The following is a 57671-nucleotide window of genomic DNA, read 5'->3' on the forward strand; positions in this document are numbered from 1 at the left end:
AGGAGCTCGTCGCCCGCGTCAAGGTGCTGCTGCGCCGCTCGAACACGCAGACCAAGTCGGTGCTGCAGAGCGGTCCGTATGCACTCGATACCGCGGCGAAGTCGGTCAGCGTCAACGGCCAGCCCGTGGAGCTGACGAGCTACGAATACAACCTGCTCGAGCATCTGGTCACGCATGCGGGCAAGGTGCTGTCCAAGGATGCGCTGTCGAATTTTCTCTACGGCGGCGACGAAGAGCGCGACAGCAACGTCATCGAGGTTTTCGTGCGACGTCTTCGCAAGAAGCTCGATCCGGATGGATCGATCTCGCCGATCACCACGTATCGCGGCTCGGGTTACAGCTGGGAAGTCGAGCGTCCGCAGGAGGAGCGCTCGGCGGACAAGACTTCGGGTCTCATGGCCAATCGCGAGGCGGTCGTCTGATCGCAGGACACTTGAGCTCAGTTGAAGAAAGCCGCTCTCCGGAGCGGCTTTTTTTGTGGATCAGCTGGCCGCGCGTATGCGGACGGGAATGGACTTGGCGGCCGGAACCTTGCTGGCTTGCGCGTGATGCCATAGAGGAATCAGGGCATTGAGCTCGGGGTAGTAACCCGCGCAGCAACCCGACGGAATGTCGTAGGCGACGACGCGAAGCCCGCAGATTTCCCGCGTGATCCCATCGTGCGCCCACGTGCTCGCGGTGACGAGCGCGCCGGTGGCCAAGCCGAGCCTCTCGATATCCGCGATGTTCATCAGCAACACCATGCGCGTGCCGACGATGCCGCGGAAGCGATCGTCGTAGCCGTAGACCGTGGTGTTGAACTGATCGTTGCTGCGCAGCGTGATCAGGCGCAGAACCTGCGTACGCGCATCGAGCGGCATGTCCGGATCGGTGTCCAGCGACTGCGGCGCGAAGAAGTTCGCTTTTTGGCTGTCGGTTTTCCATCTTCGCTCGCGAGCCGGCAGCGGACGATGGAAGCCTCCGGGTTCCCACAGTCGATCATTGAAGCCGTGGAAAATTTCCGGATACGTCGCCGCGATCGCATCGCGAATCTTCGAATAGTCGCTGCTCCAGGCGACCCAATCGATGTTCGGATTCGCAGCCAGCGTCGCCTGCGCAATGCCGGCGACGATCGCGGGTTCGGATTTCACGAGCGGGCCGGGCGGTTCGACCTGTCCGCGTGAGCCGTGCATGCAGCCGGTGCTGTCTTCGACCGACACCACCTGTTCGACTCCGCTCTGTCGATCGATGTCGATGCGCCCGAGGCAGGGCAACAGGTAGGCGATCTCGCCATGGATCACGTGGCTGCGATTGAGCTTGGTGGCGATCTGCACGGACAGTCGCAGGCGCCGCCAGGCCGGTTCCATCACCTGTGTATCCGGAATCGCGCGCATGAAGTTTCCGCCGAGCGAAAGAAACGCGCGCACCGAGCCGTCGAGCATGCCTTCGCAGGCTTCGACCGTGTTGAGTCCCTTGCGCATCGGCGGTTCGAAGCCGTAGAGCTCGCGCAGCTTGTCGTTCGGCACCATCTCGGGCTTCTCGGTGATGCCGACGGTGCGCTGGCCTTGCACGTTCGAATGCCCGCGCACCGGACATACGCCGGCGCCGGGCTTGCCGATCATGCCGCGCAGCAACAGCAGGTTCGTGATCATGTGCACGTTCTGCACGCCGAGCCGATGCTGTGTGAGTCCCATCCCGTAGACGCCGATGACCTTGTCGGCCTTGGCGTAGACGCTTGCGGCCTCCGTGAGCGCGGCGCGCGACAGGCCGCTCGCGGCTTCGATCTCGTTCCAGCCCGTGCCACGCACGCAGTCGGCGTAGGCTTCGAAGCCCTGCGTGTGCGTGGCGATGAAATCGACGTCGAGCACGCGCGGTTCGCCGGCCGCGCGCGCGCGGTCGTCGAGGTCCAGCAGGACCTTGCTGATGCCGAGAATGGCCGCGGTGTCGCCGCCGGCCTTGACCGCATGGTATTGCGAGCTGATGCGTGTGGCCGGCGCGCCGAGCATCTGCAGCGGCGATTGCGGATTGCGGAAGCGTTCGAGCCCGCGTTCCTTCAGCGGATTGAATGTGATGATCGGCACGCCGCGCCGCGCAGCCTGCTGCAGGTCGTGCAGCAGGCGCGGACTGTTGCTGCCGACGTTCTGGCCGAAGAACAGGATGCAGTCGGTCTGGTTGAAATCCTCGAGCGTGCAGGTGCCCACCGGCACGCCGATGCTCTGCGCAAGGCCCACCGATGTGCTTTCGTGGCACATGTTCGAGCTGTCCGGCAGGTTGTTGTTGCCGTAGAGCCGGGCCATGAGCGCCCACAGGTAGGCCGTCTCGAGCGAGGCGCGGCCCGATGCGTAGAACACCGCGCTCTGCGGATCGAGCGCGCGCAGTTCGGCGCCGATCTCCGCGAAAGCCTGTTCCCAGCTCACGGGCAGATAGCGATCGCTGCCCGCGTCCCAGCGCAGGGGCTCGGTCAGGCGGCCCTGCGCTTCGAGCTCGTAGTCCGACCACTGTTCGAGCTCGCTCAGGCGGTGTTGCGCGAAGAACTCCGCGCCGACACGCTTGGGCGTGATCTCCCAGGCCGTCGCCTTGGCGCCGTTCTCGCAGAACTCGAGCGCGTGCGGCTTGGCCGGTTTGGCCCAGGCGCAGCTCACGCAGGCGAAGCCCTTGGGGCGGTTCTGCTCGATGAGGGTTTTTGCGCCCTCGATGTAGACCCGCTCGTGCCGCAGGATCTGGTTGACCGATTTCGCCGATCCCCAGCCACCCGCGGGGCCAGTGTAGGGTTTGAAAGAAGGCTTGCGCGTCTTGCCGGGCATGCTCAGCTCCCGTCCGGGCCACAGGGCGCGAGGCAGGTGCATCGCGCTCCGCCACTCGAATGCCACGTGCCCAGAAGACCGACAGCAAGCTTGGCTGATGCGCCGTCCATGAGGTTTCCCGCAGCTCTCGAATGGACATTCACGGTAGAAGCGAACAACAAGACCGCGCGTGAATCGGGTAGCGCGAAATATGGATCGGATCTGCGCGCCTGGCCGATCGACTCGGGAGCTTCACGGTTGCCTCGAGGCGTAATAGGCGGCGACGGCGTCGATGTCGGCGTCTTCGAGCCCTGATGCGACCGGCTGCATGAGATGCGCATGATCGCTGCCTCCGCGTCGCTGCTGCTTGAACAGGCGCAGTTGCTGCGCGAGGTACTCCGCAGGCTGGCCCGAGAGCGTCGGAATCCTCGCGCTGCGCGGGCGGTTCGGCTCATGGCAACTGCCGCAGGCCGGCACACGCCGATCGCGCAGGCCCTCGTCTGCGATGCGGGATCCGCGCTGCACGTCGCCGTCGCCGATGTCGTGATCGACGGATGTCGCGGGCAGCGCCGCGTAGTGATCCGCGAGCTGCCGCAGCGTGCCGTCCGACAGCCCGGCCAGCGCCGATTGCATCGCGCCCCCCTGTCGTCGGCCCGATGCGTAGGCACGCAGGCTTTCGAGAAGATACGCACGCTGCTGTCCGGCGAGGCGCGGAAACGCACCGTCGCGGCCATTGCCGTGTTCGCCATGACAGCGCGCGCAGACGTCGACGGTGTCACGCAGATCCTCGGGCGCGGCGACCGGCGTGCGTTGCTGCGGTGAGCCGAACACCAGTTCTTCATAGCGTTCGCTGGACATCGTGCCGAGCTCGCGCAGAAAGCTCACCATGTCCCAGACTTCGTCCTCTCGGCTCGCTGCGGGCCAAGCCGGCATCGCGGTGTACTTGACGCCCTTGTGCACGATCCAGAACAGCTGCTGATCGCTCCATTCGCCGACTTTCCAAGCCAGCGAAGGCGTGGGCGGGGTCATCGCCAGCGAGAACGGCGCCTGTGGACGCCCCGGAGCGCCGTGGCAGAGCACGCAGCTGAGCTCGTAGGCGCCGGCGCCGCGCAGCAGGCGCTGGCGTGTGGCGGCGGGCGGCTGCTCGGCCGGCGCTCTGAGCGCAACCGAACGCTGCATCGTGTAGTGCAGAAACCAGTCGGTGATGCGCCAGTGCCCGTCGCTCGCCGCGATCGGAACCAGGCCGGAGGCCGCGATGAGCAGGGCGAGTGCGCCCGCCGGAAACAGCGCGGCGATGGCGAGCAGGCCGAGCCGCTGCCACGGCTTTTCGGCGAGCCAGAGCAGCAGGCGTCTCATATGCGCAACTCGCGGGTCACGTGCGGGCGCAGCAGGCCCGCGAGCAGCCATAGCGCACCGATCGCGTAGCTGATGCCACCGGCCAGCAGCATGATCACGCCGCCCAGGTGCTGATCCTGCAGCGCGTCGAGACCGCCGCCCGCGGTGTGCGCGTGTCCGTGCGAATACAGCGTGCGCGGCGTCAGCGCGAGCAGGGCACCGAGCAGGGTCATGTGCATCGAGGTCATCAGCAGCCCGGCGATGCCACTACCGGCGCGCAGGCGACGCGTCGATCGCTCGCCGCCGCAGGCCGACAGCCAGACCAGCAGGCTCGCGAGCAGGAACGAGCCTTGTTCGAGCGTCTTGCCGATCGCGTCGTGTCGGGCGTAGTGGTGCAGCAGCGGCGCATGCCAGGCCCAGACGATGACGAGTTCGAGCGCCGAGGCAGGCAGCGGTGCGAGCAGCCAGGCCCAGCGCAAGGCGGGATCGAAGTGCGAACCTGCGAGGCCGATCGCGATCAGTGGGGCGGCGACGGCGACCACGCTCATGTGCATGAGCATGTGCGCGGTGAAGGCCGGCAGCGCGTCGAGCAGGCTCGTGCACCAGACCAGCGTGAGCACGCCGCATCCGCACAGCGTGACTGTGAGCCTCATCCGCATTGCGGGAAGAACAGCGCGGGCAGGGCGACGAAGATCGTCGCGAGTGCGGACAGGCCGCTCAGCAGCACCGTCGCGAAACCGAGCGAACGATGGCGATCGAGCGCAGTGGGCTCGTCGAACGGCAGCGCCCCCGGAACGCGCCGATGCCGGCGCAGGCCCGAGCGTGCGGTCAGCGCGATTCCGATCAGCGCAAGCAGCGTGTAGACGACGATCGCCCAGCGCGCGGGCGCGAGTGTGGCCGCGAGTCCGGCCTTGGCGCACCAGATGGACGCGGTCAGATAGCAGGCCAGGAAGTGCAGGGCCCACAACGCCGGCGCGACGATGAGCCGCCACAGGCTCTCGTGATGCTCGGGCAGACGATGCGCGTGCGGATCGGGCGTCATGGCGTCGACACGGACAGTTCCGGAAACCCGGCGATCACGGCCACGGTGACGAAGATCGTGATCGCGAGGAAATGCCAGTACAGCGTGACGTTGTGGATGTCGATGTCGTAGCGCGCAGTCATGCGCCCGGCCGCGCGCCGGGCGATGCAGTACAGCAGCATGACGAGCCCGATCGCGATGTGGATACCGGCCCAGATCACCATGAGCCAGACCACGGCCGGATAGACGTGTGCGCTCGGGTCCATGTCGTGGCTCAGCGGGGCCGCGAGCAGCGCCGCCAAGCCCGCGAGGCTCAGCAGCGCAGCGGTGATCATCGCCGCGTAATAAGCGGCTGCACGATCGGCCGAGTTGAAAGCGCGCGCAGCGATCACCAGCAGCCAGGCGCTCAGCAGGCAGGCTGCGCCCGTGAGCGGCCACAGCAGGCCCGGCCCGGCGATGTCGCGCGGCGGAAAGTCCGCATGCAGCGTCCAGTAGAAGAAGTAGCCGAACACCAGGCTCGCGAACGCGGTCATGTCGCCCACCAGGGTGATGAACATCGCCCACCAGCCGGCCGAGGTCGGTCCCGAGACATAGATCGGCAGGCGCAGGCCGCGGCCGACGTCCTTCTCGTCCTGCTCGGGAATCAGTGCGGTGCCGGTCCACAGCCAGTACAGGATGCTCGCGAGCGCAAGCACCGCACTGGTGCCGGCCGCCCACCACCAGTGATAGGTCGTGAAGATGAAGACACCGCCGGTAGCCGCGGCCGCGATCATCGAGATCGCGGTGGGCCCCGGCGTGCGCAGGCATTGCACAGGCTGCGCGTCGATCGTCGTCGTCACCAGCGTTTCGCGCTTGCCCTCGGGGGCATCGGCCAGATACCAGCGGCCTTCGGCGACTTCGCGCGCGAGCGCCGGCTGGTCCCACAACGGATAGCGGCTCTCGATCTGCGGAATGCTGCGCACGCCCCAGTCCCGATTCGGAATCGGCTCGGCCCATTCGAGCGTGCCGGCCTTCCATGGATTGTTCGGCACCGGCTTGTGCTTGCGTCCCCACGGCCAGAGCATGTCCCAGACGAAGATCGCGATGCCGAACGCGAGCACGAACGAGCCGATCGTCGAGACCAGATTGAGCGCGTCGAAGCCGATGCCCGGCGCATAGGTGTAGACGCGCCGCTGCATGCCCGCGAGCCCGGTCACGTGCATCGGCAGGAACGCCACGTTGAAGCCGACGAACATGAACCAGAACGCGATCTTGCCGAGCTTCTCGGAGAGCAGGCGATTGGCCGCGATCGGGAAGAAGTAATGGAACGCGGCGATGATCGGAAACACCATGCCGCCGATCAGCACGTAGTGCAGGTGCGCGACGACGAAGTAGGTGTCGTGCGCCTGGAAGTCGAACGGCGCGAGCGCCACCATCACGCCGGTCAGGCCGCCGAACACGAAGATCGCCAGAGCGCCTGCGACGTAGAGCATCGGCACGCTGCGCACGAAACCGCCGCTCAGGATCGTCGCGAGAAAGCAGAAGATCTGCACGCCGGTCGGAATCGCAACGGCCTCCGACGCGGCGCTGAAGAAGGCGAGCGAAATGCCCGGCATGCCCGTCGTGAACATGTGATGCACCCACAGGCCGAAGCTGATGAAACCGGTGCCGACGGCCGCAAGCACGATCCAGGTGTAACCCACCAGCGGCGTGCGCGCGAAGGTCGGCACGATCATCGCGACGAGCCCGATCGCCGGCAGGAACACGATGTAGACCTCGGGGTGGCCGAAGATCCAGAACAGATGCTGCCAGAGCAGCGGATCGCCACCGCGCGACGGATCGAAGAACGGCCAGTCGAGCAGGCGTTCGAACTCGAACAGCAGATCGCCGACGATCAGCGGCGGAAACGCGAACAGGATCATGCCGGCGACCACGAGCAGATACCAGGCATACAGCGGCATCATGTGGATGCGCATGCCCGGCGGCCTGCACTTGAGGATGCCGACCATCAGTTCGACCGCCGCGGCGATCGAGGCGACTTCGATGAACGACAGCCCGAGCATCCAGATGTCCGGACCCAGGCCGGGCGAATACTGCGTCGCGAGCGGTGGATACATGAACCAGCCGCCGTCGGGCGCGGCACCGAAGAAGATCGAGCCGCAGACGAACACGCCGCCGATCAGAAAGCTCCAGTAGCCGTAGGCCGACAGCCGCGGAAACGGCAGATCGCGCGCCATCAGCATCTGCGGCAGGATCAGGATCGAGAAGGCTTCGAAGATGGGCACCGCGAACAGGAACATCATCACCGAGCCGTGCAGCGTGAAGGCCTGGTTGTAGGTGTCGGGCGAAAGAAAGTCGTTGCCGGGCAGGGCGAGCTGCACGCGCATGAGCAGGGCGAGCACGCCTGCGAACAGAAAGAACGCGAAGGCCGTGAGCGTGTACCAGACGCCGACCTGCGAGTTGTTGACCGACAGCCAGTAGCGCCAACCCTTGGCCACTTCCCAGACCGCCTGCAGACGCGCTTCCTGCGCGCGCTGACGCTCGATGTCGGCGGAGTCGGATGCGTTCATTGAAGGCGGCTCAGGTAGTGCGCGATCGCCTTGATCTCGTCGGGCGGCAGCATCGCGTAGTCCGGCATCAGCACGCCGGGCTTGGCTTGCGTGGTGTGCGTGATCCAGCGCGTCAGTGCGGCCGCGTCCATCGGCAGGATGCCGGCACCGAGGCTCAGTCGCCCTCCGACGTGCGTCAGATCGGGGCCGATGAAACCTGTGGCCTGCGTGCCTCTGATGGTGTGGCAGGCTCCGCAACCGTTGGCGACGAAGGCGTCGAAGCCCTTGCCGGTTTGCGTGATCGCGGGCTCGGCCTGCGCACGCTTCCAATGCTCGAATTCGTCGCGCCGCATGATCACGGCCTTGAACAGCATCTGCGCATGCGCGGTTCCGCAATACTCGGCGCAGACGCCGTTGAACACGCCGAGCTGCGTCGCCTTGAGCGAATAGCGGTTGCGCCGGCCCGGAATCATGTCGAGCTTGCCGCCGAGCGACGGAATCCAGAACGAGTGAATGACGTCCGGGCTCACGAGCTCGATATCGATGCGCTCGCCGAGCGGTAGGCGCACTTCGTTGGCGGATTCGACGCTCGTGCCGTCGGCCGACACGTAGCGCACACGCCACCACCAGCGCTCGCCCGAGACTTCGATGCGATCGGCAGAGGCGTCACGCGTCGGCGCATGCAGGCCCGGCATGGTCGACAGGCCCCAGATCAGCAAGGCTGCCAATACGATGCTGGGGAACGCCACGCCGCCGCCGATCACCCAGAAGCTCACATGACGGCCATGCCGGCGCTCGGGCCGCAGCAGCATCGCGTAAAGCGCCAGGCCCATGACGAGGGTCCAGATCAGGCCCGCGCCGCCAATCATGACCCAGAACTGGCGGCCTATCGTCGCCGCATCCTCGCCGGCGTGGACGAAGCTCGATTGCGGCCCGTCGCAGCCGCTCAGCAGCAGGACGACGCACAGCATCGAGCACGGCGTTGCGCACAGTCGGCGGGCGGCAAAAGCCGGTGGAATCCATTCCATGTTTCGGGCTCGCAGGCGAGCCGGCATGATGCGCGTCGAAGCTGTCTGACCGCCTAACGCTCTCGCGGCAGGGTGGCGAACCGCGGGGCAGGGAGTCGAGCGTCGAGCCGCGTTCTAGGCTTTCTGCAGGCTGCGCACCATGCGCGCGTGTTCCCGACGATAGCGCTTGGCCAGGCGCATCTTGAGGGCATCGTCGAGAATCTTTCCCGAAGACTGGAAGAACTTCTTCTCTTCTTCGCGCAGGTGATGATGAACCTTGTGGGAGAGCTGCTTGGCGGTGGCCATCCACGATGCGCCCGAATGATCGGTGACTTGCAGGTCTTCGACGAGTTCGTCCATCTGATGATGTTCGTGCAGCGCGTGCCGTGCGGGCGAAAGTCCACGATCGTCCATCAGGATCGGAACGTACAGATGACGCTCTTCGGCCGCCGCGTGGGCGGCCAGCTCGATACGCAGCGCGGTGAATATCGACAGGCGGTCCGCCGTGTGCGGCTTGGAACGCAGCAGCTGACGACACAAGGCGCGCTGCCGCTCGTGGCTCTCGCGAAGCGCATCGAATATCGATTCGGTCGGGCGCGCCGGAGTGGTTGTGGGAGCCTTTTTTACCGTCGATGCGCGCATGGTTTCCTCGTTGGTTAAGCTTGCAATGGCGCAATCAGAAAGCCCGGGCGATGACTCGTGTCTGAACATTGTCCAGCATTGGGTGCGTTCGGCCCGTGGCGCGCTAACATCGCCACCACGTCACTGCGAGTTTCTTCAATGCCAGCGTTCAACGTCATCACCGTCGGCGGCACCATCGACAAGGTTTACTTCGACGCAGCCAGCCAGTTCGAGATCGGTGATCCGCAGATTCATCGCGTGCTGGCCGGCGCAGGCGTGGTCGATTTCGTGGTCACGCCGCTCATGCGCAAGGACAGCCTGCAAATGGACGACACCGACCGCGAGGCCGTTAGACAGGCCGTGCTCGCGAGCGCCTGCGATCGCGTGCTGGTGACGCACGGAACCGACACCATGGCCCTGACGGCCCGGCACCTCGGCGACGTCGGCGCCAGAACCGTCGTCTTCACCGGCGCCATGCAGCCGGCGCGCTTTCTCGAGACCGATGCCATCTTCAACATCGGCTTCGCGCTCGGAACCCTGATGAGCGCAGCGCCCGGCGTCTACCTGACGATGAATGGCCGCGTGTTCGATCCGCACAAGGTGCGCAAGAATCGAGATCAGGGCCGGTTCGAGGATGCGGGTTGATCTGAAGTCCGTCGATCGGCGGCTTGTCTGAAGTATTCGAAAATGTTCGCGAATATTTGTAACGCGTGACGGTAAAGCCTGAGAATACCCGAATCCACAATGGCCGATAATTAAAGCTATCGGCCATTGTGGATTTCAGTTAAGCTCATTTCAGACCGTCAACAGGCTTCCCATGCATCAGACAGACACTCCTCAGAACTCAAGCGCCCGCCAGGATTTGGTTCTGGCCCCAGGCGACGGTGATCGCGTCGAGATCATCGCTTCCGCGCCGCCGGCGGTCATCGGCGAGCGGCTCGCCGCCGTGATTCCGTTCTTCAACGGCTACGCGCCGAACACGCGACGGTCCTTGATGACGAGCTGGAAAGTCTGGGCGGAGTTCGCGCTGGGCGAAGGCATTCCGATCTTTCCGCCCACGCTCGCGCACATCGAGCGCTTTCTGCTGGCGGGCATCGCCAACGGCCGCAAGCGCGCAACGCTCGACCAGTACCTGTTCGCCATCGACCAGCTGTTCCAGTTCGCCGGGCTCGATAATCCGATGAAGGCCAAGAATGGCCGGATGCTGTGGAAACAGTTGCAGAACGACCACGGGCTTGACGAGGAGCAGGACAAGAAGCAAGGCCTGCTGCTGGAAGATCTGGAGCGGATTCTGGCCGTGGTCTCGGGAGACGAGCCCGCCGCCGTGCGGGATCGCGCCCTGTTGCTGGTGGCTTACGAATCGATGACGCGCCGCTCCGAAGTCGCCGCGATGAAGGTCGAGAAACTGGAGTTCAAGAAAGACGGCTCCGGCGCCATCAAGCTCGGCAAGACCAAGACCGACCAATCCGGCAAGGGCGCTCGCCTGCCGCTCACGGCCGAGGCGATGAGCCACCTCGACGCCTGGCTCAAGCTCGCCAACATCAGTGATGGCCCGATCTGGCGGTCGGTTCCGGCGCGCTGGAGCGGAAAAAAGCCGCTGGTGAAGCCCTTGGAGGCGCGCGAAGTCGCCCGGATCCTGAAACGCCGGGCCCAGCAGGCCGGGCTGAATCCGGCGGTGTTCGCCGGCCACAGCACTCGAATCGGCGCTGCGGAGGACCTCGTCGCGGATGGCGCGACCGATGCGCAGGTGATGCAGGCGGGCCGCTGGAAATCGTCGACGATGGTGGCCCGATACACCAAGCATCTGCGCGACAGCGACAACGCGATGATGAGGTTTCGCGCCAAGCGCGGCCGGCTGGACGGAGAGTCGTAAACCGCAGCGCCTCGCTCTATCGGGTTTCAGTCGATCAGCCCGAGATGCCGCGCGATCGCGATCGCCTGCACGCGATTGTTGATCTGCAGCTTCTCGAAGATGTTGCGCAGATGCCATTTGACCGTGTTGATCGAAACCGACAGTCGATCGGCCAGATCCTTGTTCGAAAGCCCGTTGGCGACGTGGCGCAGCAGCTTTTTCTCGCGCTCGGTCAGCGTGTCGACGAGCGCCGGATCGAACTCGCGCGCAAGGCCGCTGGCGGTGTTGCCGGCCGTCGCAATGGCGCCGGCCTGCCTGAGCAGGTGATCGAGGTCGGCGATCAGGCGATCGCGCTGCGGCAGGTCGGGCAACTGCGTCATCGACGACCGTACTTCGCGCATGAGCCTGAGCGCCGGTTGACGCTCGTCGATGAATGCGCGAACGAACTCACGCTGAGAGCCGAGCTCCAGGGCTTCGAGCAAGCAGCGCCGCGCCGCATTGACCTTGTTTTCCGCATTGAGCGAAATCGCCAGCAGCAGCGTGAGCTTGAGCTCGCGCCGGCGTCGCCGGCTCAGCTTGGCCTCGCGGATCTGCGATTGCAGCAGCACGCGCGCGCTGGTGTGCCGGCCCGTATAGATCAGATAGCGAGCCTGCGTGATCGTGCGCGCCTCGGTTTCGCCGGCGTGGAAGATCAGCTCGTCGCGATTGACGCGATCATGCTCGGGATCGAATTCGCGCAGCCGTCGCTCGGCCTTGTCGAGGTCTCCGCTCAGCGTCGCCTGGCGCACGTACTCGGCGCGCGCGTAGCTCACCAGCCGCTCGAACGAATGCCGATAGCCGAGGTAGAGCAGGCGCTCGAGCACCTCCTCGGCCTCGACCTCATCGCCGCGCAGATGCGCGATGCGCGATTGCGTGAGCAGGATCACCGCGAGCGGATCGACGATGGCCTGCTGTTCGGCCAGCGAGGCGTAGTCGTGGATCAGCGTCTGCGCGTCTTCGAGGCGGTTCTGCTCGTAGTAGCCTTCGGCCAGATACGCCGCGATCACCGATCCCGCGCTGCCGGTCCCGGCCATGCCCTCTTCGGTATGACGCAGCGCCGCCGTGAGCCCGCGCACCGCATCGCCGACCCTGCCCTGCTGGCTCAGCGTCATGCTGTAGATGGCTTCTTCGTAGGCCCGGCCGAACAGATGGCCATCGCGGTCGTGCAAGGGCCGCGCACGTTGCATCAGCGTGCGCGCTTCTTCATGTTCGCCGCGGCCGATCAGGTACATCGAGCGCGCATTGAGCGCGACCGCATACAGCGAGCCATGCTGCTCGTCGAGCCGCTGCATGGCTTCGAGCGCGACCTCGCCCATGGTCTCGATGCGATCCTGGGCCGCGAGCACGAACAGCCTCGCATGATCGTGCAGGCCCGGCGGTGGACGCTGCCCGGCCGCCGCGTTCTGCCACAGCCGCTGGCGCGCATCGATGAGCCGGTTGGCCTTGTCGAACGAGCGGCGAAAGCCGTAAGCGATGATCGCATCGCTCGCGAGCTGCTCGTGGCGCAGCAGGATTTCGGCGGGAAACTGATCGGCGTAGCGCTCGATCAATCCCAGCCGCTCCTCGGCGACGAGCCGGGCGATGATGCCGTCGAGCAGTTGCGCGGCCGCATCGAGCTCACCGGCATTCAGGTGATGCTGGATCGCGAGTTCGCGCAGCCCGTGCTCGGCGTACCACTGGGCGACGCGGCTGTACCGCTGGCGCAGCTCCTGATCGGAGCTCTCGGTCCGCAGGCGTGCGAGCAGAAAATGCCGGAACAGGTTGTGGAAGCGGAACCAGTGCCGTTCGAGATCGGTGTGCATCAGGAACAGGCCGGCGCGCTCGATCTCGGCCAGCTGCGCACGGCCTTCGCGCGAGCCGGTGATGTGCTCGACGAGCGCCGGGCTGATCTTCTCGGGCACGCTGAGTTCGAGCAGCAGCGATTGCAGCTGCGGGCTCAGGTCCTCGAAGACTTCCGAAGCGAGGAAATCGATCAGCTCGGGCGTCACGCCCTTGCCGGAGAACGCGACGCTGCGCGGGTTGCGCCCACGGCTCACGCAGAGCCGGAAGCACTGCAGGGCCGCGGGCCAGCCATCGGTGCGATCGTGGATCTCCTGCACGTCCGCCGGGGCCAGCGCGCCGAGTTCGCGGAAGAATTCCGAAGTCTCGGCCGGGCCGAAGCGCAGGTCGTCGTGCCCGATCAGCAGCGTGTGCCCATCGAGCAGGCGGCGCGAAAGCTGCGCGCCCGGCAGGACGCGCGTGCCGATGCAGATCTGCACGCCGTCCGGCAACAGGCGCGTGAGCTGCATCAGCGCCGCATCGAGCCCGGCGCCCGCCCCGTGCTCGTAGTTGTCGACCACGATCACGCCGCGCCCCTTCACCTGGCGCAGCGCATGAGCGATGTCGTCGACCGAGTAGGCACGCGGCGGCGTCGCGGTGGATTCGCCCGCGAGCTGGCGGACCGCGATGCAGAGCTGGCGCAGGAACAGGGCGGTTTCGGCCGTGTGCGATTCCATGCGCACCCAGGCCACCGCATCGCCGAGCTCGCTGCGATGGTCGCAATACTGGCGCAGCAGCATGGTCTTGCCGAAGCCTGCAGGGCCCTGCACGACCACCAGCTTGGCCTGCGGATGCTGCTTGAGCCGATCGAGCGGCTTACGCCGCAGCACCTGCCAGTCGTTGACCGGACGAGCGCTTTCGATCGGCTCGTCCGGCATCAGGTTCACCGAGTCGCGCGGCGCTTCCACAGGCCCTTGCTCGCGTGTCGGCTTAGTGCTCGGAGCCGACGCGCACCATGAGCTTGCCGGTGTTGCCGCTGGTGTAGAGCAGCTTGAGCGCCTCCTGTGCGTTTTCGAGCCCATCGACGATGTGCAGCCGCGACTTGAGCTTGCCTTCGAGCATCCAGCCCGCGAGCTTCTGCTGATACTCGGGGTAGCGATCGACGTAATCGAGGATCACGAAGCCTTCGATGCGCAGCCTGCGCATGATGACGTTGCGGAACATGTAGGGCCCCGGCGTGCGCTCGGCGCCGTCGTTGTAGCTCGAGATGAGCCCGCAGATCACCACGGTTCCGAAGTTCTTCATGCAGGTGAGCCCGGCATCCAGAATCTCGCCGCCGACGTTCTCGAACAGCACGTCGATGCCGTCCGGAGCGACGGCCTGGATCTGCTCGACGAGGTTGCCGCGCTTGTAGTCGATCACTTCGTCGTAGCCGACTTCTTCCTTGAGCCAGCGGCACTTGTCGGCGCCGCCGGCAACGCCGATCACGCGGCAGTCGTGAATCTTCGCGAGCTGTCCGGTGATCACGCCCACGGCGCCGGCAGCAGCCGTCACCAGCACGGTGTCGCCCGGCTTGATGCGCCCGATCTCATGCAGGCCGACGTAAGCGGTGGGCCCGGCGATCGCGAGCGTGCCGAAGGCATCACCGATCGGCAGCCCCGGCAAGCGCGGCATCGGCGAATAGCCGCTGCCATCGGTGACGATGTATTCGGACCACAAACCGAGCCCGGCGGCCAGGCTGCCGACCGGGAAGGCCGGATTGCGCGACTGCACCACCTCGGCGACGACGAAGCCCTTCATCGGATCGCCGAGCTTGACCGGGTCGATGTACAGATCCCACTCGCTGAGCCAGAGGCGCAGCGTGGCGTCGAGCGACAGATACAGCGTGCGCAGCAGCAGTTCGCCTTCCGCGAGCTCGGGCAGCGTCTCGGTTCGCAGCTCGAGCGTATCGGGCTCGATCTGGTGCTTGGGGCGATTGACGAAATACCAGCGGCGCGTCTGGGTCATGCTCTCTCCTCCTGCGTGTTCTTATGCGCCGGAGTGTCGGGCCATCCCAGCCCGCCTGCCCCACCCTTCGGGGTGGGCGGACGTGGCCGAATCGTACCGTGACGGCATACGCGCCGACTGAACCAATCCAGTTCAGCAACGTCGATTAGGATCGAATGCCGCGGCGCGAGCCGCCCCGACTAGGCCAGGCAGGGAGCCCAGCATGAGCGATCGCAGCGATATCACCCTCACACGGCGCGGAGTGCTGATCGGCGGCGCGGCCTCGGTGGCCGCATTGGCGGCTCCGTCGCTTCCGGCCGCGCAGCAGCCCATGCGCGCTCCCGTGCTGTCGAGGGTGAAGCTCGAAATCAACGGCAAGCCTTACGAACTCGAGCTCGATACGCGCACCACCCTGCTCGACACCTTGCGCGAGCACCTTGCGCTCACCGGCAGCAAGAAGGGCTGCGATCACGGCCAGTGCGGAGCCTGCACGGTGATCGCCGACGGCCGCCGCATCAACGCCTGCCTGTCGCTCGCGGTGATGCATGAAGGCTCGAAGATCACCACGATCGAAGGCCTCGGCACGCCCGACAAGCTGCATGCGATGCAGGCCGCCTTCATCAAGCACGACGGCTATCAATGCGGCTATTGCACGCCCGGGCAGATCTGCTCGGCGGTCGCGGTGCTCGACGAGATCGAGCGTGGCGTGCCGAGCCACGTCAGCGCCGATCTGCTCGCCAAACCCACGCCCAGCGCCGATGAACTGCGCGAGCGCATGAGCGGCAACCTGTGCCGTTGCGGCGCCTACTCGAACATCGCCGAGGCGATGGCCGAGGTCGCCGGAGCACGCGCATGAAGGCCTTCAGCTACGAACGCGCGCGCACGCCGGCCGAAGCCGCCGCCGCGGCCGCGAAGACCAGGGGCGCGAAGTTCATCGCCGGCGGCACCAATCTGCTCGATCTCATGAAACTCGAGATCGAAGCGCCGACGCATCTGATCGACGTCAACGGCCTGGCGCTCGACCAGATCACGGCCACCGAAGACGGCGGCCTGCGCATCGGCGCACTGGTGCGCAATACCGATCTGGCCGCGCACGAACGCGTTCGGCGCGACTACGGCCTGCTGTCGCGCGCCCTGCTGGCCGGAGCGTCGGGCCAGCTGCGCAACAAGGCGACCACGGCCGGCAACCTGCTGCAACGCACGCGCTGCCCGTACTTCTACGATACGAATCAGGCCTGCAACAAACGCCTGCCCGGCACCGGCTGCTCGGCGCGCGACGGCTTCAGCCGCCAGCACGCGGTGGTCGGGGCGAGCGAGGCCTGCATCGCCACGCATCCGAGCGACATGGCGGTGGCGATGCGCGCACTCGATGCGACGGTCGAAACCGTGAATGCGAGCGGCCAGCAGCGGCGTATTCCGATCGCCGATTTCCATCGCCTGCCCGGCAAGACGCCGCATATCGAAACCGCGCTCACGAGCGACGAACTGATCACCGCCGTGACCTTGCCCAAACCGGTCGGCGGAGTGCAGCTCTATCACAAGGTTCGCGACCGGGCCTCGTATGCGTTCGCGCTCGTGTCGGTGGCCGCGATCGTGCAGAAGGACGGCAACGGCCATGTCGCGGTCGGCGGCGTCGCGCACAAACCCTGGCGCGTCGAAGCCGCCGAACGCGAGCTTCCACGCGGCGCGCAGGCGGTGAGCAAGAAGCTGTTCGCCGGCGCCAGACCGACGCACGAGAACGAATACAAACTCATGCTGGCCGAGCGCACGCTGGCCTCCGTGCTCGCGCAGGCACGCACGCAGAGCGAGGGCTGAGCGATGAAATTCGACACTCCCGCAGGCATCAATCCGATCGACCAGCTCAAAGTCGTCGGCAAGCCCACAGATCGCATCGAAGGCCCGCTCAAGACCACCGGCACCGCGCCCTACGCGTACGAGCGTCACGACGTCGTGCGCGATCCGGCCTACGGCTACGTCGTCGGCTCCAGTATCGCCCGGGGCCGGATCGACAAGATCGACCTCTACGACGCCCGAAACGCGCCGGGCGTGCTCGCGGTGGTAACCGCGGCCAATGCGGGCCCGCTCGGCAAGGGCAGCCGCAACGCCGCGAAGCTGCTCGGCGGGCCCGAGATCGATCACTACCATCAGGCCATCGCGCTCATCGTCGCCGAGACGTTCGAGCAGGCACGCGCCGCCGCGCAGCTGGTTCGCGTGCAGTACGCGCGCAGCAGGCTGTCGTCCGACCTGAGCCTCGCCCGTCATGGCGCCACTCCGCCGGGCAGCGGAAAACCGGACACCGCGGTCGGTGACTTCGCGGGCGCTTATGCGAACGCTCCGGTGCAGCTCGACGTCACTTACACCACGCCGGGCCACGCGCACGCGATGATGGAGCCGCACGCCTCGATTGCGGCCTGGGACGGCGATCAGCTCACGGTGTGGACGTCGAACCAGATGATCGACTGGGGTGTCGGCGATCTGGCAACCACGCTCGGCATTCCGAAGCAGAACGTGCGCCTGGTGTCGCCGTACATCGGCGGCGGCTTCGGCGGCAAGCTGTTCCTGCGCGCCGATGCGCTGCTCGCCGCGCTCGGCGCCCGTGCGGCGGGCCGCGCGGTGAAAGTCGCGCTGCCGCGACCGCTGCTGTTCAACAACACCACGCATCGGCCGGCGACCATCCAGCGCATCCGGCTCGGCGCGAGCACGGACGGCAAGCTCAGCGCGATCGGCCACGAAAGCTGGTCCGGCAACGTGCCGGGCGGGCGGCCCGAACTGGCGGTGCAGCAGACTCGCCTGCTCTATGCGGCGCCGAACCGGCTCACTTCGATGAGGCTTGCCACCGTCGATCTGCCCGAAGGCAATGCGATGCGCGCTCCGGGCGAAGCGCCCGGCATGATGGCGCTCGAAGCCGCGATCGACGAAATGGCCGAGAAGCTCGGTCTCGATCCGATCGAGTTCCGCATCCTCAACGATACCCAGGTCGATCCCGAAGACGCCAAGCGGCCGTTCTCGCAGCGCCAGCTGATCCAGTGCCTGCGCCTCGGCGCCGAGCGCTTCGGCTGGAACCGCCGCAATCCCAAACCCGCGCAGGTTCGCGACGGGCGCTGGCTCGTCGGCGTCGGCGTCGCGGCCGCGTTTCGCAACAGCCCGGTGCAGAAATCCGCGGCACGTGTCGGCATCGATTCGCAGGGCATCGTCACCGTCGAAACCGACATGACGGACATCGGCACCGGCAGCTACACGATCATCGCGCAGACCGCGGCCGAGACCATGGGCGTTGCGCTCGATCGCGTGATCGTGCGGCTCGGCGATTCGCGCTTTCCGGTGTCGGCCGGCTCGGGTGGCCAATGGGGCGCCAACAGTTCGACGGCCGGCGTCTACGCGGCCTGCATGAAACTGCGGCAGACGCTGGCCGACAAACTCGGCTTCGATGCGCAGAAGACGAGTTTCAGCGACGGCGAAATCCGCTCGGGCAAGCAGCGCGTGACGCTCGCAAAGGCCGCGGGCGAAAGCGGCATCGTGGTCGAAGACAGCATCGAGTTCGGCGAGCTCAGCAAGCAGCAGCAACTGTCGACTTTCGGCGCGCACTTCGTCGAAGTGGGTGTCGATGCGGCGACCGCCGAGATTCGAATCCGTCGCATGCTCGCGGTCTGCGCGGCCGGGCGCATCCTGAATCCGAAGTCGGCGCGCAGCCAGGTGATCGGCGCGATGACGATGGGCGCCGGAGCCGCGCTGATGGAGGAACTCGCGGTGGACAAGCGACTGGGCTTCTTCGTCAACCACGACCTCGCCGGCTACGAAGTGCCCGTGCACGCGGACATTCCGCACCAGGACGTGATCTTTCTCGACGAAACCGATCCGGTGTCCTCACCGATGAAGGCCAAGGGCGTCGGCGAGCTCGGCATCTGCGGGGTCGCGGCGGCGGTGGCGAACGCGGTCTACAACGCCACCGGCATCCGCGTGCGCGATTATCCGATCACGCTCGACAAGCTGCTCAAGCAGATGCCGGTTATCGTTTAGGCCAAGCGAAGACGTCAGGGCATCGCTCCGCTTGCCCCTCAACGCAACCAGGACGCCCCGCCCGCTCCGTCGCGTGCATAGCGACGGCGGGCTTCGTTCCAGGCTTCGGGATCGATCGCGCGCTCATCGACGAGTGCCTTGAGCGCGGCGATGACGATCGATCGCGCATCCACTTCGAAGAACTCGCGCAGCGCCGCGCGTGTGTCGCTGCGGCCGAAGCCGTCGGTGCCGAGGAGGGTTGGCGGGGATTCTGACGAAATCGCAGCAAAGTCGGCATAACTTGCTGTTTGTGCTTGTTAATTTTAGCCCTCGAAACTTGAGATTTCAGAGCTTCTAAACCACCCGCCCTTTTGACCTTTTAGCGCGGCGGCGATGCATCCAAGCGGTGACTACTCACGCTCAAGCCGCCGCGAGCACTTCAATGATGGGGCAGGCATCCCCGCCATCACCGGCGTCGCACTGCCGGATCAGGTCCGTCAGCGCCTCCTGCATTGCCACGAGATCGGCCATTCGCTGCTCGATGATTGCCAGCTTCCGCGCAGCAAATTCCCGGGTGTCGGCGCACATGCAGGCGGAATCCAGCCTAAGCAGGCCACCGATCTCAGACAGCGTGAAGCCTAGGCCCTGTGCCCGCTTGATAAAGCGAAGCTGCTTGGCTTGCTGAGGGGTATACCGTCGATACCCGTCAGACGGCTTCGTGGGTTCGTTGAGTAGGCCCAGCCGTTGGTAGTACCGCACCGTCTCGATATTGACGCCAGCTGCTTCCGCGAGCTTGCCGATTGTCAGTCCTGTTGTCATCGCGCGCCCCTTGACTCCGTACCTTGGTACGGAGTTTAGAGTAGCAGCTAAATTGCCAGGTCAAGGATGCGGCGGATGCAATTCACTGGAAAACCCTCACTGATTGCGAGTGTCGCGGCGGCCACTGGAGCATCCGTGTGCTGTGTCGGGCCGCTGGTGCTGCTGGCCTTCGGAATCGGTGGATCGTGGATCAGCAACTTGTCGGCGATGGAGCCGTACCGGCCGATCTTCATCGGCCTGACGCTGGTCTTCCTCGGCCGCGCATTTCACCAGCTCTACCTCGTGCCACAGGTATGTGCGCCTGGCATGCCATGCATCGATCCAATCACCACCAAGCGCCACCGCCTGATCTTCTTGGTCGTCGGCATCCTGCTGCTCTGCCTGCTCGCGGTACCTCTGCTGGCCTCGCTGTTCTACTGAAACGGAGACTCCCATGTACAACACTTTCTTGGCACTGCTCGCACTCACGGCGCTGCCGCTGGCAGCCTTCGCGATGGCCCCACAAACGGTAACGCTTGTTGTTCAGAACATGACCTGTCAGGTGTGCCCGATCACCCTGAAGAAGTCGCTGCAAGGCGTCGCCGGCGTAAGCGAAGTCAGCATCGATTTCGCGAAGAAGACGGCGCGCGTCACTTTCGATCCGGACAAGGCCAAGTCCGCCGATCTGACCGCCGCGACCAGGAATGCCGGGTATCCATCGGCCGTGCAAAAGTAGCGACGGCCATGAGCGCCATCGTGTTTGAATCAGTGATTACCTGTCCGCGATGCGGAGCTTCAAAGTCCGAGACCATGCCTGCGGATGCCTGCCAATTCTTCTACGAATGCAGCGATTGCAAGACGCTTCTCCGGCCGACTGCCGGTGACTGCTGTGTGTTTTGCTCATTCGGCTCGGTGAAGTGCCCTCCGATTCAGCAACAGAGCCGATGCTGTGGCTGATCCAATGACTGACCCGCGAAGCTGCGACAGCGTTCGCAGGCCGTCGCATGTGCTCGGCTTCTGGATCATTCCCGGCGGCATCTCCGCAGGGGCGTTCTTCGGCGCTGACCGGTATCCCGCGCTTCTTCTGATCGGGGCCGCCGCCTGTGTCTTGATGGGGCTCGCCTGCCTCGTCAATGCCGCTCGCTGCCACCGACTGCATTGCTACATCACAGGACCCTACTTTTTGCTCCTGGCAATAGCTGCGAGCATCGCGTACGGATTCGACGTAGGCACCTCGCATCACTCCGAAAAGTGGCTGCTAGTGTCGCTCGGAATAGCTCCACTGCTCATTTGGCTGCCCGAACGCCTTTCGGGTACGACCTATCGGAAGTCATCAGGCTGCTGAACGATCGCCTGGCACCCCCTGCCTCATCCTCGGGCAACCTTGACGGCGAGTAACTCAGCGCCTTGGTATCAGCCGTCGCCTACTACGAGTTGTGTCACTTTCGCTGGTGAAACATCCGCAAAGCAGCGGAATCGCGGAGAACGTTGCAAGAATGGTTGCGAAAATTCTCATGTGGTGGACGCCTTTGATATGATCAATCCGGCCGCCGGACAAGGTGCGGCGGCATAGGTGACTGACGCAACCTGTGCTGCAGACGTCGAACTAAGAGCTTCCAGCCTCACCGGCTTTGGCCTTCTGCAGACGGCGAATCTCAGCCTTGGCTTCCTCCAATTGCCCCAGCAGTGCCGACAGCCGGCCTTCGAGTTTTGCCGCATCTCTCAAGGCCTCGTCGCGGTCACGTTTGTGCTGCTCGCTGCTCCCGGTCAGCTGTTCGATCTCGGCACGGGCACGATCCAGTTCAGCCTGGCGCAGTGCCTGGTCCCTGGCGGCCTGCTCATGGACCCGCTGCAGGGCATTCTCGGCGGCCACCACGGCCTCCTGGCGCTTGGCGAGGTCACGCTGCGCAGTCGTCAGCTCCGCCCGGAGCGAAGCATTCAGTTTGGCGGCCTCCGACACCGATGTCTCGAGGGTTGCCGCATGCTTGGCTGCGGCGGCCGTTTCACGCTCTCGATCCTGCACCAGGCGTTGCAACTGGGCCTTCTGTTCGTCGATACGACCCAGCAGGTGACGCTCGTTGCCCTCAGCCTGGTCGCGCAGCCGCTGCAGTTCGCCGGTGTGCTTCTGGGCGGCGCGTTCGCGCTCGGCCTCGGAAGCGCGGGCCTGGGCCTCGGCGGTGGTCGCGCGGGTCGTCTGGGTTCCCAGCTCTTTCTCGGTGCTGGCGAGCTTGGCTGAGGTGGTCTTGAGCTGCTCCCGGTGACGTTCCAGATCGGCGTTCAGGTCGGCAACTCGCTGATGGAACGCCGTGCGCTCGACTTCGAAGTCGCGGCGATCCTGGGCCAGAGCTTCGCGACCTTGGGCGAGCGCCGCCTCAGCCTCTGCACGTTCCGTTTCGAGTTCCTGGCGGGCAGTACTCTGTACTTGCTCGTAGAGTTCAGCCGCGGCCGTCGCGATCGACGCCGGCAAGTTCAGGCGCAACGGCAGCGACTGGAAGTACTGCTTGAGCAGAGCGTTCACCGTACCAGGCGAGCCGGTCCCCAAGATCCGGCGCACGCCATCGATCGTCGGCCGCTCACCTTCGGCCAGCAGCTGATCCGCAGCGCGCGTGATGTCGGTCAGCGTTACACCGCGCATAGGGTTTTCCCGGTATTAACCGGCTCCGATTTTCGCGTTTTAATGCTCATGGGGCCTCCCGATTCTCAATTCCCTGCCCTTGCCTTTATACTCGTGATAAGAGATGTTTATCACGAATACGACAGGTCGAACGTCGTATTTAATACATAGTACATAGGATTTATACCGATATGCCGACCGCTGAGCCACCGCGCAGACGCAGGCCCAAATCCGCGGCCGTGACGGTCGCGGCGCCGGCCGAGCTGATCTCGCCGTCCGAACTGGGCGACGCGGCGCGGCGCGCGGCCGAGGAAATCCTGGTCGCCGGCCAAGCCGAGAATACCGTCCGCAGCTATCGCAGCGCCCTGCGCTACTGGTGTGCCTGGGCCCAGGCGCGTTACGGGCAGCCGCTGGCCCTGCCCGTCGCCGTGCCGACGGTGCTGCAATTCCTGGTCGACCACCTGGCGCGCGGCCCGATCGACCAGCCGGTCTGCGAGCTGCCAGCGGCGATCGACCAGCTCTTGGTCGAGAGCGATTTCAAGCGCCAGGCCGGACCGCTGAAGATGAACACCGTGGTCCACCGGCTGGCGGTGCTTTCCAAGTTGCACCAACTGCGCCGGCAGCCTAATCCCTGTGAAGATCCGCAGGTCCGCCAGCTGCTGTCGAGCGCCAAACGCGCCGCCTCCAAGCGTGGTGAAATCGTCACGAAGAAGACGGCGGCGACCCGGGAGCCTCTGGAAGCCATGCTGGCCACCTGCGATGACTCCCTCAAGGGAATCCGAGATCGGGCGCTGCTGCTGTTTGCCTGGTCCAGCGGCGGTCGCCGGCGATCGGAGGTGGCCGATGCCATCGTGGAGCGCTTAATCAAGGCGGATGGCAGCAACTATGCCTATCGGCTGCATCGGTCAAAGACCAACCAGGATGGGACAGTCAAGCAGCCAGATAAGCCGATCCGTGGCAAGGCAGCTGAGGCCCTGAAGGCCTGGCTCGACGCGGCTGCCATTGCCGAGGGCGCGATCTTCCGGCGCCTGTGGGGGTCGCGAGTGGGCCCTCCCCTCACCCCGGAATCCGTCGCGAACATCGTGCGCAAACGCGCCTTGTTAGCCGGATTGGACGGCGATTGGGCGGGCCACAGCCTCCGGTCAGGCTTTGTCACGGAGGCGGGTCGGAAGAACATTCCCGTGGGTGACGTAATGGCCATGACCGAGCATCGGAAGGTCGATACGGTTATAGGGTATTACCGGAGCGGCGAACTGGCGGCCAACGCCGTTGGAAACCTGTTGGACTAAGGCAGTTCCGTGCGCGGAGGTAACCCGAGCAATGCTCGGCAGATGTGGGGGTCTTAAGCTACTATCGAACTTGGCAAAGGCCGGAATCTACAGGTCGAAGCCCTTGATTCAGAATAAAAAGACTCAAAACCGATCGGGGACCAAAACGGCGCCATGCCTATTGCCTTCATTCACCTCTCGGACATCCACTTCGGCCAGGAAAAAGGCGGAGCGGTCGCCGTCCACGACGATGTCAAGGAACGGCTGATTGAAGATGTCCAGGATCAGGTGGCACGTCTTCCCGGACAGCGAGCCAGCGGCGTCATTGTTTGCGGGGATATCGCGTACGCTGGAAAGCGTGAACAGTATGCGGCCGCCGCGGCTTGGCTCGATCAGATCGCTGGCGCGGCCGGTTGTGCGAAAACCGACGTACAAATAGTGCCGGGCAACCATGACGTAGATCGCGCCAAGATTTCTGCGGCACTCACCTGGATGCTTGATGAGATCAAGGTGAAGGGCGAGCCGAAACTTGACGAATTCTTGGCGGCCGAGAACGACAGGACCCTCCTCTATAGCCGCTTCCACGCCTACGAGCCCTTTGCAGCGGGCTACGCCTCACCCCTAGACAAATCCGGCGGCGACGCAGGAAGCCGAGTCGTCGAACTTGCCCCTGGACGACACCTTCGATTCATCGGTTTGAACACCGCCCTAATCTGCGCCAAGCAGGATGACAAGGCATCCTTGCTCCTGGGGGCGAGGCAACGAGTCCTACCCAGCAAGCCGGGCACCGAGTTGGTGGTCCTCACCCACCATCCTCTGGATTGGCTGCAGGACTCCGAGGACGCCCGCAAATACCTGCGCGCCAGAGCCCGGGTATTCATCTCCGGCCATGAGCACATGCCCTCGGCCAAGGTGGACCCTGTTTCTGCGGGCTGCGATTTGTTGCACATCGCTTCTGGCGCGACCGTTCCCCCCACAAACGAGGTGGAATATGGCTACACCTATAACCTGCTCCAGTTCGAATGGGATTCTGCAGCGGATGAGCTTGTTGTTACAGTGATTCCCAGAAAATGGGATGACGATGCAAAGCGGTTCGCGGCTGATCCAGGACGCCTGGGCGAAGGCGGGCCGAACTATCGGCTAGGATGTCCCAACTTCAGGGCCGTGCCCAAACCGGCAAGCGGGTCCGCGCCGTCGCCAGAGCAAAGCGAGGTTCCTGTCCATATTCCGATTGTGCAGGAGGAAGGCATGATCGAAGAGAGGACAAGTTCGTCGGAACCGCCAAAGTACGCGCAACTCCGCCTGACTTTTTTTCGCGACCTGACGGCCACACAGCGCATTAGCGTGCTGGTGAAGCTCAATGCACTGCCGCCGCAGTGGCAGGACACGCTCATGCATAGTGCCGAACAACAAATTCTCGATTCCCTGCACCTGACAAACCGTCTTGCTGAACTCGAAGCGGCGATGAACGAAGTGCTGGGCCTCGATCCGAACAACCACCAGAAATAGCCGGATACCCCGATGGCCGACATTGCACGCTACTGCCGCATATTCGATCAGACCCCTAGCGATGATCTGGTCACAAAACGGACCCAGGGAATCGAGGCGCTTCGGAAGGCCTGGCTAAAGAAAACCGACGTCGAAGGCCTCGTCCGGTTGGCCAGTGGCGTCGCCGACGCCTTGCAGGATCCCAACGCCCTGCCCGCTTCACTTGCGACTGAGGCGGTCACCCCATTGAAGAAATTTAGTCCAGCTCTGATCTATCAAGGACATGAGTTGGAAATCGCGGTCTGCTCCGCCGTCGCCTTACTCGCTTGGCTGGAATCGTCAAGTCCATCCGATGATATTCCCATGAGCAGGACCGGCTGCATTGCCAGCGCACTCTGGTGCGCTTTGGCCGTGCAGACTCCGTCGTCGAATTTAAAGCTGGAGGAATTGCGGCGCCAGGTTTTGTCCCAAGCTCAGGAATGGGTCCTCAATTGCGGCATCCTCACCCGGCGCCGAAAGACAGTACCCGATTTTGAGATGCCCCTACAGGAAGGCGAGGTGCCCGATGCTCCCAAGCTCCTGGAAAAGGTCGAGATCGCCGCTGACGCCACCATCTCCGCCCTACGTGAGAACGCCATCCGGGATCGAGAGGAGTTGGACTTGCTTTGGTGGGCCCTCAGCGATTTCAGCGAGACGCTCAGCCGGCCGCTTTCGGCGTTGCCTCCGGTGCTGCGCGCCATCACAGGCGCCTTGGAACTTTCGAAGATCATGAGGCGCCTGCCCACGGAGTCCCACAAACAGTTGGTCATCCGGCAGATCGAAGATACGGAGGCGATGTCATTCGAAGCCATCTTGGCCGATCTTGGCAAAGACCGGGCGAAACTGGCGGGAATCCATTCCGGCAGCAAGATCGTTTCCGATCTCCCTAGGGTGTTTCCGCTCCTTTCTGCCATCGCAACTAATGACCGCAAAGTCGACAGCTCGATCAACTTGCCCCTGTCCATCTGGACAAAGCATGTGCTCCTTGAGGCGTGCGTTGCCACGATGGTCGTCCAAGCATCGCCTGGAATCTGACCGTGGAACGCGGATGCAGAAAGGAAGAGTGCACGGTTCAGCAAACTGGCAAGTGCGCTCTGAGCCGAGACCCCAATGAGTGCTCCGAGCGCCTCGATGAATCAGAGGGGGCTGCCATCGAACCACCCTCGGTCTTGGAGACGGAGAGCACCCTTGCACCTCCGCCGGAAAAGCCAAAGCTTCCGAATAGCCTTACCCTCGATTTAGACCAAATTCGAAGTCTGGGGGCTTCCCGGCAAACCACGCTGGTTGGGGTACTGGGATGCCCTGACTCGGGTAAGACGGCAGCACTTGTTAGTTTGTATCTGCTTCTGGCCCACAACCGCCTGGAAGGCTTTCGCTTTGCCAACAGCCTCACTGTGATGGCTCTTGACGAAATCAGCCGCGGCGCCAGGCGCTGGAGCGAAGGCGCGCGGCCAGATCAGATGACGGTGCATACCGAGATATCTACGGAACGCGGAGCTGGGTTTATGCATCTGCGAGTTCTCGACCAGCGAGATCGTCTCTGTGACCTGCTCGTCCCTGATCTGCCAGGTGAATGGTCGAATTCGCTTGTCGACGAGAACAGGGTGGAGCAGTGGTACTTCCTGAAATCGGCTGACGTTCTCTGCTTCTTTGTCGATGGTCGACAACTGGCAAGCAAACGGCAGTCCACCGTCCATCGCACAAAGCTGCTAATTCAAAAGGCGGCGGCTCTGGTTGCACCGCGAACGCCGCCGGCCATTTTGGTAGTGTCGCACCGGGATGCCTTCGAGCCCAATGCGACAGCCTTGCAGCAAATCATAGAGGAGGCTGCCCGCTACGACTTGCAAATCCAAGTAGTCCCCATCGCGTCCTTCACTAAGGCGGACTCCGGGGTTCAACCGGGATTCGGCATTGGCGCCCTCGTCGAGACCTGGGTAAATCCGTCTCCTCCCCTTCCCCTGGAATTCTGGCCGGATACGGACAACTCTTGGTGCAACCGGGTCATGCTACGCTTCCGGGGACGCAAATGACCGCGAGCACCGCCTCGATCCTGCTTGTGGGCTTGCCCGAGACTGGCAAGACGAACTACCTCGCGCGTTTGTGGGCCTCCCTACGCGAGGGGAAATCCGCAGTGACTTCGACACCGGATACAGGGGTGATCAAGTACGTTGAGGATGCCGTCGCCCATCTTCTCGAAGGTGCATTTGCGGGCCGAACCACCCTGGACTCCGAAGATCAAAGCGCAACATTTCGGATTCCGGTGCGTGCTTCAGAAGGAGCAATTGCCGCGGAACTGGTGGTGCCTGACGTAAATGGTGAAATGTGGCGAGATGCCGTGGAGGATTCCGAAATATCGCAGCGCTGGCATGACGAACTCTGCCGAACCTCGATGGCATTGCTGTTCGTGCGAGCGCGGTCTCCGTTGAATCACATGCCCTTGGACTGGGTGGTCTCGGATGGCATTCTGACCAAAATCACCCCAAATGCCGAGGTGCAGAGTCGGATTCCCACCCAGGTCTATTTGTGTCAGCTGCTTCGATTCCTCGAGACCACCTTGGGTCAGTCAGGGGTGAAAACTCCGCGCCGTGTTGCCGTCGTCGTGACGGCATGGGACCGGCTGGATGCACAGCAACGCGCGCAGGGTCCCTGGCGATATCTAGAGTCCGAATTCCCGTTGTTCTTTGGTGCCTTGCAGAACTCTGAAGAACTCGACATCGATGCCTTTGGGGTGAGTATCGTCGGGGGCGACTTGACCGATGATCCGGGGTTCAAGGCTGACTTCTTGGCCAATGGCGACGTCCATGCTTCCGGCTACGTCGTGCATGGCACCGAGGAACAAGCGGATGTCACCATCCCAATCGCCTGGCTTCTACGGAAGTGACGCAGCGACGAGAATGTACGCACGCGAGCAATTTCACGGCTACCGGAACGGTCATCAACTGCTGCAGGGTAATGTTGAGCTGATCCAGCAAGACCAAGATACCGTCGACCGTCTGTCCGATATCTCCGGGCAGTTGCGGCCAGGGGAGGAGTTTGCCCCGTATTTTACGTTCTATCCCCTCCCCAGCCAGACTTACTATGTCGTGGCGCTGACGCGACAGGATCTGGCGGCGCCAAGAGCAGGCTGCGTTCGCACGCATAGCCTGTTTGTGCCGATGCCGGAATGGACCGCGCCCACAGTCCTTCAGACTCTGCGCGATGTTGTTTCACATTTTCAGCTGAGCGCGGATTCGAATGTTTTAGGACATCCTTCGGGCGCAGAGGAGATTCGGACCTGGCCTCGTCTCGAAAGCCCATGGAGCCTGGAGCTGGTCGAGGCAATGTTTTTGGAGAAGCGCGCCCCGATTGCGGTGTTCGATGCAAAGGATGCCGACCTTGCTTGTTTTCGCCTGATTGCAGCTTTATGGCCGGCGCTCCGGAAGATGTTTGCCGTTTGTACCTTTTCTCTCGGTCCCAGATCAGTACAAGGACGTCCTTTCGACATAGTCTTCGCACCAAAAGCTGCACGGTCACGTTTCAGCGATTGGTCAGGTAGAAGGATTGAGCCATCGTCGACGCCCTACCGTCCACGCCACCGTTGGTCGAATGCCCTTGCTGAGGCGGTCTTCAAGGACTTCCCTCCGAATCTGGATCGTCTGGACGAACTGGGAATTCTTGGAGGCCATCAGGACGCCAGCGAATCCCGACTGAGACTATCCCTGTTCTGGCGAGAGCTGGCTGATAAGTCGGCGGAGTCGCCGGAAGCAGTCTTGGGGTTGATCGATATCTACACGACGGCTCACCCGACTAGCCTAAGGGCCCGTGAATCTCTGGCAAACGAGATTCGAGTTGGTGTCTCGACGGCGCGGCGGTCGTTTTCGGATTCCCAGTTCTGGCAATACCTCCTGGCCCTCACGCAGAAGTTCGAGAAAGGTAGGCTGCCCAAAGGAACTGCCTCCGTAGTCCGCGCAGCTGCTAGGGCCCGTGCAGCGAACGCGCCGCTTGCTTGCGTGTCGGCGTTTCAAGAGTCCATGACCGAGGGCGCGACTCTGCCTGCCCCACTGGCCTCGGCCATTGGTGAAGGAGTATCGCAAGCGACTGAGAATGACGCAGAGGTTCTGGCCACACTTTCGGCGTTTCCCGGGAGGATCGGCTCGCAGATCATTTCCAGGAGCAGAGTGCTGGCGAATCGACTCGTCTTTGCGGCGGGAAATGACAGCGAGCTTCTTTCGGGTCTCCACAACCTGTTGCAATCGGCAGATTCGAAGACGCGACAATCCCTTCTACTTCGCTCCGCGCTCTCGTTTACCCGGGCAAGCCAAGCCGGATTGCTGGATAGTCTTCTACGAGGTACCAGTTCTTCGACGCTCTTGTTTGCCGTGCAGGCCATAGGAAATGCCACGTCATTCGATGTGCCACAGTTCGATGAACCCTTGGTCAGCGCGGCCCACGCCACGCACTCAATACTCAACTTAAGAAAAGTGGTCGGTCTTCATGAGAGCGAAGGAGCCGATCGGCTACTGGCGACCACGTTGACGATCCAGAGCGAGGATGTTCGTTGGCTGAGTCAGAGCATCTCGGAACCTCAACGAAAAGCCAGGGTATTGGCAGAACTGATTCATGTGTCTTCGGATCACCAGATCAAGCAGCTCGTCGAAAATGCATCCGCAGACTTTGACCTCTTGGCGACGCTGGCGGTGGATTCCTTAACGTATGCCTTGCCGATGACAAGGCTTCTAGGACTTGCTTCTGTGTCCGATGAGCAACTGTCGTCGTATGGCTCCTCACTGCTGCGACAACTGTCTCCTGAGGACACTGCCTATCGTCCCCTCGCACTCCACGTAATCAGTCGTCTGCAGGGGAACTCAGAACTCCTTGATGATCGTGCGTTGCTGCAGACAGTAGAAACCCTAGTTGCTACGGGAAGCGGGCGGGAGGCAATTGACTCGCTGTTTTCCGGCCGGACTTCAGATACGGCAGTAAGCCGAGCGCTGTATGCCTACGACTTAGGTTCACAGCGCTTTAAATCCCAACTGCACAGTCGGATTGACTTGGTGACAGGCCGAATACTGCAGTCAGGCCTAGCCGGGCTATCTAAACCGGACTTTCGGACAATTGCGGAGATGTTGAACCGTTCCGGGGATTCGAATCGGCGTGGACAAGCCGTTGCATGTGGCCGCGTTCTCGATCAGTGTTTCGCTTCCCCTCATCTTCCGGTCGGAGATTTGGTGGTTGCGGCCTTCCCGATTGTCTACCGAGAAGTGAGATCCGGAAGTCCCGGATTCAACCTACTCGACTTGCTATTTACCGATTGGGACCACTGCAAGACCATCCGGCGCAAGCTTGTAGAAACCTACATCCGATCAGCCTGGCCTCCTGTAGGCGTATTGATTTGTGCGTGGCGCGCGCATGATGTTGATAGAGTGTTGCGCAGCCTTCAAAAGGCATGGCGAGGTAGGGAGTATTTGAAAAGCATTCAAGAAAGCCTTTCGCAGTACGAAGGGCCGGATAAGGAGCTCCTTTCGCGCGCCCTACGATCCTTTGTCGCCATCGAATCGATTGACGCGGAGGATGATTAACAAAGAGTAGCAGCCTCGCGTGCAGTCCCCGTTGCAGAATGACGCAAAGACACTACTCCCAGGTGCCTGCGCCCATATGGCGAGCCGAAATTCGTCAAGGACGATAGAGTTTCTCGAAGAATCCACTGACACGGACAATCACGGTCACCGGCTGGGTTCCCTTGTTACTCCAGTACCACCCGTGAGCGCCGTCGAATGGAGCGATGAAGTTGCCATGCGCGGCGGTCTGCTCACGATCACGCCAGTAGCTGCTGAACTGATCACCGGCATTCGGGGGCTCACCATGCATGTCGAAATTCACGGCACCGCCCTCTGCTTTCCAGGTGAAAACAAAGGAATCGCCCTCGCGCATGGCGGCCTTGATCTCAGCTCCTTCATTCGGCTGGAGAACCAGCATCATCTCCTTCGTTTGGAATGGCGCCTCGTTGGCGATCACTGCCATCTCGGTATTGGGAACGGTACTCGCGGGGCTCGCAGCGGAGGCCTCCGAGGCGTGCAGCGCGCTCAGCCCCAGGACTTTTCCGATGCCCGTGGGATCGACGCCGAACTCCGCCGGCATGACCGTGGTAACCAGCAAGACTGCAGCGCCTGCCAGGGCAATGGCCGTGGCCTTCAGCAGTGTCGGAACGCTGGCTTGGATCGGCGAAACAGGGACGTTTGGGTTAGTCATTGAGATAGAAACCTGCAAGTTGATAGCCGGTGAGCAGGAAGCCCGCACTCATCAGCACGACATTGGCGGCGAAGGCCTGGCGTCCGAATGCAGACGTCCTGCGCCAGAAGCCCATCGCGATCAGAATGCCGGTCAGGGCCAGCAACTGTCCTATCTCCACGCCCACATTGAACGCGAGCATGTTAGGCACCAATCCGTCTGAGCCCAGTGAGAAGTCCTGCAGCTTGGTGGCCAAGCCGAAGCCATGGAACAAGCCGAAGATGAACACGGCCGCGCGATTGTCAGGCTGGACGCCGAATACCGTCTTGAAGGCGCCGAGGTTGTCCAGTGCCTTGTAGACGACCGACAGACCGATGATCGCATCGACGATGTATGGGTTGACGTGGGTGCCGCTGAGAACGCCGTATAACAGGGTGCTGCTGTGACCGATCGCGAACAGGGTCACATAAAGCCCCACGTCGCGTATCCGGTAGAGGAAGAAGATCACCCCGAACAGAAACAGGAGGTGGTCGTAGCCCGTCACCATGTGCTTCGCGCCCAAATAAAGGAACGGGATCAGTTGCGCTCCCGCGCTGCCCTCGATGAAGAGCTTGTCATCCTCGGCAACGCCATGCGCCGCCGCTGCACCGGCCAGGAGAAGGCCGGGCAGCAGCAGTGCAAGGGATACCCGCCTCACTTCGATGTAGGCGCAGCCGGCGCCTTCTCGTCGGCCTTCTCGGCTTCGGTCTCTGCCCCCTGTGCCTTGTCCCCCTTGGGGGCGGCTTTGGATGCGCCAGCCTTGCGCACAGACTGGGGCTTGACCACAGCGCCCTCTTCTTCCGGCTCGTGGTTTCCGTGAGCCATGGCCAGCGGGGCGCTCAGGCTCAGCAGGATCGCAGCAACAAACGACTTCTTCATCTCGAACTCCAGTGGGGATGGAACAGCGGTACAGCAAGGGACCGGTACACCGGAGCGGCCGTCGAGCCGCGCCGGTGTTCCAGTGGGGGTTAAGACGGCCACCTCCGATGCACCTCATCGATCACGAAGGGATGGCTATGGCCATGGTCGCTATGCTCGCCTTCGGCCAGATGCGGGTGGTCTGACGGGAGATCGTCATGTCGGTGCACCGGCGCTCCGCTGTCGTCGGCGGACCAGAACCGCGCCGCCGCGATCCAGCCCAGCGTGGCGATCGCCGCCATGGTCCATAGGGCCATCCCCATCCCCGCCTGGGCCCCCAGCCATCCCACCAGGGGATAAGTGATAAGCCAGCAGGCATGGGACAGCGAAAACTGTGCAGAGAACAGTGCCGGCCGGTCCTCCTCCCTTGAGGAGCGCTTCAGCAGACGCCCACCCGGGGTGACCAGCGCCGCATAGCTGCTGCCCAGCAGGACCCAGCCTCCCAGCAGGAGCCCCCAGTGCGCGCGCTCCGCCAGTGACCAGGCCATGGCCAGGACAGCGAGCAGGATCGACATGCTCCCGGCCGCCGTCAGCATCACGCTGCGATCCCGATAGCGCTCCAGCAACCGCGGCAGCACAAAGGCCATGATCATTGACCCTGCGCCGAAAGCAGCCAAGGCCAGGGCCACGGCGTGATCCGACTTCTGCAGCTCGCCCCGCACAATCACCACGGTGTTGACGATGACCATCGCGCCGCCGGCTGCCGCCGCGAGATTGAGTGCCAGCAGGCCACGCAGGCGGGGCGTGGCGAGGAAGATGCGCATGCCCTGAGTGAGCTTCCGGGTGATGCGGGTCGACGCAGTCTTGGCCACCGGCCGCGGCAAGGCCACCGAAAGCACAAGCAGAGCCGATCCCAGGAACCCGACAGCGGTCCCCATGAACAAGCCCTGGTCGGTGATGATCGTCAGCAGCACCGCCGCCAAAGCCGGGCTTAGCAAGGTCTCCAGGTCATACGCCAGCCGTGCCAGGGACAGGGCCTTGGTGTAGTCCTCTTCCTTGGGCAGCACTTCCGGGATGGTGGCCTGGAAGGTCGGCGTGAAGGCGGCCGAGGCGCTTTGGAGCACGAAGATCAGCACATAGATCTGCCAGATCTGATCCACCCAGGGCAGCACCAGCACGACGAGCAATCGGACCACATCGAGAGTGACCAGCAGCCTCTTTCGCGGAAACCGTGCAGCGTAGGCCCCGGCGATCGGGGCAACCACCACGTAAGCGATCGTCTTGATGGCGAGGGCGGGGCCAAGCACCGCCCCCGCATCTTCGCCCGCCAGACGGAAGGCCAGCAGCCCCAGGGCCACCGTCGCCAGGCCGGTACCCACCAGCGCCACGACCTGCGCCAAGAACAGGTGCCGGTAGGTCCGGTTCCGCAGAACCTCAAACATGGGCCACTCTCCCGGGGTTGGTAGCCCGCCCGGCCTCCTTGCGATGAGCCAGGCGGTACAGCGCCGGGAGCACCAGCAGCGTCAGCAGCGTGGAACTGATGATGCCACCAATGACCACCGTCGCCAGCGGGCGCTGGACCTCGGAGCCGATTCCTGTATTGAAGGCCATGGGCACGAAGCCCAGCGCCGCCACCAGGGCCGTCATGAGTACCGGGCGCAAACGGGTGCGGGCGCCCTCGCGGATGGCTTCGTCCAGACCCACGCCATTCTCGCTCAGGCTGCGGATGAAGCTGACCATGACCAGGCCGTTGAGTACCGCGACCCCAGAGAGTGCGATGAATCCGACACCCGCCGAGATCGATAGCGGGATGTCGCGCAGCATCAGCGCGGCAACGCCGCCGGTCAGCGCCAAGGGCACACCAGTGAAAATCAGCAGCGCATCGCGCATCGACCCGAAGGCCAGCCACAGCAGGCCGACGATCAGCGCCAGCGTGATCGGTACGACGATCGCCAGGCGTTGGCTGGCCGACTGCAACTGCTCAAAAGTGCCGCCATAGGAGATCCAGTAACCCGGCGGTAGCTCCGCGTCGCGGGACACCGCCGCTTGGAGATCGGCGATGAACCCGCCCAGGTCCCGATCACGGACATTAGCCGTCACGACGACCCTGCGCTTGCCATTCTCGCGGTTCACCTGGTTGGGGCCAGGCGCCAGCTCCAGTTCGGCCACCTCTCCGAGCGGGACATAGCCGCCAGTCGGAAGCGGCACAGGCAGACGCTCGAGGGCATCGATATCCTTGCGCAGTTCCTCCTGCAGCCGGATCACCAGCGGACTCCGGCGGTCACCATTGAACACCAGCCCCACCGTTTCGCCGCCGTAGGCCGATGCCACGACCGATTGCAGGGCGGCGACATCCAGACCGTAGCGCGCCAGGACCTCGCGGCGGGGCTGCACGCTCAACACCGGCAGCCCGGTGACCTGCTCCAGCGAAACGTCCTGGGCACCACCGACGCCCTCGACGATCCCTTCGATCTGCTTGCCAATACCGGCCAGCACCTCCAGATCATCGCCGTAAACCTTCACGGCAACGTCCGCTCGCACGCCGGACAGCAGCTCGTTGAAGCGCATCTGGATCGGCTGCGTGAACTCGTAGTTGTTGCCCGGGATCGGACGCACCACAGCTTCCAGATCGGCGACGACCTGTGCCTTCGGCTTGCGCGGATCCGGCCATTCGCTCCGGTCCTTGAGGATGATGAAGTTGTCGGCCACCGACGGCGGCATCGGATCCGTGGCGATGTCCGCCGTACCGATCTTGGCGACGATGCGCTCGACCTCCGGCAGCTGCTTCACGGCAGATTCCAGCTGGGCCTGCATACCCACCGCCTGCGTCAAGCTGGTGCCCGGGATGCGCAGGGCGTGCATGGCGATGTCACCCTCGTCCAGGTTCGGCAGGAACTCCGACCCCATGCGCGACGCCGCAAAGCCCATCACCAGGACCAGCGCGGCTGCCGCTCCCGCCACGGCGACGCGCGCCCGCAGGCTGGCATCGAGCAGCGGCACGTAGACGCGCTCGGCGAACCGCGCGAAGCGGGTTTCCGAGTGCGGCTTGGGCGCGGGCACCAGCAGCGCGACGGCCGCGGGAACCGCCGTGACCGAAAGCACCATGGCAGCGACCAGGGCCATGACCACCGTCTGGGCCATGGGGTGGAACATCTTCCCCTCGACCCCGCTGAGGGCGAAGATCGGCAGGTAGACGGCCGTGATGATGAAAACCCCGAACAACGCCGGGCGAATCACCTCACTGCTCGCCTCGTAAACGATCTGCAGCCGCTCCTTGAGTGGCATTTCCCGCCCGTGGGCTGCTTCCAGAGACAATCGCCGCAGGCAGTTCTCGACGATGATCACCGCGCCATCCACGATCAGGCCGAAGTCCAGGGCGCCCAGACTCATCAGGTTCGCCGAGACGCCCGCCTTCACCATGCCGGTGATGGTCAGCAGCATCGTTATCGGGATGACCATGGCGGTCAGCAGCGCCGCCCGGATGTTGCCCAGCAGCAGGAACAGCACCACGATCACCAGCAGAGCGCCTTCGAGCAGGTTTTTCTGCACGGTCTTGAGCGTCTTGTCGACCAGCCAGGTGCGGTCGTAGGCAGTGACGACCTGAACGCCCGGCGGCAGCGACGGCTGGATCTCCTTGATTTTGTCCGCCACGGCGCTGGCCACGGTCCGGCTGTTCTCGCCGACACGCATCAGCACCGTGCCCAGAACGACTTCATGCCCGTTCTGCGTAGCAGCACCGGTCCTCAGCTCGCCGCCCGTCGTCACATTGGCGACATCGCCGACGCGCACGGGCGCATCGCCGACCGTCTTGATGACGATGCTCCGGAGGTCATCCAATGCGGCGTCGCCGGCTCCCACCTGACCGGGGATGCGCAGCAGCATCTGCTGGCCGAAGCGCTCGATGTAGCCGGCGCCGGCGTTGGCGTTGTTCCGCTTCAGGGCGGCCGCCAGTTCTTCGAAGCTGACGCCGTAGCCCAGTAGCGTGGCCGGATCCGGCTGTACCAGGTACTGCCGCTCATAGCCGCCAATGGAGTTGACGTCGGCGACGCCTGCGACGCGCAGCAGCTGGGGGCGCACGATCCAGTCCTGCGCCTGACGCAAATCCGTCGCCGTGACCGGTGAGCCATCTGCATTGCGCGCACCGGGCGCGGCATCGACGGTGTACATGAAGATTTCGCCGAGTCCGGTCGCCGCGGGGCCCATCGACGGCTCGATGCCGGGAGGCAGCTGGCCGGCGACTGCCTGCAGCCGTTCGGCGACTTGCTGGCGGGCGAAGAAGGGATCCGTTCCCTCCTCGAAGATCACTGTGACCTGCGACAGGCCGTAGCGGGACAAGGAGCGCGTGTACTTGAGCCGCGCAAGCCCCGCCATCGAGGTCTCCAGCGGGAAGGTCACGCGCTGTTCGGCTTCCAGCGGCGTGTAGCCCGGAGCCTCCGTGTTGATCTGGACTTGGACGTTGGTGATGTCCGGAACGGCGTCGATCGGCAGGTTCTGGTAGCTCCAGATGCCGAACAAGGCCGTTGCCATGACGATGAGCAGCACTGGGATGCGCTGCCTGATGGATAGACTCAGTATGCGTTCGAGCATGATCAATCTCAGTGGTCGTGGCTGGCGCCGGATTTATCGACATCGGCCTTGATCAGATAGCTGTTCTCGGAAACGTACCGGGCGCCCGGCTCGATGCCCCCGAGGACTTCCACGTAGTTACCGTCCTGTCGACCGAGCTCCAGCATGCGCACTTCGTAAGTCTCTCCGATCAGCTCGAAGACGACCGTGAAGTCACGGAAGGCCTGTAGCCCGCTGCGCTTCACTGCCAGGGGCACCTCGGCCGCACCAATGCGCACCTCGCCGCGAGCGAAGAGGCCGGGTGTCCATTGGCCAGAGCCATTGTCCAGCGCGACTCGCGCGGTGTAGACGCCGCTCAGGGTGCCGCGACCGGCTCCCTCGGCCGGGGCGATACGGACGATCTGGCCGGAAGCCTGGACGTCCCCGCGGTCGACACTGGAAAGGGTCACGGGCTGGCCGACGCGGAGCTTCGCGAGGTCGCGCGGGAAGACCGATAGTTCGACCCAGAGCTTGGTGAAGTCAGCGATCACGAACAGCGGACCGTTTCCGGCAAATTCGCCGGGGTTGGCATCGCGCTCCAGCACGACGCCGGAAATCGGCGAGGTCACGTTGTAGCTCTGCAGGCTGTCGTTGCTCTCGACCACCGCCAGCCGGTCACCCGCCTGTACGGTATCGCCGACCGACTTGGACACCTTCTGGATCGTGCCGGGGAAGCGTGCGGTGACGGCCCGCACATGCTCGGCATTGGGAACCACACGACCCGTGAGCTTCAGTACCTCCGCGATCGTTGCGGGACCGGCGGCTTCGGTCCGGACGCCCGCATCCTGGGCGTTCTTGGCCGAAATAGTGGTACGGCCTTCGAAGTTGTCGAAGGCCCAGCGATGGGTCTTACCACCCTCCTCTGCCGTCACCACGACGCTGAAGGAATGGGGCTCGGTGACCGTGCCGCTGCCGATCAGGTAGCTGTCCTTCGGCGCGAAGGTGAAGCGGTTCTGCTTGTTGCCCAGCCGGTTGAGTTCGACGACCACCTTGGCCGCGGTCGGCGGAAGAAGCTTGCCGTTCCGGTACAGGTAGACGTGGTACTCGGGCGGCACGCCGTCCTCGAAGATCTGGAGTTCGAGGGCGAAGTCGCCGTCACGCAGCATGCGGCCGCGGTTGGGGCCTCGTTCGTACTCCGCTGATGCGGCCGTTTCGCCACCGTGCTCGGCGGCGGGTTCGGCAGACTTCGGGTTGCAGGCTCCCAGCACCAGGCCGAGCGCGATCAGGATGCAGGTCGTTTGGCGATTCATGGGGTGTTTCCTTCGATGAGACGGTCGCCGGTAATGCGTTCGAGTTCGGCGAGCAGAGAGTGATAGCGGACAGCAGTGTCCAGGCGGGCGCGACGGGCGTCGGCAAGCTCCTGGAGCACCAGCGACAGTTCGAGGTAGCCATAACGGCCACGGTCGTAGGCGTACTGGGTCTGCTTGAGTGCCTCCTGGCGTGCAGGTAGAACCTCGGTGTCGAGCAAGCGCAGGGCTTCCTTGGCATGGCCGAGTTCCTGGTAGCGCTCGAACAACTCCTCTTCAGCGCGAAGCAGGGCAGCCTGGCTTTCGGCCTGGGTCTGTTCCTGGCGGGCGGAGATGAGGGCGGCCTCGTCCCTGGCCCGACGTCCCGCGAGTAGCGGCAGGCTAAAGCCGACGACGGCTGCGACATCGTTGCCGTCCTCATAGCGGCGCGCGCCGCCGGTGAAGGTCGGCCGCAAGCCGGCAGCAGCCAGCGCAGCACGGCGTTCGGCATCCAGCGCGGCGGCTTCGGCCAGACGAGCCCGAGCCGACGGGCTCTGCTTCAGGCGTTGACGCAACTCCGGCAGCGGACGCAGCGGGGGCAGGTCGAACAAGGGCGCTTTGAGTTCGCCAAAGTCCGGCTCGGGAGAGCCCATCGAGACCGCCAACGCGACCCGGGCGCTCATTTCCTCGTGCTCGGCGTGCTCCCGTTCCAAAACCGCCTGGGAAAGAGCGGCCTGGGCACGTGCACGCTCGGCCACAGGGGCGCGAGCAGACCTCACTCGAGCGTCTGCTGCCGCCAGGCTTTTGCGGGCCAGTTCGACCTTCTCTTCGGCTAGACGTAGACACTCGCCGTCGGCGGCGGCCTCGTAGAAGCGCTGGGCAACCTCCGCCAAGGCGTCGCGGCGGCGCACTTCCTGGTCGGCCGTCAGGGCCACGGCCCGGGAGTCGGCCGCGCCAAGACGGCTGGAGCGCTGGTCGCCCAGCTCCAGGGCCTGGGAAAAGCTCAGGGTCCACTGGGCGCCATCGAGGCCGCTGCGGGCTCCGTTGCCGAAGACATCCTCCAGGAGGACGCTGACCTCTGGCGTGGGCGATTGCTGCGCCAAGCTGCGGCGGACGGCGGCGCCTGAGCGCTCGGCGTCAAATCCTCGCAGGTCGGGATGCGAAGCTTCTGCTCGCTGCAGGGCGTCGCGCAAAGTGAGAGGCTCGGCTGCCCGAACGGGCGCGACAAGCATGAGCGCTGCCGCAAGAGCGGCAGGACGCCAGACAACGGAAAGGTACACGGGAAGTCCTCTTCCAGGAACGCGGATGTACGCCGCGTCCTTCAGAGGGCGCGGCGCGCTAAACGGTCGAGAAAGCCTGGGGAGGAGCTTGGCTTGGAGGCATCAGGAACCGGGGTGGCCCTGTTACACGCTGATCCGCGAGCAGGGGCAACAGGCCGGGAACCCCATCGACGTCGATGGACAGAGCGGCACTGGGTACTGGCCCCACCGGCGGATGATCCAGAGAAACGCGGGTACCCAGCTTGTTGCTGTCGTCATCCTGACTGCCTTCAGCGTGAGCCTGGGCATGGTCGATATCCAGCGCAGAAACAACGTAGCTGTGCACCTCATCATGCCCGTGCGTATGCCAATGCACATGCGGGCCAAAACCACTAAGGCCCGCCAGCAGGCAAAGCGACAGCAGGATGGGGACGAGGCGCGCGAACATCAGTAGACAATAGTCGATATCGATCGGGTGGCGCCAGCAGCCTGGACTGCGGCAGGCCAGGAACCACCGATAAAGTAAGAGCCGGGCATGGCTGTCCTCACGCTGCGGCGATCTCGACCGTGACGTGGACCAGTTCTTCATGCACCGCGAGTTGCCGATGGAAGTCCTCGGCCGTCGCATGACCCGCGACCGAAAGCCGCAGGATGCAGGCGTACTTGCCCGTGGCCACGCGCCAGACATGCAGATCGGAGATCGACGCCTTGACCGGGCTTTGGGCAATCACCTCGCGGATTTCCTCGATCACGGGCGCATCCATCTCCGCATCGAGAAGCACGCGGGTCGTGGACTTCAGCAGGCCCACCGCCCAGATGCCGACCAGCACCGCCCCGACGATGCCCATCGTTGGGTCGAGCCAATCAGCCCCCCATAGCTTTCCCCCAAAAAGCGCCACGATGGCCAGAACCGAAGTCATCGCGTCCGCCACGACATGAAGATAGGCGGATCTGAGATTGAGATCTGGCGCGCCATGGTTGTGGCCATGGCCATGGCCATGATCGTGCGCGTGATCATGCCCATGTGGCTGATGCCCGCCGGCATGCAGGAGCTTTGCGCAGACCAGATTGACCGCCAGGCCAACGAAGGCGATGACGATCGCCTGGTCGTAAAGAATCGGAGTTGGTGAGTACAGGCGCTCGATCGATTGATAGGCCATTGAGAAGGCCACGAGCAGGAGCAGCAGCGCACTGGTAAAGCCGCCCAGAATCTCGATTTTCCAGGTGCCAAATGCAAAGCGATGGTCGTTGGCGAGGCGGCGGGCCAAAGAATAGGCCAGTGCTGCCAGACCGAGTGCAAGAGCGTGGGAACTCATGTGCCAGCCATCGCCGCCGACCGAACGGCCGTCCTCTCGGCTGTGGTTTATGAAAGCACACGCAAGGTCGCCCTCGCCTCTTCCGATCAGCCGACTCTTTCGGAAACGAAAGTCAAGCGCCGAGCCCACTCCACCAAATCCGGGCATTTCCGTTTTGGTCGTAAAGAATGACCCCTGGTTTCTCGCCGAGATGAGACGATGACAGAGGCTCATGCTGAGCTGCTGTCGAATCTACCGCTACGCCAAGCCCGGCAGGGTGCTGGCGTGCCAGCAAGTCCAGTGCTTCGGCCGGCACATGACCCTCGACGAAATACTCCATGTACCGTCCCACGTGGCATCCCCGAAGTGATGGCGGGGTCTTCAAGGCCCCCCGGATGGTCTTTAGTGTTTCGGGCTCGTACATCGTGACGACGTACCCTTGGGACTCCAGCTGCCGCGCCCAGGTGAAAGCGCAGCGACAGCCATGCGTTCGATAGATGGTTACCTGTCGCATGGGATCGACAGGGAACCACCGGGGCTGTTGCCGCGCGTTGAAAACTGATCAGATGGGGGTGCGGCTAAAAACTTGGACTGGTTAAGCAGCGAATGCCAGCTTCCTGCGGTGCTCCAAGGGACTGCGGTAGCCCAACGAACTCTTGATGCGTGACTCGTTATACCAGCGGATGTAGGCATCCAAGGCCGCGACGAACTCCTCGATGGTCGTGGACAGCCAGTCACGCGAGTAGAACAGCTCGTTCTTGAGGTGACCGAAGAAACCTTCGCACGCCGCATTGTCCGGCGAGCACGCCTTGCGAGACATGGAGCGAATGAGCTTTGCCTCCGCGATGCGGGAAATCCAACCAGGCCATCGATAGTGGCCGCCACGATCCGAATGCACCACAGGTCGGCTGCTGCAGCCGGCTACCGTCTCTATGGCTGTATCCAGCATCGTGTTAACGAGTTCTGCGTCTGGGCGGGTGCTGATCGACCAGCTGACGACCAGGCCGTCGTAGCAATCGATCATCGGGGACAGGTACACCTTGCCAGCCGGGATCTGGAATTCGGAGATGTCCGTCAGCCACTTCTCGTTGGGTTTGCTGGCGCTGAAGTCTCGATTCAGCAGATTGTCCGGTGCCGGACTGATCTCACCCATGTACGAGCCGTATCGGCGTCGTTTTCGCATGACGGGGACCAAGGACTCCTGCTTCATCAGACGCCGAACGACCTTCTCGGAGATATTCACGGATTGCCCGGTGAGCGAGGCACGCATCCGTCGGTAGCCGTAACAGCGGTAGTTGCGCTCAAAGATGTCAGCCATGGCACGGCGCACGTCGACGTACTTGTCTGCACCCTGAAGCCGAGCCAGGTGGTAGAAGAAGGAGCTGCGTGGCAAGCCGACGGCTGCAAGCAGTTCCGTCAGCGTGTAGGTCGATCTCAGGGCATCAACCAGCTGCGTCTTCTCCCGGTTTGTCAGGAGCTGCTGGTCGATGCCCAGATCTTTTTTTAGGAGTTCGTTCGCCTTTTTCAGGATGTCCTGCTCGAGTTGCAGGCGCCGAATGTCGCGCTGAAGTGTTTCGATCTGGCGCTCAAGCTCCTTGCGCTCTGGATCGTCGGCTGAATCGTGCTGGCGTTTCATCGATGCAGGAACCTCGCGGCCGAGCAGTTGATGCTTCCAGTTGTACAGGGTTTCCCTGCAAACGCCGAGCTCGTCGGCCACCGCGACCGCGCTGCCTTGGCGAGTACACAGCGCCAGCACCGCCGCCTGCTTCAGCCCAGCAGGACGCGGAGTGCGATCCACAGTTCCAATGACACGCACTCGCGCTTCTGGGTCCAGTTCGAGAATCCAGTTCGTCAGCCACTGGCGTCCGGGATAGCCCAGCGCCCGCAGGGTGACAGACATGCAGCGGCCGTTTTCGACGTAATGCCGGACCGCCGCTTCCTTCTGCGCTTGCGAATATTTGGGCGTCCGGCCCGGATAGCCAGTCGGTAAATCGAGGCGCTGCTCGTACTCTCGATACCAGCTCAGCAACGAATTCTTGGTGGGATACCCCAGCTGGCGAAGGGTTGCCCCCGGACGCTTTCCGAGCCTGATGTACAACTCGACCGCGCGAATCCTGTCCTCGTACGAATACATGAACTATCTCCAGATAGTCCAAGATTTTGTCCGCACCCCCGATGGTCAGTTTTCAACGCGCGGCAACACCTCAAGACTTCAGAGGGAGGTCAACTGGGGAGGTCCCCGCAGCGGGGGACGCAGGAAGGCAGGACTTGCCGGGACAAGCGTCGGCAGCAGGGGAAGGACGAACCGGCGGGGGGTCTGGAAGAGAATCCAGGCCAACAGCGCCGCAAGCAACACAATCGGCAAATCGTCGAAGCTGAGTTGCTTCCCGGTCTTGGAGACGCCGTCAACGGCCAGCGACACGTCCGTGTCCTGGTGCGGCGCGCTATGGCCCGCTGCGTGGTGCAAGCCGATATCCAGGACGTGGAAACTTGCGGGCGCCTCCTGCCCGTCAAAGCACAGGTGCAGGTGAGGCCCCGCGACACGCACCGTCAGCAGCAAGACGCATATCAGCGTCAGCAGCCGTTGCAAGGTGGGCGAGCGAGTCATGGGGCTACTCTAGCAAAATTGAGCGAGGATCGATTCGGCGCCATCGGAAGCGGCCCGGCAGACCTTCCCGCTTAGTACATGGCCCGGGCATAGTAGTTCCGCATTCCGTACCACCCCAACTAGGGCGGCCCGTTGTCCGGCGCTTAGAACAATCAAGGCCTTGCTGTGCATCGGACGGATGTGTTTTGGCGTCAGGTGGCGGCTCGGCGCCAGTTGTAGGCAAAGCCGGTCATCAGCACCGAGGCACAGGCCAGCTGAGCCACGAGGCCCTGCAGGGTGGGATAAAAGCCAATCCAATCGAAGCGCGGCAGGTCCAGCAGCCTGGCTGAGAGCAAGTTGGCCTCCTGCAGGGCGGCAATGCCCTTGCCGGTCAGCATGACCGCCAGGATGGCCATCAGCACGGCGCTGATCGTGAAGAAGGTGCCAATGGGCAGCTTGCGCGAATAGCGAAGCATCAGCCAGGCGATCACCGCCAAGGCCGCGATAGCCGTTACCGCGCCCGCGATCACTGCCTGCTCAGCGCCCTGGCTCCACAGTGCGACATAGAACAGGATGGTCTCGAAGACCTCGCGGTACACCACGACGAAGGCCAATAGGAACAGGAACCACGCCGAGCGCTGCGACAGAGCTGCGCCGATCTTCTCCTTGACGTAGCGCTGCCAGGCGCCGGCCTGGCTCTTGCCGTGCATCCAGATGCCGACGAACAGCAGGACTGCCGCAGCGAATAGGGCCGCGACGCCTTCAGTCAACTCGCGGCTGGCGCCGCTGATGTCGATCAGGTAGGTCGCCGCGCCCCAGGTAGCCACACCCGCCAGCAGTGCTGCGCCAGTGCCAGCGTGGACGTAGGGCAATACCTCGGTGCGGCCAGCCTTGCGCAGGAACGCGATGATGGCAACTACGATAAGCAGCGCCTCCAGGCCCTCACGCAGCAGGATGGTGAAGGCACCGACGAAGGCCGAGCCGGCATCCGAGCTGGAGTCCTTCAGGGTCTGCTCCGCCGCACCGAGCCGCGACTGCAGGTCTGCTACCCGCCCGGCAATCTCGTCCACCGATGCACCGGCCGAAATCCGCCCCCGCAGCTCGGTCATCGCCATTTCAAGAGCCCGCATCAGCTCTGGATTCTTGACCCCGAGGATCGGTTCCACGGGCTCGAAGCCGTCGAGGTAGGCAGAGACGGCCGCCTGGGAGGCGGCGTCGCGATCGCCCTTGCGATAGGCGGCCACCGCCTGCTCCAGCCGGTCGCGCACGAGCTGCAAGGAACCTTCGGTCGACCGCAGCACTGTGCCCGGATTGCGGCGCAGATAGGCCATGACTGATTGGGCCTGCTCAGCACCCACCCGCGCTTCCAGTATCGCAGGGGTTGTCGTGGCCAAGGCTGACAGATCGGGGATGGCTTCCTGCGCCGTCGCCTGTTGCCAGAACTGCGCGCCAGCTGCCGCCTGATCCTGCGGGAACGCAAACTGCCCGACGACGAAAGCCAGCGCCCAGCGCTCCTCGTCCGGCAGATGCGCAAACGAGGACATGGCGGTGCCTTCCAGACCCTGGCTGATCACCTGGTAGAGGGCGAAGATGCTGCGCTCACGCGCACGACCAAGGTCGGTGAAATCCACTGGCGCCGGGTCCATGCCGGCGGCGAGCGGTCCGTCGCCGTGCCCGCTGGCGCCATGGCAGCCGGCGCAGAGCGTGGCGTACTGTGTCAGCCCCTTCGCCAGGTCAGGCGCGGTCTTCGGCGACAGAGGCACCGGGTAGGCTTCCAGGAGCTTGGCGCCCAGGCCCCGCGCGAGTGTGGCAACAGCGCCGGGATCGGCCTTTGCCTCGATGGCGGACTTCAAGCCCTGTGCTTCCTGGACCAGGGCCGGCTGCGCCGGAGTCGGCACCAGCGCAGCGAGTTGGCGGTTCACCGAGTCGGAGAACTCGCTCATCTCGGCATATTCGGCTGCGTCGATGACGGTCCCGCTGTTGTCCACTGCGCCGGCATAGTCCACGGCGATGTAGTCGAGCAGACGCCAGGTAGTCTGGGCATCGCCGGCCGCCAGCGACATCAGGGGCCACAGGAGCAGCAGGGCAAGCAGGGAGCGCAGGCGGGTCACGGATTCAGTTCTTTTTGGAAGAGGAAGAAGGCTCGGACGCCTCTTCGGCGATTTCGAGTATTTCGCGGCCGCCGCGAAAGGCGATCGCGGCAACGACCAGGCCGATCACCAGATCGGGGACCGGCGATTCGCTCCAGAGCACCAGGGCGCCGGAGACGACGATGCCCAGGTTCACCAGCGTGTCATTGCTCGTGAAGATCCACGAGGCCGCGAAGTGCGCGCCCTCGTCCCGATGGCTGCGCAGCAGCTTCAGGCACACCAGGTTCAGGGCGGCGTTGCAGGCCGCCCAGATCATCATGGCGATGCCGATGGGCTCGGCACCCGAGAAGAAGCGGCGCAGCACCTCGATCGCCAGCATCAGGCTGAAGCCGATCAGCAGCCAGCCGCTGATGCGTGCGGCCCGAGCCTTGTGTGCGGCGCTGCGGCCTTCCGCATAGAGGGATACGCCGTACACGCCAGCGTCGCCCAGGTTGTCCAGCGCGGCCCCGACCAAGGCCGTGGACTGCGCCCATGCGCCGATACCGCCGCCGGCGACCGACTGGAAGAGATTGATCGCCAGCACCTTGCGCAGCGCCGATCGATTGGCCTGCGCGGCCATTTTGCAGGGGTCCCCTGGCTTGCCGCAGTTGTCGCTCATGTCGGCCTCCTATCGAAGGTTCAGCCCAGGGTTGCCCAGTAGCTCTTCTCGTCGCCGCAGCCCGGCGACAGCCGCCGAATCCAGATGCTGCCGACCAGTTGGACCAGGATCAGGCCGATATGCAGGATCATCAGTAGCAGCCCGGCCGCCGCGCCAGCCGGAATTGGGATGAGCAGGGCGGCACCTGCCATCACCTCCACGATGCTGATGTGGCGCTTGGCCAGCAGGTGATGCAGCAGGTGCAGGGTCTGGACGGCCAGCAGCGCCATCCAGGTGATTTCAGGCGTGAGCGACATGGGCGATCTCCTTCAGTTCGGCACGAGCTTGGGTGATGACGGAGCGGGCAGCCGACAGACCCAAGCCCGCCATGATCACGGCGACCAGCAGGTCCGGCCAGGCAGCGCCGAGCCCGAACACCCCGCCAGCGGCGAGGATCACCGCGATGTTGCCGATGGCGTCGTTGCGCGAGCACAGCCAAACCGAGCGCATGTTGGCGTCGCCATCGCGGAAGGCGTAGAGCATGACCGCTACGGACACGTTGGCGGCCAGCGCCAGGGCACCGACGACACCCATGGTATATGCCTCCGGCACGATGCCGTTGAAGCCATTCCAGGCAGCCTGGGCCAGCACGAAAACGCCGTAGATGCCCATCGTCGCGCCCTTCACCAGGGCTGCCCGGGAGCGCCACACCAGGGCCATCGACAGCACCAGCAGGGAGACACCGTAGTTGGCCGCGTCCCCGAGGAAATCGGCCGCGTCGGCGAGCAGCGAGACCGACCCGGCGTTCCAGCCGGCCCCCAACTCCACCACGAACATGACCGCGTTGATGACCAGGGCGATCCAGAGTGCCCGGCGGTAGCGTGGGGTCACCTTGCCCTGGCAGGAATTGCTGGCGCAGCAGGAATCGCCCATGGCGGTCTCCGATTGATCTGGATGCCATTGAACACCCTGTAGCCACTACAGGGTCAAGGGGCTAGGATAGGACCGGACTTGCCGGGGGTGGACATGCGAATCGGAGAATTGAGCGAAGCGACAGGAGTGGACGTCGAGACCATCCGGTACTACGAGCGCTCGGGGTTGCTGCAGGACCCCGAACGTCTTGCCAATGGCTACCGGGCCTACGGTGCCGTCCACTTGGAGCGCCTGTCTTTTATCCGGCACTGCCGGGCCCTGGACATGCCCCTGACCGACGTCCAGCGCTTGCTCAGCTTTGTCGATCAGCCCCAGGCCGACTGCGGCGACATCAACCGGCTGATCGACGAGCACCTCGTGCGGGTCCGCGCCCGCCTGAAGTCGATGCGCGCCCTGGAGAAGCAACTGACGACCTTGCGGACTCACTGCGAGGCCGGACATACCGCCAGCGAGTGCGGAATCCTGCAGGAGCTGGTGTCCGCGGCGCATGGGGAGGCGTGTGCATGCCATCCAGCTCCCTCGCCAAAAGGCTGATCCCAGATGGCTATATGTTTGCCTGCGACGTCAGCCTGGAGGGCAATCTTCCTTCTCAAAAACCTCGATCCGTCTATGCTTGGCCGACGGAGGACGTCACAAACTATGGCGAGCGGCCCAGATCTTCGAGGATTGGACAGTTTGGCCGGTGATCACCGTGGCAGGCACCTACCAACTGTGTAAGCGTGTCACGCATGCCTTGCATCTCGGCGATTTTGGCATCGAGCTCCTCGATATGCCGGGCGGCCAGGCGTCGCACTTCGGCACTCTTTCGACGGCTGTTCTGCCACAGCCCCAGCAAGGCCTCGATTTCCTTCATCGAGAAGCCGAGGCTGCGACCACGCTTGATGAAGCGCAGGACATGCAGATCGCGGTCGGAGTAGATCCGGTAGTTGGACAGCGTCCGCTCGACCCGGCTCAGCAAGCCGAGCGCCTCGTAGTGACGGATCATTTTCGCCGTTACGCCGGTCGCCTCGGCGGCCTGGCCGATGTTGTGATAGCCGCTGCTAAGCGCCTCCGCGGTCTCCAGGGTCGGCTTTGTACGGCGCATCCTAGTCTCCTCGCCCCTGGTCTTCGGGACGCCATCTGGCCAGTGTAAGTGCATTGGCGACGACACTGACGCTGCTCAGGGCCATCGCGGCTCCGGCGACCATGGGACTTAGCAGGCCAAAGGCGGCCAGCGGAATGCCGGCCACGTTGTACAGAAAAGCCCAGAAGAGGTTCTGGCGGATCTTCCCGTAGGTTTTGCGCGAAATCTGTATCGCCGCCGACACCAGGGCCGGATCGCCACGCATCAACGTGATGCCGGCGGTGTGCATCGCCACATCCGTACCGGTAGCCATGGCAATGCCGACGTCGGCTGTCGCAAGCGCCGGAGCATCGTTGATGCCATCTCCGACCATGGCCACGCGGCCGCCCTGCTCCTTCAACATCTGGACCTCATGCGCCTTGGCCGCAGGCAGGACTTCGGCACGCACCTGATCGAGTCCCAGCTGCTGGCCTACCAACCGCGCACTACCCCAGTTGTCGCCGGTCAGCATGACGGTGCGGATGCCCTGACGACGCAGCACGTCGACGGCAAACCGCGCGGTCGGCTTCAGCGGGTCCCCGAATGCCAGCAGCGCGATCAGGCGTGGCGCCTGCGCGGCTTCCGCCAGCCAGGAGATCGTGCGTCCCTGGGCCTCCAGGGCACTGCTGTGTTGCTGCAGCAGGGTCTCGGGCAGACCCAGTTCGATCATCAGACGCGTGCTGCCGAGCACCAGGCGGCGTCCGGATACAACGCCCTCCAGCCCCCTGCCCGGCAAGGCCCGAAAATCGGTGACCTGCGCGGGGATCAGGTTCTTCTGGGCGGCGGCCGCCACTACCGCTCGTGCCAGCGGGTGCTCGCTGCCGGACTGCAACGCGGCCGCGATGGCCAAGCTCGCCGACTCATCACCATCGAAGGCTTTGAGGGCGACCAGTTCCGGCCGACCGGCCGTCAGCGTGCCGGTTTTGTCGAAAACGACGGTATCCACTTGGTGGCCCATTTCCAGGGCTTCCGCATCCTTGATGAGAATGCCGTGGCGCGCGGCCACGCCGGTCCCGGACATGATGGCCGTGGGGGTAGCCAAGCCCAGGGCGCAGGGGCAGGCGATCACCAGCACGGCGACGGCATGCAGGATGGCCGCCTCCCAGTCGCCTGATACCAGACCCCAGCCCAGCAGCGTGGCCAATGCGATCACCAGCACGACGGGAACGAACACCGCACTGACGCGATCGACCAGCTTTTGAATCGGTGCCTTCTTCGCCTGGGCCGACTCCACCATGCGGATCACCCTGGACAGCGTGGATTCGGCACCCACGGCGAGGGTCTCGGCGACCAGCAGGCCCTCGCCATTGACCGCCCCGCCGGTCAGCCGACTGTTGATTTCTTTGGCGACCGGCATGCTTTCGCCGGTGATCAAGGATTCGTCGACGTGGCTGCGTCCCTCTATCACTTTGGAATCGACCGGAATACGTTCTCCGGGTCGGATCACGACGAGATCGCCGATTGCAACCTGCCCCAGCGGTACCTCTCGGTCCTCGCCGCTGCGGCGCACACGCGCGATTTCCGGGCGCAGGGCCTGCAGCGCCCGAATCGCCGCGGTCGTCTGCCGCTTGGCGCGCGCTTCCAGCCACTTGCCGAGCAGTACCAAAGTGATCACGACTGCCGAGGCTTCGAAGTACAGGGTGTCCGCCGGACGTCCCTTCAGGATCTGGTACACCGACAGGCCGTAGGCTGCGCTGGTACCGATAGCCACCAGCAAGTCCATGTTGCCGGCGCCTGCCTTCAAGGCCTTCCATGCGGCTCGATAGAACCGGGCGCCGAGCAGGAACTGCACGGGAGTGGCCAGCGTCCACTGCACCCAGCCGGGCAGCATCCAGTGCTGTCCGGCGATCATGCCGATCATCGGAAGCAGCAGCGGCGCCGAAAGGGCTGCAGCCGCCGCAACCGGAATCCAGCCAGGCCATCCGCCCCTGCCGGGTGCCGAGTGCGTAGCCTGCGTTGCCGGGCTGGCGGTATAGCCGGCGTGTTCAATCGCCGCGGTCAGGGCAGATACGGGCGTTTCGCCGCTTACCCGGACGGTCGCTCGCTCGGTCGCAAGGTTCACCGATGCATCGAGCACACCGGGGATTTCACGAAGCGCCTTCTCGACCCGCCCGACGCAGGACGCGCAGGTCATTCCTTCGACTGCGAGTTCCACCGTGCCCTCGGCAACGCCATACCCCGCGTCACGTACCGCGTTCTGCAGGGACTCGATAGATGTGCTCGGGTCGGCACTGACGGTCGCATTTTCCATTGCCAGATTGACCGTGGCTTCATGGACGCCCGGCACTTTCATCAAGGCCTTCTCCACCCTGCTGACACAGGAGGCGCAGGTCATGCCCTCGATCTGGAACTGCCAGAGTTCGGATGCTGTGGACATATTCATGGGCGATCTCACTGATATGCGGACATGCTAAGGGTTACCACGATGGCAAGGTCAAGGCGCCGCGAGCGGAGGTCCCAGGGCGCCTGCTTCCTAGCTTGATTAATGCACCGGATAGCCGGCGTCGCTGAGCGCCTTGCGCAGCGTGGTGTCGCTGACCGCCGATTCGACGCTGACGGTTTTGCTCGACAGGTCGACCTGGACGCGAGCGTGATCGTCGGCGGTCTGCAAAGCCTTGGTGACACGCGCGACACAGTGGCCGCAGGTCATATTGGGGACATGGAACTGGTACATGCGATATCTCCATTTGTTCGTCATCCGCGGATCGGACGATGACACTTTCCACCTTCCCATCATGGGAAGGTCAAGTCAGTGCCTTTCAGAGATCAAAACCTTGGAGTTCGCTTCACGATGCGAATGACTATTGTTCTCGTATATTCTCCGCGCCGCCTTGGACAACAATGGACAACGAACATGAAGCGCAAGATGGCATGGGGTTTGGCGTCGGCGGCATTCACAGCCGGCCCGGTTGCGGCGGAGGAAATGCCGGCGTCGGCTCTTCCACCAGCCCCCGTGGTGCTGGAGGCAGTCACCGTGGTGGGCTCGCCGCTGGAGGCGGATGGCCTGGCAGGGAGCAATGTAACGATTGATGCGGAAACCCTGGAAACTTCCCGGGTCTTTACGACGAATGAGGCACTCAGGAAAGCGCCGGGCGTGAACGTGCGCGACGAGGAGGGACTAGGACTGCGTCCCAACATCGGCATCCGGGGACTGAACCCGACACGCTCCACCAAGGTCCTGCTGCTGGAAGACGGGATACCGCTGGCCTATGCCCCCTATGGCGACAACGCGAGCTACTACCATCCGCCCATCGACCGCTTCGACCGCGTCGAGGTCCTGAAGGGTTCGACCATGAACCTCTACGGCCCGCAGACCATCGGCGGCGTCATCAACTACATCACTCCCGTCCCGCCGCAGGAGCTTTCCGCCGGAGTCGCTCTCACCGGGGGAAGCCGGGACTACTTCAATGGTCATGCCTTCGTGGGCGGTAAGGGCTTGCTGCTGGACTACGTTCGCAAGCAGGGCAACGGCGCCCGCGACAATACGGATACCGAACTCAACGACATCAACCTGAAGGGGGTTTTCGACCTGTCCGCCGAGCACCAGCTGATTGCCCGGGCGAACTACTACGCCGAGGATTCGAACGTCACCTATTCGGGCCTGACGGATGCCGAGTACGCCAACTTCGGAGCCCGCTACAACCCGTTCAAGAATGACGAGTTCGATGCGGAGCGGGTCGGTCTGTCATTGAGCGAGCGCTGGACCATCAATCCTGCTTCGTCTCTGACGACCCAGGTGTACTGGGCTGATTTCTCACGCGACTGGTGGCGACAGTCGTCCAGCACCACGGATGGCCAATGTGGTGCCGCCTTTACCGCTGCCCGGCGCGCAGGCACCGCCGTCGATCCGGATACCTGTGCAAGCGCTCAAGGACGCCTACGTGACTACTACACCTATGGCGTTGAGCCTCGATACCGCCTCACCCACGGCCTGTTCGGCCTGAGCAATGAACTTCAGGCCGGGGTGCGCGCGCACTTCGAATCCCAGGACCGCGTCCAGCTGAACGGCACATCGCCCACCGCTCGGACAGGCACGACCGCCGAGAGCAATGAGCGGCGGACCGACGCCTACTCCGCTTTCATCCAGAACCGCTTCGGGTTCGGCAAGCTTTCGCTGATTCCCAGCCTGCGCATGGAGAACGTCAGATACGAGCGCAAGAACCGGATGACCGGTGCCAGCGGCGATGCCGACCTGACCGAACTCCTGCCTGCCCTTGGCCTCAACTACCAGGGCAGCGAGGCCTACACAGCGTACGCCAGCGTCCATCGGGGCTTTGCGCCGCCCCGCACCGAGGATATCGTCAGCAATAGCGGGACCAGCGTGGATATCGACGCCGAGCAAAGCGTCAACTACGAGTTCGGTCTGCGCGCACGACCCGTCTCTGGAGTCGCTTTCGAGCTCACAGCGTTCCGCAACGACTTCCGCCGGCAGATTGCCGTGGGTTCGATCGCCGGCGGCAGCACTCCCTTGGCCGTTGGCGAAACGCTGTACCAGGGCATCGAGCTTTCAGGGCGCGCCGACATCGGTCGCCTGCTGGGCTGGAGCCAGCGGCCCTTCATGGAGATCGCCTATACGCTGCTGCCGACGGCCAAGTCGGAATCTCCGTTGCGCTGTGTGGTTACGTCTGGAACCACCTGCGCGGCCGGCGACCCTGTTCCGGGCAGCGCGGCCGGCAAGCGGCTGCCATACGCCCCCAGAAACCTCTTCACGGGCACTTTGGGTTATGAGCATGCGGCCGGGTTTGACCTGCGACTGGAGGGCGTTTTCATCGACGACCAGTTCAGCGATTTCGCCAACACGGAGGACGCGCCGGCGGATGGGACCGGCCAGGTCGGGAAGATCGACAGCAGCCTGATCTGGAACGCGGCCGCGAACTATCGGGTGCCATCGGTGGCGGGCCTGAGTCTCTTCGTCACGGCCAAGAACCTGGCGGACAAGGACTACATTGTCGACCGGACCAGAGGCATTCTGACCGGCGCGCCAAGGTTGGTACAGGGCGGTTTCGAGTACAAATTCTGACCCGGATACAGGGGCTCGGGCACACAGGCCCGGGCCCCTATAACCCCGGAGCCGGCTCCAGACTCAAGCCCTCATTATTCAGGCACATGGTGAACTTTCCCCACTTGCCAGCGACTAAGCGCTGGTAACACACTATGAAAATGCGCCTGCTCAAGCCCTTGTTGGCCGTACTGCTCGCCTGGACGTTCTCGTTCCAGGCGATGGCCGGCATCGTGGGCATGTCCTGCAGGCACCCGGCGAGCTCAATGCCGGCTTCGGTTGCAGAGGCCATGCAAGCCGACCCTATGGCCATGCATCACGACCATGCGGCAATGATGCAGGCGCAGGGCGAGCACGCCGGCCACGTGATGGCAGCTTCTTCGGACGACGCGACCCAGGCCATCAAGGTCCCCGGCTGCGACTGTGGCTGTGATTGCGCCAAGGTCGGTTGCAGTGGCGCCTGCCCCGGAGTAGCGGCTGTCTTTTCCCCCTCTACTCTCGCCTTCCCCGTCGAGAGTCAGCGCGCCATTTTGACGCCCCTCGCGCCTTCGCGCGCTCATGTCCTCGCCCTGATCCGTCCCCCCAGTATGTCCTGAGTTGAAGCCGCGTTTGCGGCGCAGGTGACCCCTGCCCGCAATCCCGTGGCTATGCCGTGGCCCACCCGCCGCGGAACAACGCTCAAGGATTCCTGGGAGGATTTGTGGTTCCCCGAAAATATCTCTATGTACCAGCGCTTTCCGCAGCGCTGCTCAGTGGCTGCGCGAGTATTCCTTCGGACTGGGGACGGTCCGACGTGGCTGATCTGGCCCGTTCGCATGGTCGATCAGCACCGGACGGCAGCGAAGCGGCCGCCTTTACGCGACAGGCGCTGGATCGGCCACTGACCCCCGAGATCGCGGTCCAGTTGGCCCTGCTCAACAACCCTGGCCTGCGCCGGGATACCGCCGAACTGGGTTTCGCCGCCGCCCAGGTTTATGACGCCGGGCGCTTGGCCAACCCGGTTCTGAGCGCGGTGCGTCTCTCTCCCGGCGACTCCGCGGCAGCCAACGCCAGCCTCACGCTCGGCATTGCCGTGAACTTCGTCAATCTGCTGTTCCTGCCGGCCAATTCCCGCTTTGCCGGTGCGCAATTCGAAAGCGCGAAGCTGTCCCTCGCCTCCAGGACCCTGGATCTGGCAAGCGAGGTCGAGGCGGCCTACTACGAGGCGGTGGGCGCCGAGCAGCTGGCGCAGATGCGCGAGGCTGTCGCCAAGGCTGCGCGCGCCTCGGCGGGTCTCGGACAGCGCTTCTTCGATGCCGGCAACATCAGCCGGCGCGAACTGGCCATGGAACAGGCCTCCGCCAGCCAAGCCGAGCTTGACGCCCTCGCCGCCCGAGCCGAGGCCATCGAGGCGCGCAGCAAGCTGCATCGCCTGATGGGCCTGTCATCCTCTCAGGACGTCTGGGCGCTCGAAGCCCGCTTGGCCGAACCCCTGCCGCGCGAAGACAACCTGGACGCCCTGATCAAGCTCGCCGCCGAGTCGCGCCTGGACGTCGCTGGCGCCCGCAAGAACGCCGAGGCCTTGGCTACCCGCTTCGGACTGGAACGCCGCACCCGCCTCATCAACGGCATCCAAATTGGCGTCGAACGCGAGAAGGATTTCGACGGCTCGATCAACGTCGGCCCCACGCTGGAGCTGGAGCTGCCGCTCTTCAACTGGGGCGGCGGTCGCGTCGCGGCGGCGCAGGCCTCGCTCGCCCAGGCCGAAGCCAGTCTCGATGAGGCGGTTCTCGACAGCGGCAACGAGGTGAAGCTCGCCTACGCCAAGCTCGTTTCGGCCAAGACCCGGGCGGAGCGCTATCGCGATGCCCTGATTCCGCAGCGCGAGGCCGTCGTGGCGCGCATGCAGGAAGAGGTCAACTACATGCTGGTCGGCATCTTCGAACTGCTCGTCGCCAAGCAGCAGGAATACGAAGCCTATGCCGGTTATCTGGAAGCCGTGCGGGACTACTGGATCGCCCGGGCCGAACTCACCCAGGCCGTGGGGCGCAGGCTGCCCAGCAGCGACCAGCCGGTCGAGGCGACGCTCTATCCGGCGGAGCTGACGCGCCCCAAGGGAGCCCCGATGGATCATTCCAGCCACGCGATGCCGGGCATGGACCACTCGAAGATGGGCATGGACGATATGGAAGGAATGGACGGCATGGAGTCCATGCCCGGCATGCCCGGCATGAACTCTTCGCAACCCGACGCAGTGCCCTCCCCGTCCGGCCACGCCGGGCACGGCATGAAGTCCGGAGAGGGTTCGGCGACGCCGATGGACCACAGCCAGCACGGCCAATCTTCCACTCCGGCCAAGGACGCCCAAAGCGATCACGACATGGGCGACATGCCGATGCCCGGGATGGAGCACAAAAAGCCGGCGCCTCCCACGCGACGCAAGGATATCGAGCAACCCGTGATCCAGGAGCAGCCGCATGCCCACTAAACCCTTTTCCCCGACGCCCCCCGGCGTTTCTCAAGCAGGAGTTTCACGATGAACACGCTTTTCCGCAGCACCCTCGTTGCCGCCGCCGTTCTGTTTGCGCAGGGCAGCTGGGCCCACGACCCGGCCGAGCACGCCAAGGAAGCCGCCGCCGCGAAGGCGGGGCCCGATTGCGCCTCGATGAAGAACATGGACATGTCGAAGATGGACATGAACGACCCGGTGATGAAGGCGATGCACGAGAAGTGCATGAGCCAGAAGAAGCCGGCCGGTGGCATGAGCGACATGGACCATTCCCAGATGAAGGGAATGGATCAGAAGTCCGGCAGCAGCAAGCCGCCGGCCGACAGTCACGGAGGCCACTGATGGTCACACGACGCGACCTGTTGCAAATGATGGGCGCGGGTGGCGCTGGCCTTCTGGCCAGCGCTCCCGCCCTCGCCCAGCACGAGGGTCACAACATGGCCGACATGCCGGGCATGAGCGGTGCCGGGATGGCCAACGCCCCTGCCCCTGGACTGAAGGTCCCCTCGACGATCAAGCGCCATCCGCAGGGTTATCTGCCGGTGCGCACGCTCAATGGCTGGACCCTGCCTTACAAAATGAAGGGCGGCGTCAAGGAGTTTCACCTGGTCGCTGAGGAGATCGAGCACGAGTTTGCGCCGGGATCCCGAGCCAAATGCTGGGGCTACAACGGGACGACACCAGGGCCGACGATCGAGGCTGTCGAGGGCGACCGCGTGCGCATCTTCGTCACCAACCGCCTGGGCGAGCCGACCAGCGTGCACTGGCATGGCATCGATCTTCCCAATGGTTTCGACGGAGTCGGCGGTCTGAACCAGCCGCATATCCAGCCGGGTGAAACCTTCGTCTACGAGTACACGCTCAAGCAGCATGGCTCGCACATGTACCACCCGCACGCCGACGAAATGACGCAGATGGCGTTCGGCATGATGGGCATGTTCATCATCCACCCGAAGGACGGCGAAGGCGTCCAGATCGATCGCGACTACGCCTTCCTGCTGCACAACTGGGCGCTGCATCCGGGCACCTACCGGCCCGATCCCAGCATCATGCAGGACTTCGACCTGTGGACCTTCAACAGCAAGACCTTCCCGGCGATCGAAAACCTGGTGATGCGCACCGGCGAGCGCGCGCGTATCCGGATTGCCAACCTGTCGATGTGGAATCACCCAATCCACCTGCACAGCAATCCGTTCTGGGTCACCGGCTCGGATGGCGGTCGCTGGCCGGAAGCGCAATGGCGCCGCGAGGTAACCGAAATCGTGGGCGTTGGACAGATCCGCGACATCGAATTCGTCGCCACCGAGCCAGGTGACTGGGCCTTCCACTGCCATATGGCGCATCACACGATGGGTCCGATGGGACATGGCATTCCCAACCTGGTCGGCGTCGACCAGTCCGGCGTGGAAGCCGACATCCGCAAGATGCTGCCCGGCTATGGCGCCATGGGCCGCTACGGCATGGCCGAGCACGGGGGCCATGTGGCGATGGGGCTGAAGGGCCCCGAGAACACGCTGCCGATGATGACCGGCGAAGGACTGTACGGCCCCATTGAGATGGGCGGCATGTTTACGGTCGTGAAGGTGCGCGACAACCAGCCGGCCGGGGACTACCGCGATCCGGGCTGGTACCGCAATCCACCCGACAAGATCGCTAGGCGTGTCTCCAGCGACCCGGATTTCGGCAATCCCCCACGGCGCGATCCATATGGACCGCGGCAGGAGCCGGCAGCGACGCCGGCCATGCCGAAGATGGACCACTCCCAACACGGCGGCTGATCTCCCAAAGGCCTGGTCATGAAATTCCTCAAACCCTTGCTGCTGCTGTTGGTGCTCGGCGTCCTCGGCGCCATCGGCTTCATCTACTCCGGGGCCTACCCCATCGGGGCCGATGACGCTCACACCAAGCCGGTCTACCTGGCCCTGGAGACCCTGCGCGAGCGCTCGATCGCCGTCCGCACAGGGGACATATCCGTACCGGCCCTGGACGACTCGCAGATGCTGCTGTCCGGCGGCGCCGACTACAACGACATGTGCGCCGGCTGTCACCTGAAGCCAGGGAAGACCGAATCGGATATGTCGATCGGCCTGTATCCGAAGCCGCCGAACCTGGCCATGCCCGCCGGCATGCATGGGGAAGGACAGGATGAGCATGACCATGGTGACGAGAAGGCCAGCGCCGCCCGCCAGTTCTGGATCATCAAGCATGGCCTGAAGATGACGGCGATGCCGGCC

General features: G+C 64.0%; 52 protein-coding genes and 1 pseudogene (2 of these 53 running past the window's edge). 22 read left to right on the forward strand and 31 right to left on the reverse strand.

Going from position 1 to position 57671, the window contains the following annotated elements; all coding sequences use genetic code 11:
* Positions 1 to 422 carry the 3' portion of a response regulator transcription factor gene (locus tag WQQ_RS19845; protein ID WP_007187049.1) on the forward strand. Its footprint begins 316 nt before the window's first position, so the window shows 422 of its 738 coding nt (coding positions 317–738); its start codon lies beyond the left edge, outside the window; it ends in the stop codon at positions 420 to 422.
* 60 nt (positions 423 to 482) lie between these two features.
* Here WQQ_RS19845 and WQQ_RS19850 read toward each other — a convergent pair whose 3' ends face one another.
* The 7 genes from WQQ_RS19850 to WQQ_RS19880 all read right to left on the reverse strand — a co-directional run bounded on the left by WQQ_RS19850 (position 483) and on the right by WQQ_RS19880 (position 9295).
* Positions 483 to 2783 (reverse strand): FdhF/YdeP family oxidoreductase, encoded by a 2301-nt coding sequence (locus tag WQQ_RS19850; RefSeq protein ID WP_040455378.1) that lies wholly within the window; start codon positions 2781 to 2783, stop codon positions 483 to 485.
* 231 nt (positions 2784 to 3014) lie between these two features.
* On the reverse strand, positions 3015 to 4118 hold the full coding sequence (locus WQQ_RS19855) for a c-type cytochrome (RefSeq protein ID WP_007187051.1): 1104 nt from the start codon (positions 4116 to 4118) through the stop codon (positions 3015 to 3017).
* On the reverse strand, positions 4115 to 4750 hold the full coding sequence (locus WQQ_RS19860; protein WP_085943164.1) for a cytochrome c oxidase assembly protein: 636 nt from the start codon (positions 4748 to 4750) through the stop codon (positions 4115 to 4117). The genes WQQ_RS19855 and WQQ_RS19860 overlap by 4 nt, the downstream gene beginning before the upstream one ends.
* Complete coding sequence (locus WQQ_RS19865) at positions 4747 to 5139, reverse strand: hypothetical protein (RefSeq protein WP_007187053.1); 393 nt, start codon at positions 5137 to 5139, stop codon at positions 4747 to 4749. The genes WQQ_RS19860 and WQQ_RS19865 overlap by 4 nt, the downstream gene beginning before the upstream one ends.
* Entirely contained in the window at positions 5136 to 7667 is a 2532-nt protein-coding gene (ctaD, locus tag WQQ_RS19870) for a cytochrome c oxidase subunit I (RefSeq protein WP_007187054.1), read from the reverse strand. The genes WQQ_RS19865 and ctaD overlap by 4 nt, the downstream gene beginning before the upstream one ends.
* Entirely contained in the window at positions 7664 to 8617 is a 954-nt protein-coding gene (coxB, locus tag WQQ_RS19875; RefSeq protein WP_007187055.1) for a cytochrome c oxidase subunit II, read from the reverse strand. Before coxB ends, ctaD begins: the two co-directional genes overlap by 4 nt.
* Positions 8618 to 8788: 171 nt before the next feature.
* Positions 8789 to 9295, reverse strand: coding sequence for a hemerythrin domain-containing protein (locus tag WQQ_RS19880; protein ID WP_007187056.1), 507 nt, complete (start codon positions 9293 to 9295; stop codon positions 8789 to 8791).
* Positions 9296 to 9433: 138 nt separating this feature from the next.
* Between WQQ_RS19880 and WQQ_RS19885 the strand changes: the two genes are divergently transcribed.
* Together WQQ_RS19885 and WQQ_RS19890 are read left to right on the forward strand one after the other, a co-directional pair.
* Positions 9434 to 9919, forward strand: a complete 486-nt coding sequence (locus tag WQQ_RS19885; protein WP_007187057.1) for an asparaginase domain-containing protein — start codon at positions 9434 to 9436, stop codon at positions 9917 to 9919.
* A gap of 217 nt (positions 9920 to 10136) precedes the next feature.
* The gene (locus WQQ_RS19890) at positions 10137 to 11147 is read left to right on the forward strand and encodes a site-specific integrase (RefSeq protein ID WP_040455172.1); all 1011 of its coding nucleotides are present in this window, start codon (positions 10137 to 10139) and stop codon (positions 11145 to 11147) included.
* Between the two features lie 26 nt (positions 11148 to 11173).
* Here WQQ_RS19890 and WQQ_RS19895 read toward each other — a convergent pair whose 3' ends face one another.
* A complete protein-coding gene (locus tag WQQ_RS19895) occupies positions 11174 to 13891 on the reverse strand; it encodes a winged helix-turn-helix domain-containing protein (protein ID WP_007187059.1) in 2718 nt (905 codons plus the stop codon).
* A gap of 22 nt (positions 13892 to 13913) precedes the next feature.
* A complete protein-coding gene (locus tag WQQ_RS19900; protein WP_007187061.1) occupies positions 13914 to 14930 on the reverse strand; it encodes an NADP-dependent oxidoreductase in 1017 nt (338 codons plus the stop codon).
* 220 nt (positions 14931 to 15150) lie between these two features.
* On the opposite strand from WQQ_RS19900, the gene paoA reads away from it, so the two are divergent.
* Genes paoA through paoC form a run of 3 tightly spaced genes read left to right on the forward strand, consistent with a single transcriptional unit; the run spans position 15151 to position 18926 of the window.
* On the forward strand, positions 15151 to 15765 hold the full coding sequence (gene paoA, locus WQQ_RS19905) for an aldehyde dehydrogenase iron-sulfur subunit PaoA (RefSeq protein WP_040455387.1): 615 nt from the start codon (positions 15151 to 15153) through the stop codon (positions 15763 to 15765).
* Positions 15762 to 16724 (forward strand): FAD binding domain-containing protein, encoded by a 963-nt coding sequence (locus WQQ_RS19910; RefSeq protein WP_007187063.1) that lies wholly within the window; start codon positions 15762 to 15764, stop codon positions 16722 to 16724. Before paoA ends, WQQ_RS19910 begins: the two co-directional genes overlap by 4 nt.
* Before the next feature lie 3 nt (positions 16725 to 16727).
* A complete protein-coding gene (paoC, locus tag WQQ_RS19915) occupies positions 16728 to 18926 on the forward strand; it encodes an aldehyde oxidoreductase molybdenum-binding subunit PaoC (RefSeq protein ID WP_007187064.1) in 2199 nt (732 codons plus the stop codon).
* Positions 18927 to 18964: 38 nt separating this feature from the next.
* On the opposite strand, the pseudogene WQQ_RS25145 reads toward paoC, so the two are convergent.
* Positions 18965 to 19159: pseudogene (locus WQQ_RS25145) on the reverse strand (hypothetical protein); the annotation flags it as partial.
* Between the two features lie 166 nt (positions 19160 to 19325).
* Positions 19326 to 19724, reverse strand: coding sequence for a mercury resistance transcriptional regulator MerR (gene merR / locus WQQ_RS19920; RefSeq protein ID WP_040455173.1), 399 nt, complete (start codon positions 19722 to 19724; stop codon positions 19326 to 19328).
* 75 nt (positions 19725 to 19799) lie between these two features.
* On the opposite strand from merR, the gene WQQ_RS19925 reads away from it, so the two are divergent.
* Genes WQQ_RS19925 through WQQ_RS25150 form a run of 3 tightly spaced genes read left to right on the forward strand, consistent with a single transcriptional unit; the run spans position 19800 to position 20660 of the window.
* Entirely contained in the window at positions 19800 to 20144 is a 345-nt protein-coding gene (locus tag WQQ_RS19925; RefSeq protein ID WP_040455175.1) for a mercuric transporter MerT family protein, read from the forward strand.
* Positions 20145 to 20157: 13 nt separating this feature from the next.
* Positions 20158 to 20439: a mercury resistance system periplasmic binding protein MerP gene (gene merP / locus WQQ_RS19930; RefSeq protein WP_007187068.1), complete on the forward strand. Its 282-nt coding sequence runs from the start codon at positions 20158 to 20160 to the stop codon at positions 20437 to 20439.
* Positions 20440 to 20447: 8 nt separating this feature from the next.
* On the forward strand, positions 20448 to 20660 hold the full coding sequence (locus tag WQQ_RS25150; RefSeq protein WP_083844665.1) for a GDCCVxC domain-containing (seleno)protein: 213 nt from the start codon (positions 20448 to 20450) through the stop codon (positions 20658 to 20660).
* A gap of 649 nt (positions 20661 to 21309) precedes the next feature.
* Here WQQ_RS25150 and WQQ_RS19940 read toward each other — a convergent pair.
* A complete protein-coding gene (locus tag WQQ_RS19940; protein WP_007187069.1) occupies positions 21310 to 22338 on the reverse strand; it encodes a DNA-binding protein in 1029 nt (342 codons plus the stop codon).
* A gap of 170 nt (positions 22339 to 22508) precedes the next feature.
* On the opposite strand from WQQ_RS19940, the gene WQQ_RS19945 reads away from it, so the two are divergent.
* The 6 genes from WQQ_RS19945 (at position 22509) to WQQ_RS19970 (ending at position 30670) form a co-directional block, all read left to right on the forward strand.
* Entirely contained in the window at positions 22509 to 23606 is a 1098-nt protein-coding gene (locus WQQ_RS19945) for a site-specific integrase (RefSeq protein ID WP_007187070.1), read from the forward strand.
* Between the two features lie 153 nt (positions 23607 to 23759).
* Positions 23760 to 25094 carry a metallophosphoesterase gene (locus tag WQQ_RS19950; RefSeq protein WP_007187071.1) on the forward strand — a complete coding sequence of 445 codons (1335 nt, stop codon included), beginning with the start codon at positions 23760 to 23762 and terminating at the stop codon, positions 25092 to 25094.
* A gap of 12 nt (positions 25095 to 25106) precedes the next feature.
* Positions 25107 to 26147: a GTPase-associated system all-helical protein GASH gene (locus tag WQQ_RS19955; protein ID WP_040455181.1), complete on the forward strand. Its 1041-nt coding sequence runs from the start codon at positions 25107 to 25109 to the stop codon at positions 26145 to 26147.
* Between the two features lie 2 nt (positions 26148 to 26149).
* Positions 26150 to 27142 (forward strand): TRAFAC clade GTPase domain-containing protein, encoded by a 993-nt coding sequence (locus tag WQQ_RS19960; protein WP_272942425.1) that lies wholly within the window; start codon positions 26150 to 26152, stop codon positions 27140 to 27142.
* Positions 27139 to 27993: a TRAFAC clade GTPase domain-containing protein gene (locus WQQ_RS19965; RefSeq protein ID WP_040455183.1), complete on the forward strand. Its 855-nt coding sequence runs from the start codon at positions 27139 to 27141 to the stop codon at positions 27991 to 27993. The genes WQQ_RS19960 and WQQ_RS19965 overlap by 4 nt, the downstream gene beginning before the upstream one ends.
* Before the next feature lie 13 nt (positions 27994 to 28006).
* A complete protein-coding gene (locus WQQ_RS19970) occupies positions 28007 to 30670 on the forward strand; it encodes a GAP1-N1 domain-containing protein (protein WP_040455186.1) in 2664 nt (887 codons plus the stop codon).
* Positions 30671 to 30764: 94 nt separating this feature from the next.
* Here WQQ_RS19970 and WQQ_RS19975 read toward each other — a convergent pair whose 3' ends face one another.
* The 16 genes from WQQ_RS19975 to WQQ_RS20040 all read right to left on the reverse strand — a co-directional run bounded on the left by WQQ_RS19975 (position 30765) and on the right by WQQ_RS20040 (position 46848).
* Complete coding sequence (locus WQQ_RS19975) at positions 30765 to 31340, reverse strand: hypothetical protein (protein ID WP_050997778.1); 576 nt, start codon at positions 31338 to 31340, stop codon at positions 30765 to 30767.
* A complete protein-coding gene (locus WQQ_RS19980) occupies positions 31333 to 32016 on the reverse strand; it encodes a HupE/UreJ family protein (protein WP_237715099.1) in 684 nt (227 codons plus the stop codon). Before WQQ_RS19980 ends, WQQ_RS19975 begins: the two co-directional genes overlap by 8 nt.
* Positions 32013 to 32237: a hypothetical protein gene (locus WQQ_RS25020; RefSeq protein ID WP_007187076.1), complete on the reverse strand. Its 225-nt coding sequence runs from the start codon at positions 32235 to 32237 to the stop codon at positions 32013 to 32015. The genes WQQ_RS19980 and WQQ_RS25020 overlap by 4 nt, the downstream gene beginning before the upstream one ends.
* A gap of 89 nt (positions 32238 to 32326) precedes the next feature.
* Complete coding sequence (locus tag WQQ_RS19985) at positions 32327 to 33658, reverse strand: MFS transporter (RefSeq protein WP_007187077.1); 1332 nt, start codon at positions 33656 to 33658, stop codon at positions 32327 to 32329.
* Positions 33651 to 36803, reverse strand: a complete 3153-nt coding sequence (locus WQQ_RS19990; RefSeq protein WP_007187078.1) for an efflux RND transporter permease subunit — start codon at positions 36801 to 36803, stop codon at positions 33651 to 33653. Before WQQ_RS19990 ends, WQQ_RS19985 begins: the two co-directional genes overlap by 8 nt.
* A gap of 8 nt (positions 36804 to 36811) precedes the next feature.
* Positions 36812 to 38071 carry an efflux RND transporter periplasmic adaptor subunit gene (locus tag WQQ_RS19995; RefSeq protein ID WP_007187079.1) on the reverse strand — a complete coding sequence of 420 codons (1260 nt, stop codon included), beginning with the start codon at positions 38069 to 38071 and terminating at the stop codon, positions 36812 to 36814.
* Positions 38068 to 39240, reverse strand: coding sequence for a TolC family protein (locus WQQ_RS20000; protein WP_007187080.1), 1173 nt, complete (start codon positions 39238 to 39240; stop codon positions 38068 to 38070). The genes WQQ_RS19995 and WQQ_RS20000 overlap by 4 nt, the downstream gene beginning before the upstream one ends.
* Before the next feature lie 145 nt (positions 39241 to 39385).
* On the reverse strand, positions 39386 to 39895 hold the full coding sequence (locus WQQ_RS24520) for a hypothetical protein (RefSeq protein WP_157534809.1): 510 nt from the start codon (positions 39893 to 39895) through the stop codon (positions 39386 to 39388).
* Positions 39852 to 40835 carry a CDF family Co(II)/Ni(II) efflux transporter DmeF gene (gene dmeF, locus WQQ_RS20010; protein WP_272942426.1) on the reverse strand — a complete coding sequence of 328 codons (984 nt, stop codon included), beginning with the start codon at positions 40833 to 40835 and terminating at the stop codon, positions 39852 to 39854. The genes WQQ_RS24520 and dmeF overlap by 44 nt, the downstream gene beginning before the upstream one ends.
* Positions 40735 to 41115: a DUF411 domain-containing protein gene (locus WQQ_RS25320; protein WP_083844668.1), complete on the reverse strand. Its 381-nt coding sequence runs from the start codon at positions 41113 to 41115 to the stop codon at positions 40735 to 40737. The genes dmeF and WQQ_RS25320 overlap by 101 nt, the downstream gene beginning before the upstream one ends.
* A gap of 81 nt (positions 41116 to 41196) precedes the next feature.
* Entirely contained in the window at positions 41197 to 42735 is a 1539-nt protein-coding gene (locus WQQ_RS20015; protein WP_007187082.1) for an IS3 family transposase, read from the reverse strand.
* Between the two features lie 78 nt (positions 42736 to 42813).
* Positions 42814 to 43209, reverse strand: coding sequence for a hypothetical protein (locus tag WQQ_RS20020; protein WP_040455194.1), 396 nt, complete (start codon positions 43207 to 43209; stop codon positions 42814 to 42816).
* Between the two features lie 191 nt (positions 43210 to 43400).
* On the reverse strand, positions 43401 to 45299 hold the full coding sequence (locus tag WQQ_RS20025) for a cytochrome c/FTR1 family iron permease (protein ID WP_007187083.1): 1899 nt from the start codon (positions 45297 to 45299) through the stop codon (positions 43401 to 43403).
* 4 nt (positions 45300 to 45303) lie between these two features.
* The gene (locus WQQ_RS20030; RefSeq protein WP_040455196.1) at positions 45304 to 45936 is read right to left on the reverse strand and encodes a cation efflux transmembrane domain-containing protein; all 633 of its coding nucleotides are present in this window, start codon (positions 45934 to 45936) and stop codon (positions 45304 to 45306) included.
* Between the two features lie 20 nt (positions 45937 to 45956).
* The gene (locus tag WQQ_RS20035) at positions 45957 to 46232 is read right to left on the reverse strand and encodes a hypothetical protein (RefSeq protein WP_007187085.1); all 276 of its coding nucleotides are present in this window, start codon (positions 46230 to 46232) and stop codon (positions 45957 to 45959) included.
* The gene (locus tag WQQ_RS20040; protein ID WP_007187086.1) at positions 46216 to 46848 is read right to left on the reverse strand and encodes a cation efflux transmembrane domain-containing protein; all 633 of its coding nucleotides are present in this window, start codon (positions 46846 to 46848) and stop codon (positions 46216 to 46218) included. The genes WQQ_RS20035 and WQQ_RS20040 overlap by 17 nt, the downstream gene beginning before the upstream one ends.
* A gap of 93 nt (positions 46849 to 46941) precedes the next feature.
* Between WQQ_RS20040 and cadR the strand changes: the two genes are divergently transcribed.
* Positions 46942 to 47382: a Cd(II)/Pb(II)-responsive transcriptional regulator gene (gene cadR / locus WQQ_RS20045; RefSeq protein WP_040455198.1), complete on the forward strand. Its 441-nt coding sequence runs from the start codon at positions 46942 to 46944 to the stop codon at positions 47380 to 47382.
* 103 nt (positions 47383 to 47485) lie between these two features.
* Here cadR and cueR read toward each other — a convergent pair whose 3' ends face one another.
* The 3 genes from cueR to WQQ_RS20060 form a co-directional block, all read right to left on the reverse strand.
* Positions 47486 to 47932, reverse strand: a complete 447-nt coding sequence (cueR, locus tag WQQ_RS20050) for a Cu(I)-responsive transcriptional regulator (RefSeq protein ID WP_007187088.1) — start codon at positions 47930 to 47932, stop codon at positions 47486 to 47488.
* Between the two features lies 1 nt (position 47933).
* Positions 47934 to 50333, reverse strand: coding sequence for a heavy metal translocating P-type ATPase (locus WQQ_RS20055; RefSeq protein ID WP_007187089.1), 2400 nt, complete (start codon positions 50331 to 50333; stop codon positions 47934 to 47936).
* A gap of 99 nt (positions 50334 to 50432) precedes the next feature.
* Positions 50433 to 50624: a heavy-metal-associated domain-containing protein gene (locus WQQ_RS20060; RefSeq protein ID WP_007187090.1), complete on the reverse strand. Its 192-nt coding sequence runs from the start codon at positions 50622 to 50624 to the stop codon at positions 50433 to 50435.
* A gap of 180 nt (positions 50625 to 50804) precedes the next feature.
* Here WQQ_RS20060 and WQQ_RS20065 point away from each other — a divergent pair, with 180 nt between their 5' ends.
* From WQQ_RS20065 to WQQ_RS24525, 6 genes are all read left to right on the forward strand, one after another.
* Positions 50805 to 52970, forward strand: a complete 2166-nt coding sequence (locus tag WQQ_RS20065) for a TonB-dependent receptor family protein (RefSeq protein WP_050997779.1) — start codon at positions 50805 to 50807, stop codon at positions 52968 to 52970.
* A gap of 134 nt (positions 52971 to 53104) precedes the next feature.
* Positions 53105 to 53545, forward strand: coding sequence for a hypothetical protein (locus tag WQQ_RS20075; protein ID WP_157534811.1), 441 nt, complete (start codon positions 53105 to 53107; stop codon positions 53543 to 53545).
* A gap of 197 nt (positions 53546 to 53742) precedes the next feature.
* A complete protein-coding gene (locus WQQ_RS20080) occupies positions 53743 to 55416 on the forward strand; it encodes a TolC family protein (RefSeq protein WP_007187092.1) in 1674 nt (557 codons plus the stop codon).
* A 48-nt stretch (positions 55417 to 55464) separates the two neighbouring features.
* A complete protein-coding gene (locus WQQ_RS23350; protein WP_007187093.1) occupies positions 55465 to 55779 on the forward strand; it encodes a hypothetical protein in 315 nt (104 codons plus the stop codon).
* The gene (locus tag WQQ_RS20090; RefSeq protein WP_040455204.1) at positions 55779 to 57215 is read left to right on the forward strand and encodes a multicopper oxidase family protein; all 1437 of its coding nucleotides are present in this window, start codon (positions 55779 to 55781) and stop codon (positions 57213 to 57215) included. Before WQQ_RS23350 ends, WQQ_RS20090 begins: the two co-directional genes overlap by 1 nt.
* An 18-nt stretch (positions 57216 to 57233) precedes the next feature.
* Positions 57234 to 57671, forward strand: the 5' end (the start) of a protein-coding gene (locus tag WQQ_RS24525) for a c-type cytochrome (RefSeq protein WP_007187095.1). The gene runs 633 nt beyond the window's last position; 438 of the gene's 1071 nt are visible here — the first part of the coding sequence; the start codon lies at positions 57234 to 57236; the stop codon falls past the right edge of the window.

Source organism: Hydrocarboniphaga effusa AP103 (assembly GCF_000271305.1).
GTDB lineage: Bacteria > Pseudomonadota > Gammaproteobacteria > Nevskiales > Nevskiaceae > Hydrocarboniphaga > Hydrocarboniphaga effusa.

Coding starts and splice junctions, on each gene's coding strand:
- WQQ_RS19850 (WP_040455378.1), bottom strand. CDS start 2,783: ATGCCCGGCAAGACGCGCAAGCCTTCTTTCAAACCCTACACTGGCCCC.
- WQQ_RS19855 (WP_007187051.1), bottom strand. CDS start 4,118: ATGAGACGCCTGCTGCTCTGGCTCGCCGAAAAGCCGTGGCAGCGGCTC.
- WQQ_RS19860 (WP_085943164.1), bottom strand. CDS start 4,750: ATGAGGCTCACAGTCACGCTGTGCGGATGCGGCGTGCTCACGCTGGTC.
- WQQ_RS19865 (WP_007187053.1), bottom strand. CDS start 5,139: ATGACGCCCGATCCGCACGCGCATCGTCTGCCCGAGCATCACGAGAGC.
- ctaD (WP_007187054.1), bottom strand. CDS start 7,667: ATGAACGCATCCGACTCCGCCGACATCGAGCGTCAGCGCGCGCAGGAA.
- coxB (WP_007187055.1), bottom strand. CDS start 8,617: ATGCTGTGCGTCGTCCTGCTGCTGAGCGGCTGCGACGGGCCGCAATCG.
- WQQ_RS19880 (WP_007187056.1), bottom strand. CDS start 9,295: ATGCGCGCATCGACGGTAAAAAAGGCTCCCACAACCACTCCGGCGCGC.
- WQQ_RS19885 (WP_007187057.1), top strand. CDS start 9,434: ATGCCAGCGTTCAACGTCATCACCGTCGGCGGCACCATCGACAAGGTT.
- WQQ_RS19900 (WP_007187061.1), bottom strand. CDS start 14,930: ATGACCCAGACGCGCCGCTGGTATTTCGTCAATCGCCCCAAGCACCAG.
- WQQ_RS19910 (WP_007187063.1), top strand. CDS start 15,762: ATGAAGGCCTTCAGCTACGAACGCGCGCGCACGCCGGCCGAAGCCGCC.
- paoC (WP_007187064.1), top strand. CDS start 16,728: ATGAAATTCGACACTCCCGCAGGCATCAATCCGATCGACCAGCTCAAA.
- merR (WP_040455173.1), bottom strand. CDS start 19,724: ATGACAACAGGACTGACAATCGGCAAGCTCGCGGAAGCAGCTGGCGTC.
- WQQ_RS19925 (WP_040455175.1), top strand. CDS start 19,800: ATGCAATTCACTGGAAAACCCTCACTGATTGCGAGTGTCGCGGCGGCC.
- merP (WP_007187068.1), top strand. CDS start 20,158: ATGTACAACACTTTCTTGGCACTGCTCGCACTCACGGCGCTGCCGCTG.
- WQQ_RS25150 (WP_083844665.1), top strand. CDS start 20,448: ATGAGCGCCATCGTGTTTGAATCAGTGATTACCTGTCCGCGATGCGGA.
- WQQ_RS19940 (WP_007187069.1), bottom strand. CDS start 22,338: ATGCGCGGTGTAACGCTGACCGACATCACGCGCGCTGCGGATCAGCTG.
- WQQ_RS19945 (WP_007187070.1), top strand. CDS start 22,509: ATGCCGACCGCTGAGCCACCGCGCAGACGCAGGCCCAAATCCGCGGCC.
- WQQ_RS19950 (WP_007187071.1), top strand. CDS start 23,760: ATGCCTATTGCCTTCATTCACCTCTCGGACATCCACTTCGGCCAGGAA.
- WQQ_RS19955 (WP_040455181.1), top strand. CDS start 25,107: ATGGCCGACATTGCACGCTACTGCCGCATATTCGATCAGACCCCTAGC.
- WQQ_RS19965 (WP_040455183.1), top strand. CDS start 27,139: ATGACCGCGAGCACCGCCTCGATCCTGCTTGTGGGCTTGCCCGAGACT.
- WQQ_RS19970 (WP_040455186.1), top strand. CDS start 28,007: ATGTACGCACGCGAGCAATTTCACGGCTACCGGAACGGTCATCAACTG.
- WQQ_RS19975 (WP_050997778.1), bottom strand. CDS start 31,340: ATGACTAACCCAAACGTCCCTGTTTCGCCGATCCAAGCCAGCGTTCCG.
- WQQ_RS25020 (WP_007187076.1), bottom strand. CDS start 32,237: ATGAAGAAGTCGTTTGTTGCTGCGATCCTGCTGAGCCTGAGCGCCCCG.
- WQQ_RS19985 (WP_007187077.1), bottom strand. CDS start 33,658: ATGTTTGAGGTTCTGCGGAACCGGACCTACCGGCACCTGTTCTTGGCG.
- WQQ_RS19990 (WP_007187078.1), bottom strand. CDS start 36,803: ATGCTCGAACGCATACTGAGTCTATCCATCAGGCAGCGCATCCCAGTG.
- WQQ_RS19995 (WP_007187079.1), bottom strand. CDS start 38,071: ATGAATCGCCAAACGACCTGCATCCTGATCGCGCTCGGCCTGGTGCTG.
- WQQ_RS24520 (WP_157534809.1), bottom strand. CDS start 39,895: ATGAAGAACTGGTCCACGTCACGGTCGAGATCGCCGCAGCGTGAGGAC.
- dmeF (WP_272942426.1), bottom strand. CDS start 40,835: ATGAGCCTCTGTCATCGTCTCATCTCGGCGAGAAACCAGGGGTCATTC.
- WQQ_RS25320 (WP_083844668.1), bottom strand. CDS start 41,115: ATGCGACAGGTAACCATCTATCGAACGCATGGCTGTCGCTGCGCTTTC.
- WQQ_RS20015 (WP_007187082.1), bottom strand. CDS start 42,735: ATGTATTCGTACGAGGACAGGATTCGCGCGGTCGAGTTGTACATCAGG.
- WQQ_RS20020 (WP_040455194.1), bottom strand. CDS start 43,209: ATGACTCGCTCGCCCACCTTGCAACGGCTGCTGACGCTGATATGCGTC.
- WQQ_RS20030 (WP_040455196.1), bottom strand. CDS start 45,936: ATGAGCGACAACTGCGGCAAGCCAGGGGACCCCTGCAAAATGGCCGCG.
- WQQ_RS20035 (WP_007187085.1), bottom strand. CDS start 46,232: ATGTCGCTCACGCCTGAAATCACCTGGATGGCGCTGCTGGCCGTCCAG.
- WQQ_RS20040 (WP_007187086.1), bottom strand. CDS start 46,848: ATGGGCGATTCCTGCTGCGCCAGCAATTCCTGCCAGGGCAAGGTGACC.
- cadR (WP_040455198.1), top strand. CDS start 46,942: ATGCGAATCGGAGAATTGAGCGAAGCGACAGGAGTGGACGTCGAGACC.
- cueR (WP_007187088.1), bottom strand. CDS start 47,932: ATGCGCCGTACAAAGCCGACCCTGGAGACCGCGGAGGCGCTTAGCAGC.
- WQQ_RS20055 (WP_007187089.1), bottom strand. CDS start 50,333: ATGAATATGTCCACAGCATCCGAACTCTGGCAGTTCCAGATCGAGGGC.
- WQQ_RS20060 (WP_007187090.1), bottom strand. CDS start 50,624: ATGTACCAGTTCCATGTCCCCAATATGACCTGCGGCCACTGTGTCGCG.
- WQQ_RS20065 (WP_050997779.1), top strand. CDS start 50,805: ATGAAGCGCAAGATGGCATGGGGTTTGGCGTCGGCGGCATTCACAGCC.
- WQQ_RS20075 (WP_157534811.1), top strand. CDS start 53,105: ATGAAAATGCGCCTGCTCAAGCCCTTGTTGGCCGTACTGCTCGCCTGG.
- WQQ_RS23350 (WP_007187093.1), top strand. CDS start 55,465: ATGAACACGCTTTTCCGCAGCACCCTCGTTGCCGCCGCCGTTCTGTTT.
- WQQ_RS20090 (WP_040455204.1), top strand. CDS start 55,779: ATGGTCACACGACGCGACCTGTTGCAAATGATGGGCGCGGGTGGCGCT.